Below are 40,453 nucleotides of genomic sequence, written 5' to 3' on the forward strand. Positions count from 1 at the left end.
GGTGACCAGCGCGCGTACCTTTGTGCGGCTGCGTCGATGCGTGCTGGTGGATGCGTTTCGCATTGTATAAGGGATGACTCATGGCGCACGACGAACAACTCTGGCTCACCCCAAGACTGCAAAAAGCGGCGGCCCTGTGTAACCAGACGCCCGCCGCCAGCGATACACCGCTGTGGCTGGGCGTCGATTTGGGCACCTGCGACGTGGTGTCGATGGTGGTCGACGGCAACGCCCAGCCGGTGGCGGTGTGCCTTGACTGGGCCGACGTTGTGCGTGACGGCATCGTCTGGGATTTCTTCGGCGCCGTCACCCTCGTGCGCCGCCATCTCGACACCCTTGAACAGCAGCTCGGCTGCCGCTTTACCCACGCGGCGACCTCGTTCCCGCCGGGCACCGACCCGCGTATTTCGATCAACGTGCTGGAGTCTGCCGGGTTAGAAGTCAGCCACGTACTGGATGAGCCGACGGCGGTGGCGGATCTGCTGGCGCTTGATAATGCAGGCGTGGTGGATATTGGCGGCGGCACTACCGGCATTGCCATCGTCAAACAGGGCAAGGTGACTTACTCCGCCGATGAAGCCACTGGCGGGCACCATATCTCCCTGACGCTGGCGGGCAACCGCCGTATTCCCCTGGAAGAGGCGGAACAGTACAAGCGCAGCAATGCGCAGGAGATTTGGCCAGTAGTGAAGCCGGTGTACGAAAAGATGGCGGAGATCGTTGCTCGCCACATTGAAGGGCAAGGAATTGCTGATTTATGGCTGGCGGGCGGTTCCTGTATGCAGCCGGGCGTGGAGGCGTTATTTCGCCAGCGTTTCCCGGAGTTACAGGTGCATTTGCCGCAGCACAGCCTGTTTATGACCCCGCTGGCGATAGCCAACAGCGGGAGAGCGAAAGCGGAGGGACTCTATGCAAGCTGAACTACAGACGGCGCTATTTCAGGCATTCGACACCCTGAATCTGCAACGGGTGAAAACGTTCAGCGTACCGCCGGTCACGCTGTGCGGACTTGGGGCGCTCGGCGCCTGCGGCCAGGAAGCGCAAGCGCGAGGCGTAAGCCATCTGTTTGTGATGGTCGACAGCTTCCTGCATCAGGCGGGAATGACCGCGCCGCTGGCACGCAGCCTGGCGATGAAAGGCGTGGCGATGACGGTCTGGCCGTGTCCGCCAGGCGAGCCGTGCATCACCGATGTTTGCGCGGCGGTGGCGCAACTGCGTGAGGCGGCGTGCGACGGCGTAGTGGCCTTTGGCGGCGGTTCGGTGCTGGACGCGGCGAAAGCGGTCGCCCTGCTGGTGACTAACCCTGACCAGACGCTGAGCGCCATGACCGAGCACAGTACATTACGCCCGCGTCTGCCGCTGATTGCGGTGCCGACCACCGCCGGAACCGGTTCAGAAACCACCAACGTGACGGTGATTATCGACGCGGTCAGCGGGCGCAAGCAGGTGCTGGCGCACGCGTCACTAATGCCGGACGTGGCGATTCTTGATGCTGCCGTGACCGAAGGCGTTCCGCCAAACGTGACGGCGATGACCGGTATCGATGCGTTGACGCATGCGATTGAGGCCTACAGCGCGCTCAACGCCACGCCGTTTACCGACAGCCTGGCGATTGGCGCGATAGCGATGATTGGCAAATCGCTGCCGAAAGCCGTGGGTTACGGCCACGATCTGGCGGCGCGTGAAAATATGTTGCTGGCCTCCTGTATGGCGGGAATGGCCTTTTCCAGCGCCGGTTTGGGGCTGTGTCATGCGATGGCGCATCAGCCAGGAGCGGCGCTGCATATTCCGCACGGCCAGGCCAACGCCATGCTGCTGCCAACAGTCATGGGCTTTAACCGGATGGTTTGCCGCGAGCGCTTCAGTCAAATCGGTCGGGCGTTAACCAATAAGAAATCGGACGATCGCGATGCGATTGCGGCGGTGTGCGAGCTGATTGCCGAAGTGGGACAGAGCAAACGGCTGGCTGACGCTGGCGCTAAACCCGAACACTACAGCGCGTGGGCGCAAGCCGCGCTGGAGGATATTTGTCTGCGCAGTAACCCACGCACCGCCACACAGGCACAGATTATCGACCTGTACGCGGCTGCCGGGTAATGCCTGTAGGCCGGATAAGGTGCTCGCACCGCCATCCGGCAATAACACGGCGTTAATGCCGGAGGCGACGTAAACGTCTTATCCGGCCTATAAATCATAAATGGCAGGGAGTAAGGGCTATGGGAATTAACGAAATCATCATGTACATCATGATGTTCTTTATGCTGATTGCCGCCGTGGACAGAATCCTGTCGCAGTTCGGCGGGTCGGCGCGCTTCCTCGGTAAATTTGGCAAGAGTATCGAGGGGTCTGGCGGCCAGTTTGAAGAGGGCTTTATGGCGATGGGCGCGTTGGGACTGGCGATGGTCGGTATGACCGCGCTGGCGCCGGTGCTGGCGCATGTACTGGGGCCGGTTATTATCCCGGTATACGAAATGCTGGGCGCGAACCCATCCATGTTCGCGGGTACGCTGCTGGCCTGTGATATGGGCGGATTCTTCCTCGCCAAAGAGCTGGCCGGCGGTGATGTCGCGGCGTGGCTATACTCAGGGTTAATACTTGGGTCGATGATGGGGCCGACCATTGTGTTCTCCATTCCGGTGGCGCTCGGCATTATCGAGCCGTCTGACCGCCGCTACCTGGCGCTTGGCGTACTGGCGGGTATCGTCACCATTCCCATTGGCTGCATTGCGGGGGGGGTGATCGCCATGTACTCAGGCGTGCAGATCAATGGTCAGCCAGTGGAGTTTACCTTCGCGCTGATCCTGATGAACATGATCCCGGTCTTGATCGTCGCGGTGCTGGTAGCGCTGGGGCTGAAGTTCATCCCGGAAAAAATGATCAACGGTTTCCAGATTTTCGCCAAATTTCTGGTGGCGCTGATCACCATCGGTCTGGCGGCTGCGGTGGTTAAATTCCTGTTGGGTTGGGAGTTGATTCCGGGACTCGACCCGATCTTTATGGCGCCAGGCGACAAACCCGGCGAAGTGATGCGCGCCATTGAAGTGATCGGCTCTATCTCCTGCGTGCTGCTTGGCGCGTATCCGATGGTGCTGTTACTGACCCGCTGGTTTGAAAAACCGTTGATGAATGTCGGTAAGCTGCTGAACGTAAATAATATTGCGGCGGCAGGCATGGTGGCGACCCTGGCGAACAATATCCCCATGTTCGGCATGATGAAGCAGATGGATACCCGCGGCAAAGTGATTAACTGCGCATTTGCCGTCTCTGCGGCGTTCGCGCTGGGCGACCATTTAGGCTTCGCCGCCGCCAACATGAACGCCATGATCTTCCCGATGATTGTCGGCAAGCTGATCGGCGGCGTGACGGCGATTGGCGTGGCGATGATGCTGGTGCCGAAAGATGACGCCGCCCAGGTGAAAACCGAAGCGGAGGCGCAATCGTGAACACTCGCCAGCTACTGAGCGTCGGTATCGATATCGGCACCACCACCACGCAGGTGATCTTCTCGCGCCTGGAGTTGGTTAACCGTGCGGCGGTGTCGCAGGTGCCGCGCTACGAATTCATCAAACGCGACATTAGCTGGCAAAGCCCGGTCTTCTTTACGCCCGTGGATAAGCAGGGCGGTCTGAAAGAGGCCGAACTTAAAGCGCTGATTCTGGCCCAGTATCAGGCCGCAGACATCGCGCCTGAATCGGTGGACTCAGGGGCTATCATTATCACCGGCGAAAGCGCCAAAACCCGCAACGCCCGTCCGGCGGTCATGGCGCTCTCGCAGTCGCTGGGCGACTTTGTGGTCGCCAGCGCCGGGCCGCATCTGGAATCGGTCATTGCCGGTCACGGCGCCGGAGCGCAAAGCTTGTCTGAGCAGCGGATGTGCCGGGTGCTGAATATTGATATCGGCGGCGGCACGTCTAACTACGCGCTGTTTGACGCGGGAAAAGTCAGCGGCACCGCCTGCCTTAACGTCGGTGGTCGCCTGCTGGAAACCGATGCTCAGGGGCGCGTGGTTTATGCCCATCAGCCGGGGCAGATGATTATCGATGAGGTGTTCGGTTCGGGTACTGATGCTCGCGCCTTAGCTGCCGCACAGTTGGGACAGGTGGCGCGGCGGATGGCGGATCTCATCGTCGAGGTTATCACTGGCGCGCTCTCGCCGCTGGCGCAATCGCTGATGCAAACCGGGCTGCTGCCCGCCGATATTACGCCAGAGGTGATCACCCTTTCCGGTGGGGTAGGTGAATGCTACCGCAACCAACCTGCCGATCCGTTCTGCTTTTCTGATATCGGGCCGCTGCTGGCGACCGCGCTGCATGAGCACCCGCGTCTGCGCGAGATGAACGTGCAGTTTCCGGCGCAAACCGTGCGCGCCACGGTGATTGGCGCGGGGGCCCATACGCTCTCGCTTTCCGGCAGTACTATCTGGCTGGAAGACGTCCAACTGCCGCTGCGCAACCTGCCGGTGGCGATCCCGCAGGATGACGCCGATCTGGTGAACGCCTGGCGGCAGGCGCTTCTCCAGCTTGATCTCGACCCGCAAACCGACGCTTACGTGCTGGCGCTTCCCGCCACGCTTCCGGTGCGTTACGCCGCATTACTCACGGTCATCAACGCGCTGACGGCTTTTGTCGCGCGTTATCCCAATCCACATCCCCTGCTGGTGGTGGCCGAGCAGGATTTTGGTAAAGCGCTGGGCATGTTATTGCGCCCACAGTTACCGCAACTTCCGCTGGCGGTCATCGATGAGGTGGTCGTGCGGGCGGGAGACTATATCGACATTGGTACGCCTCTTTTTGGCGGATCGGTTGTGCCGGTGACGGTGAAATCACTCGCATTTCCTTCCTGAGGGAACGACTTATGAAACTAAAGACCACATTGTTCGGCAATGTTTATCAGTTTAAGGATGTAAAAGAGGTACTGGCCAAAGCCAACGAACTGCGTTCGGGGGATGTGCTGGCCGGGGTTGCCGCGGCAAGTTCGCAGGAGCGCGTAGCGGCAAAACAGGTACTGTCGGAAATGACGGTGGCGGATATCCGCAACAATCCGGTGATTGCCTATGAAGAGGACTGCGTGACGCGCCTGATTCAGGACGACGTCAACGAAACGGCCTATAACCGGATTAAAAACTGGAGCATCAGCGAACTGCGTGAATACGTGCTGAGCGATGAAACCTCCGTGGACGACATCGCGTTTACCCGCAAAGGCCTGACCTCCGAAGTGGTGGCGGCAGTAGCGAAAATCTGCTCCAACGCTGACCTGATCTACGGCGGCAAGAAAATGCCGGTGATCAAAAAAGCCAATACCACCATCGGTATTCCGGGCACCTTTAGCTGCCGTTTGCAGCCGAACGATACCCGTGACGATGTACAGAGTATCGCCGCGCAAATCTACGAAGGGCTTTCTTTCGGCGCAGGCGATGCGGTGATCGGCGTTAACCCGGTGACCGATGACGTGGAGAACCTGACCCGCGTGCTCGACACCGTTTACGGCGTTATCGATAAATTCAATATTCCGACCCAGGGCTGCGTGCTGGCGCATGTCACCACCCAGATTGAAGCGATTCGCCGCGGCGCGCCGGGCGGACTGATTTTCCAGAGCATTTGCGGCAGCGAGAAGGGCTTAAAAGAGTTCGGCGTCGAGCTGGCCATGCTCGATGAAGCGCGGGCCGTGGGGGCGGAGTTCAACCGCATCGCCGGGGAAAACTGCCTGTACTTTGAAACCGGGCAAGGGTCTGCGCTCTCTGCTGGCGCGAACTTTGGTGCCGACCAGGTGACGATGGAAGCGCGTAACTACGGGCTGGCTCGCCACTACGATCCGTTCCTGGTGAACACCGTGGTGGGCTTTATCGGGCCGGAGTATCTCTACAACGACAGGCAGATTATCCGCGCCGGTCTCGAAGATCACTTTATGGGCAAGCTGAGCGGCATCTCGATGGGCTGCGACTGCTGCTATACCAACCATGCCGACGCCGACCAGAACCTTAACGAAAACCTGATGATTCTGCTCGCCACTGCCGGCTGTAACTACATCATGGGGATGCCGCTCGGCGACGACATCATGCTCAACTACCAGACCACCGCTTTCCACGATACCGCCACCGTCCGTCAGTTGCTGAATTTACGGCCATCGCCGGAGTTTGAACGCTGGCTGGAAACGATGGGCATTATGGCAAACGGTCGTCTGACCAAACGGGCGGGCGATCCGTCACTGTTCTTCTGATGACGCGGGGATAACACCATGGATCAAAAACAGATTGAAGAAATTGTACGTAGCGTGATGGCGTCAATGGGACAGGACGTACCGCAGCCCGTCGCGCCGTCAACGCAGGAAGGCGCAAAGCCGCAGTGCGCCGCGCCGACGGTGACCGAAAGCTGCGCGCTGGATTTAGGTTCCGCAGAGGCAAAAGCCTGGATTGGCGTCGAGAACCCACATCGTGCGGACGTGCTGACCGAACTGCGTCGCAGTACCGCTGCTCGTGTATGTACCGGGCGCGCTGGCCCACGTCCACGTACCCAGGCGCTGTTGCGCTTCCTGGCGGATCACTCCCGTTCGAAAGACACCGTGCTCAAAGAAGTGCCGGAAGAGTGGGTAAAAGCGCAAGGGCTGCTGGAAGTGCGTTCGGAGATCAGCGACAAAAACCTGTACCTGACGCGCCCGGATATGGGGCGTCGCCTGAGCCCGGAAGCCATTGACGCGCTGAAGTCGCAGTGCGTGATGAACCCGGATGTGCAGGTAGTGGTCTCCGATGGCCTCTCTACGGATGCGATCACCGCCAACTATGAAGAGATCCTGCCGCCGCTGCTTGCCGGTCTGAAGCAGGCCGGGCTGAACGTCGGCACGCCGTTCTTTGTGCGCTATGGCCGCGTGAAGATTGAAGATCAGATTGGCGAAATTCTCGGCGCGAAGGTCGTCATCCTGCTGGTGGGCGAACGTCCGGGGCTGGGGCAGTCGGAAAGTCTTTCCTGCTACGCCGTCTATTCCCCGCGCGTGGCGACCACCGTCGAGGCCGACAGAACCTGTATTTCAAACATTCATCAGGGGGGGACGCCGCCAGTAGAAGCCGCCGCCGTGATTGTGGATTTGGCCAAACGGATGCTGGAGCAGAAAGCGTCCGGCATCAACATGACCCGTTAAGGAGACATCATGCCTGCATTAGATTTGATTCGACCTTCAGTGACTGCCATGCGCGTGATTGCCTCCGTGAATGACGGCTTTGCGCGGGAACTTAAATTACCGCCACATATACGTAGCCTCGGACTCATCACGGCAGATTCTGATGATGTGACCTATATTGCCGCTGACGAAGCGACAAAACAGGCGATGGTGGAAGTGGTCTATGGCCGCTCCCTCTATGCCGGGGCGGCTCACGGGCCGTCGCCTACCGCCGGTGAGGTGTTGATTATGCTGGGCGGACCGAACCCGGCGGAAGTGCGCGCCGGTCTGGATGCAATGGTCGCCAGCATTGAAAACGGCGCGGCGTTCCAGTGGGCGAACGATGCGGAAAATACCGCGTTCCTGGCGCATGTGGTTTCGCGTACCGGCTCGTACCTCTCGTCTACCGCAGGTATTGCGCTGGGCGATCCAATGGCCTATCTGGTGGCGCCGCCGCTGGAAGCGACATTCGGCATTGACGCGGCGATGAAATCCGCTGACGTTCAGCTGGTGACTTACGTGCCGCCGCCGTCGGAAACCAACTATTCGGCCGCGTTCTTAACGGGAAGCCAGGCCGCGTGTAAAGCCGCCTGCAACGCCTTTACCGACGCCGTGCTGGATATCGCCCGTAACCCTGTCCAGCGTGCGTAACGGAGGCTGCCAATGATCAATGCCCTGGGATTACTGGAAGTGGACGGAATGGTCGCCGCCGTCGATGCGGCGGATGCCATGCTGAAAGCGGCCAACGTGCGTTTGCTCAGTCATCAAGTGCTCGACCCTGGCAGGCTAACGCTGGTGGTGGAGGGCGATCTGGCGGCGTGTCGTGCGGCGCTGGATGCCGGAAGCGCCGCCGCGCAGCGCACAGGCCGTGTGATTAGTCGCAAAGAAATTGGTCGTCCGGAAGAGGACACCCAGTGGCTGATTGGCGGGTTTGCGCGTGCGACAACGCCGACTGAGAAAGCGCCCCAGGTACCCGCAACGCCTGAGTTCGCTGAAGCGTTACTGGCGCTGCTGGCATCAGTACGCCAGGGAATGACGGCGGGAGAGGTTGCCGCGCATTTTGGCTGGTCGCTGGAGCAGGCCAGAAACGTGCTGGAACAACTCTTTTCTGACGGAGCGTTGCGTAAACGCAGTAGTCGCTATCGCATCAAAAATTAATCTGTCGGAGGGCCGGGCGTCCTGGCGGGCGTCCGGCATAGAAGATCATGAAAAAGACCCGTACAGCGAATTTGCACCATCTTTATCATGAAGCGTTACCCGAAGACGTTAAACTTACGCCCAGAGTCGAGGTGGACAATGTTCATCAGCGACGGACGACGGATGTCTATGAACATGCTCTGACTATCACCGCCTGGCAGCAGATCTACGATCAGTTACACCCGGGTAAATTTCATGGCGAGTTCACGGAAATCCTGCTTGATGAGATTCAGGTGTTCCGTGAATACACCGGCCTGGCGCTGCGTCAGTCGTGTCTGGTTTGGCCAAACTCTTTCTGGTTTGGTATTCCGGCGACGCGCGGCGAACAGGGATTTATCGGCGCGCAGGGGCTCGGCAGCGCCGAGATTGCCACCCGACCGGGAGGCACCGAGTTTGAACTGAGCACGCCGGATGATTACACCATTCTGGGCGTCGTTATCTCGGAAGATGTTATTTCCCGTCAGGCCACGTTTTTGCATAACCCGGAAAGGGTGCTGCATATGCTGCGTAACCAGTTAGCGCTGGAGGTAAAAGAGCAGCATAAAGCGGCGCTGTGGGGCTTTGTGCAGCAGGCGCTGGCCACCTTCAGCGAGAGTCCTGAAACCCTGCATCAACCTGCGGTGCGTAAGGTCTTGAGTGATAATTTATTGCTGGCGATGGGCACGATGCTGGAAGAGGCGAAGCCGATTCATAGCGCCGAAAGCATCAGCCATCAGGGATATCGTAGGCTACTGTCGCGGGCGCGGGAATATGTGCTGGAAAATATGTCGGAGCCGCTGACGGTGCTCGACTTATGTAACCAGCTACACGTAAGCCGTCGCACGCTGCAAAATGCGTTTCACGCCATTTTGGGCATTGGCCCCAATGCGTGGCTGAAACGTATTCGCTTAAACGCAGTACGCCGGGAACTGATTAGCCCGTGGTCGCAGAGCGCCACGGTCAAAGATGCCGCGATGCAGTGGGGATTCTGGCATCTGGGGCAATTTGCCACCGATTATCAGCAATTATTTGCCGAAAAACCGTCGTTGACGCTGCATCAACGGATGCGGCAATGGGCTTGATATTGATGGGTAGGCTCTCCGGTTGCTGATAACGTGCGCGTGTCGGGAATTGCCCGGTGGCGGCTGGCGCCTTACCGGGCCTACGGATTCGCTGCCGTCTGTGGTTGGTAGCCCGGACAAGGCGCGCCAGCGCCGCCTCCGGGGAACCGCGCGCACAACGTGCAAAACAGTTTTGTCATCAGGTCATGAGGATGAACGTTTATGTTTGCTGATAAGACGTTGCCGTTGTTTGGCAGGAGGGGCAGATAAACCCGTAAAGCATCATAAATTCCCTTCAATCATGATGCTATCATATTGATGCAGAAGCGGTTGTATCCATTCTATAACATATTGAATAAAGGAAGCGTACTCTCCGTTGCTGCGCGCAATTATCAGCCAGTGCAAGATTATTTTCTCGCATTCAGCAAGTGTAAATTCATTCCAGCTTGTGTAATCAAAGGACTTATCCTCATGATTTCGTGGGTATAGCTTATTAATTCCAGCGGCCAGTATCTCAAAATCGGACTCGTAAATCATCAGACAGTCAACACTATAATCCCATCCCCCATCCGGATCTTCTTTATAAGGATAGATAAAACATCCAATTTTACTCTCTGTGCGGCGATGTCTTTTTCGTAGAGTTGTTCGGCGCCCTTTAAGATTAAAATCAAGGTAATAAGGTGGTATTGGGGTATGCAGTGCGGTGGTTATTGCGATCAGGAACTTAGACCACTCTTTATGGTGTATTTCGCGGCTACACCAATAATCGACATCAATATATTTTTCTGACCATCGTAGATCGCAATACTGTTTTTTATGGTTCACGTGGAACGTTGTATCTGTATGGTAATCGTTTATTTGTTGCGTTCCCCAGTATTCGCGAAAAAATTCAGCTAACCTGTTTTTTTGCTCTTCAGGGGATAATGAGGGCGCAGAGATGAGGCGGGCGTTCATTGCTACTTCCTTAATGTCATATGTGTTTAAATCCAGTCGCGTACCTGAATAAACTCGCTCAGCGCCGCTTCCGGGCTACCCGCTTCCGGCTGCCAGTCGTACTCCCAGCGCACCAGCGGCGGCATCGACATCAGGATAGATTCAGTGCGCCCGCCGGTTTGCAGACCAAACAGGGTGCCTCTGTCCCATACCAGATTGAACTCCACGTAGCGACCGCGGCGATAAAGTTGAAAATTACGCTCCCGCTCTCCCCAGACCATCGCTTTGCGTCGTTCGACAATCGGTAAATACGCCTCGGTGTAGCCGTTACCGACCGCCTGCATAAAAGCAAAACAGTGGTCGAAATCCGGCGTATTCAAATCGTCAAAAAACAGGCCGCCGATACCGCGCTGCTCGTTACGATGCTTGAGGAAAAAGTAGTCATCGCACCACTTTTTATAACGCGGATACACATCGTCACCAAACGGCTGGCACAGGTCGCGGGCGGTGCGGTGCCAGTGAACGGCATCCTCTTCAAAGCCGTAGTAGGGCGTTAAATCGAACCCGCCGCCAAACCACCATACCGGATCGGCGCCCGGTTTTTCGGCAATAAAAAAGCGCACGTTAGCATGGCTGGTGGGAATATACGGATTGTGCGGATGCACCACCAGCGATACGCCCATCGCTTCAAAGCTACGCCCGGCGAGTTCTGGCCGATGCGCGGTGGCGGACGCGGGCATTGCATCGCCGTGAACGTGAGAGAAATTAACGCCCGCCTGTTCGAAAATCCCGCCGTTGCGTAATACCCGGCTGCGTCCGCCGCCGCCCGCTTCGCGTCGCCAGCTATCTTCGACAAAGTTTGCGCCATCCACAGCGGATAACGTTTGGCAAATATCATCCTGCAGGCGTAGCAGAAACTGTTTTACGTGATGTGCATCGGGTTTCATGATTACCGTTTCTTCGTGTGTGCTTTCTGATTATCAAACCAGTGAAAATAACTGATGATGCCGTTGGCGATCGCCGTAGCGATTTTCTGGCGAAACGCCGTCGTGCCCAGCAGGCGTTCTTCTTCCGGATTGGTAATAAACGAGGTTTCGACCAGTACCGACGGAATTGACGGTGATTTTAGCACCACGAAAGCCGCTTGTTCGGTAGTGCGGCTGTGTAATTTATGTATAGGTTTGATTTTCTTGAGAATATGCGAACCCAGCGTCAGACTGTTTTTAATCGTATCGGTTTGCACCAGATCAAACAAAACTTGTTGTAATAGATGATCCCGGTCAGTGGCTTTTTTACCCGCCACTTCGTCCGCGCGGTTTTCACGCTCGGAGAGATACTTCGCCATGGCGCTACTGGCCCCGCGGTTGGAAAGCGCAAAAACGGAAGCGCCCGCTGCTTTCGGGTTGGTAAAACCATCGGCATGAATGGACATAAACAGATCCGCGCCGTGCTTATGGGCGATTTCCACCCGATCGTACAGCGGAATAAAGGTATCCCCTGTCCGGGTTAAACGCGCATCGATTCCGTGATTTCGCAAAATAGCGCGCACGTTTTTGGCAATTGCCAGTACGACGTGTTTTTCCTGAGAACCGTTGCGGCCAATCGCGCCGGTATCGATGCCGCCGTGTCCGGGGTCGAGCATCACCAACCGTTTACTGCCGGTTTTTTTGGTTTTGGGTTTGCTGTGACCATTACTGGTTTTTAGCGTTTCTTCTTTGGCTATTGCGTGCGACATACCTGACAGCGTCAGGGCCGCCAGACCTGTTTTGAGTACCTGGCGGCGCGATGTGAGAGTTTTTAGGAGTTTAAAAGTGCTCATACGGCCTGAGTTGTGAAAATTAAGTTCAAGATGTTATATCGTATCGCGTAATCCGTTACGACGGTTGGTGATGAGAATTGTTTTACTTTTCATTTCAATACGTGACACATCGCCATTATGCCATTTTTTCCGCTACATCGCGTCAGATATTGGCTGAATCAGATGTTTGCGCCATAATCTTGGTTTTTCCACCCGAAAAGGCAACGAATACCATGGAAATACGCGTTTTTCGCCAGGAAGATTTCGAAGAGGTGATTACCCTCTGGGAGCGTTGCGACCTGCTGCGTCCATGGAACGATCCTGAAATGGATATTGAACGCAAGGTGAATCACGATGTCAGCTTGTTCCTCGTTGCGGAAGTTAGCGGCGAAGTCGTCGGTACGGTAATGGGCGGTTATGACGGGCATCGCGGCTCGGCGTATTACCTGGGCGTTCACCCGGAGTTCCGCGGGCGCGGCATTGCGAATGCGTTGCTTAACCGGCTGGAAAAAAAACTCATCGCTCGCGGGTGTCCGAAAATCCAAATTATGGTGCGCGATGATAACGACGTTGTGCTGGGCATGTATGAACGTCTGGGGTATGAGCATTCTGACGCCCTAAGTTTGGGTAAACGCCTGATTGAAGATGAAGAGTACTGAGTTTCATCCAGCCGATTATGATGTACACGGACGTTTACGCCTGCCGTTTCTGTTCTGGTGCGTACTGCTACTTCAGGCGCGCGCCTGGGTACTCTTTGTCATTGCCGGTTCATCCCGTGGACAGGGTAATACTTTGTTAAACTTTTTTTATCCCGACCATGACAATTTTTGGCTGGGGCTGTTGCCCGGCGTTCCGGCGGTAGTGGCATTTTTACTCAGCGGGCGGCGTGAAGCGGTTCCTGGTGTGTGGCGCTGGCTGCGCGGACTCCTGATCCTTGCTCAACTGGTGTCGTTGTGCTGGCTGCCGGTGATGTGGCTGGGTGGCGACCCGGTCAACGGCGTCGGGCTGGCGCTGCTGCTGGCGGACATCGTCGCGCTGATCTGGCTGTTAACCAATCAACGTTTGCGTGCCTGTTTTTCCCTTGAGAAAGAATAACGGCACTTTTTGGCGAACCCGCACTCCAACCAACGTTAATTAATAAAAGAAAGGAAGTGAGATGAAATCGCTGCGTTTGACTTTACTCGCACTGCCGCTGGCGCTGACCGGCTGCTCGACGCTCTCCTCGGTCAACTGGTCTGCCGCAAATCCATGGAACTGGTTTGGTTCCTCGACAGAAGTCACTGAGCAAGGCGTGGGAGCGCTGACCGCCGCCACGCCGCTGGAAGAGCCGGCTATTGCAGAGGCATTAGATGGCGATTATCGCCTGCGTAGCGGTATGAAAACCGATAACGGCAACGTGGTGCGCTTTTTCGAAGCGATGAAGGGCGACAATGTCGCGATGGTGATCAACGGCGAGCAGGGAACCGTGAGCCGTATTGATGTGCTGGACAGCGATATCCCAACCGCCGCGGGGGGCAAAATCGGTACGCCGTTTAGCGACCTTTACAGCAAAGCTTTTGGTCACTGCGAGCCGGTTTCCAGCGATAGCCATACCAGCGTCGAATGTAAAGCTGAGGGAAGTCAGCATATTAGCTATGTTTTCTCCGGCGAGTGGAGCGGACCGGAAGGCTTAATGCCTCCTGATGACGTCTTAAAAAACTGGGACGTGCGCAAAATTATCTGGCGTCGTTAATTTGCGCCTGAACAAACCGCTTCGCTTAAAAACAAGGTAAAATAGCCTCCATTAATGCCACGACTGCGTGGCATTCTCATTTTCAGGAGGAATCATGTCTCAGGTTCAAAGTGGCATTTTGCCGGAACATTGCCGTGCGGCAATTTGGATTGAAGCCAATGTGAAAGGCGACCTGGACGCCCTGCGCGCGGCCAGCAGAACATTTGCCGATAAACTGGCGACCTTCGAAGTCAAATTTCCGGACGCCCATCTTGGGGCCGTTGTGGCGTTTGGCAACAATACCTGGCGTGCCCTGAGTGGCGGCGTCGGGGCGGAAGAACTGAAAGATTTTATTCCTTATGGTAAAGGGCTGGCGCCGGCCACGCAGTATGACGTGCTGATCCATATCCTTTCCCTGCGCCACGATGTGAATTTTTCTGTTGCTCAGGCGGCGATGGAAGCCTTCGGCGACTGTATCGACGTGAAAGAAGAAGTTCACGGCTTCCGTTGGGTGGAAGAACGCGATCTGAGCGGCTTTGTCGACGGGACAGAGAACCCGGCAGGCGAAGAGACGCGTCGTGAAGTGGCGGTGATCAAAGATGGCGTGGATGCCGGCGGCAGTTATGTGTTCGTGCAGCGTTGGGAACACAATCTCAAGCAACTTAACCGGATGAGTATTCACGATCAGGAGATGATGATCGGGCGTACCAAAGAAGCCAATGAAGAGATTGACGGCGATGCGCGTCCGGCAACATCTCACCTGAGCCGCGTCGATCTCAAAGAAGATGGCAAAGGGCTGAAGATTGTGCGTCAGAGCCTGCCATACGGCACCGCCAGCGGTACTCATGGTCTCTATTTCTGCGCTTACTGCGCACGCCTGCACAATATCGAACAGCAGCTTCTGAGTATGTTCGGCGATACCGACGGTAAACGCGACGCAATGCTGCGCTTCACCAAACCGGTGACTGGCGGCTACTATTTTGCGCCGTCGCTGGATCGCCTGTTAGCGCTATAAGGTAAAACCCTGTCGGATGGCAGCGCAAACGCTTTATTCGACCTACGATTGGTAGGCCTGATAAGCGCAGCGCCATCAGGCAGAACAGCATAAAAATGCCCATCCCCGCCTCCGCGGGGATTTTTTTACCTAATATTTACCTGAATTAGTGAGCTATTCCTCAGCACTTATTTGTTATTACTGTATTTTCAGTGTTAATGGAGTGTAAGACTCCATATTCAAAAGGAGACATTGAAAATGGGTAAACTCACGGGCAAGACAGCATTGATTACGGGCGCATCGCAGGGCATTGGCGAAGGGATCGCTCGCGTATTCGCACGCCACGGCGCGAACTTAATCTTGCTGGATATCTCCGATGAGATTGAAAAGCTGGCGGATGAGCTGGGCGGACGCGGACATCGCTGTACTGCCGTTAAGGCTGACGTCAGAGATTTTGCTTCGGTGCAGGCGGCGGTTGCGCGCGCCAAAGAGACTGAAGGTAGAATTGATATTTTGGTGAATAACGCTGGCGTGTGCCGTCTGGGCAACTTCCTCGATATGAGTGAAGAAGATCGCGATTTCCACATTGATATTAATATTAAAGGTGTCTGGAACGTCACCAAAGCCGTCCTGCCGGAGATGATCAAACGTAAAGATGGCCGCATTGTGATGATGTCTTCCGTCACGGGAGATATGGTGGCGGACCCGGGTGAAACGGCCTATGCGCTGTCAAAAGCCGCCATTGTCGGTTTAACCAAATCGCTGGCGGTAGAGTACGCGCAGTCCGGTATTCGCGTGAATGCCATTTGCCCCGGTTATGTAAGAACGCCGATGGCGGAAAGCATTGCCCGTCAGTCTAACCCTGACGATCCGGAATCGGTATTAACGGAAATGGCAAAAGCCATTCCGCTACGCCGCCTTGCCGATCCGCTGGAAGTAGGGGAACTGGCGGCATTTCTGGCTTCCGATGAGTCCAGCTATCTTACCGGAACGCAAAACGTCATTGATGGCGGCAGTACCCTGCCTGAAAGCGTAAGCGTAGGCGTCTGATTGATGCCGGTCTCCTCCCCGCGCCGCGTGGGGAGGGATTCTCTTATTCCCTTTTCAACTTTCAAATCATCAAACGGTATATAAAACCGTTACTCCTTTAGCGCTGGTTATAAATATGATGACCATAAGAAAGTCATTAAATTTATAAGGGTGCGCAATGGCCGTTAACTTCCTGAAAAAAAATGCTCTGACGCTGGCGGCGTCTCTGTTACTGGTCGGTCAGGTACAGGCGACGGAACTGCTGAACAGCTCATACGATGTCTCCCGCGAGCTGTTTGCCGCCCTTAACCCACCGTTTGAGCAACAATGGGCGAAGGATAACGGCGGCGATAAGCTGACGATTAAGCAGTCTCATGCCGGGTCATCAAAACAGGCGCTGGCGATTTTGCAGGGACTGAAGGCAGACGTCGTGACCTACAATCAGGTGACCGATGTACAGATTCTCCATGATAAAGGCAAACTGATCCCTGCCGACTGGCAAAGCCGTCTGCCGAACAACAGTTCGCCATTCTATTCCACGATGGGCTTCCTGGTGCGCAAGGGGAACCCGAAAAATATTCACGACTGGAGCGATCTTGTACGTTCCGACGTGAAGCTGATTTTCCCTAACCCGAAAACCTCCGGCAACGCCCGTTACACGTATCTGGCGGCATGGAGCGCGGCGGATAACGCGGACGGCGGCGATAAAGCCAAAACCGAACAGTTTATGACCCAGTTCCTGAAAAACGTCGAAGTGTTTGATACCGGCGGTCGCGGCGCTACGACTACCTTTGCCGAGCGTGGTCTGGGCGATGTGCTGATTAGTTTTGAATCGGAAGTGAACAACATCCGCAAACAATATGAAGCCCAGGGATTTGAAGTGGTGATCCCGAAAACGAACATTCTTGCTGAATTCCCGGTTGCCTGGGTGGATAAAAACGTGAAGGCCAACGGCACAGAAAAAGCCACCAAAGCTTACCTGAACTGGCTGTATAGCCCGCAGGCGCAGACCATCATCACCCATTACTACTACCGCGTGAATAACCCGGAAATCATGGGCAAGCAAGCAGATAAATTCCCGCAGACCGAACTGTTCCGCGTGGAAGAAAAGTTTGGTTCCTGGCCGGAAGTGATGAAAACGCACTTTGCCAGCGGCGGCGAGCTGGACAAACTGTTGGCGGCGGGGCGTAAGTAATGCTTGCCGTTTCTTCCCGACGCGTGCTGCCCGGCTTTACGTTAAGCCTCGGCACCAGTTTGCTGTTTGTCTGCCTGATCCTGCTGTTGCCGTTGAGCGCACTGGTGATGCAGCTCTCACAGATGAGCTGGGCGCAATACTGGGATGTTGTGACCAACCCACAGGTGGTGGCTGCCTATAAAGTGACGCTGCTGGCGGCATTTGTGGCGTCGATTTTTAATGGCGTGTTTGGCCTGCTGATGGCGTGGATTTTAACCCGCTACCGTTTTCCGGGGCGCACGTTGCTGGATGCGCTGATGGATCTGCCGTTTGCGCTGCCGACAGCGGTAGCGGGGTTAACGCTGGCCTCGCTGTTCTCAGTGAACGGTTTCTACGGTCAGTTTCTCGCGCAGTATGATATCAAAGTGACCTATACCTGGCTCGGTATTGCGGTGGCGATGGCCTTTACCAGTATTCCATTTGTGGTGCGCACCGTCCAGCCGGTACTGGAAGAGCTGGGGCCGGAATATGAAGAAGCGGCACAAACGCTGGGGGCCACCCGGCTGCAAAGTTTTCGCAAAGTCGTGCTGCCTGAGCTGTCGCCTGCGCTGATTGCCGGCGTGGCGCTCTCTTTTACCCGTAGCCTGGGCGAGTTTGGCGCGGTGATTTTTATCGCCGGAAATATCGCCTGGAAAACAGAAGTGACCTCGCTGATGATTTTTGTGCGCTTGCAGGAGTTTGATTACCCGGCCGCTAGCGCCATTGCCTCGGTGATCCTTGCGGCATCCTTGCTGCTGCTGTTCTCTATCAATACCTTGCAAAGTCGCTTTGGTCGACGTGTGGTAGGTCATTAATGGCGGAAGTGACTCAATTGAAGCGATACGACGTCCCCCGCATTAACTGGGGAAAATGGTTTCTGATTGGCGTCGGGATGCTGGTTTCGGCGTTTATCCTGCTGGTGCCGATGATTTACATCTTCGTGCAGGCGTTCAGCAAAGGGTTAATGCCGGTACTGCAAAATCTGGCCGATCCGGACATGCTGCACGCCATCTGGCTGACGGTGTTGATTGCCTTGATCGCAGTGCCGGTGAATCTGGTGTTCGGTATTCTGCTGGCGTGGCTGGTGACGCGCTTTAACTTCCCCGGACGTCAGCTATTGCTGACCCTGCTGGATATTCCCTTTGCCGTCTCACCGGTGGTGGCCGGTCTGGTTTATCTGTTGTTTTATGGTTCCAACGGCCCGTTGGGCGGCTGGCTGGATGAGCATAATTTGCAAATGATGTTCTCCTGGCCGGGGATGGTACTGGTCACTATTTTTGTCACCTGCCCGTTTGTGGTGCGCGAACTGGTGCCAGTGATGCTCAGCCAGGGCAGTCAGGAAGATGAGGCGGCGATTTTACTGGGCGCATCCGGCTGGCAAATGTTTCGCCGCGTGACGTTGCCGAATATTCGCTGGGCGCTACTCTACGGCGTGGTGTTAACCAACGCCCGCGCGATTGGCGAGTTTGGCGCGGTGTCGGTGGTGTCCGGCTCGATTCGCGGCGAAACGTTATCGCTACCGTTACAGATTGAATTACTGGAGCAGGACTACAACACCGTCGGCTCCTTTACCGCCGCCGCATTGTTGACGCTAATGGCGATTATTACCCTGTTTTTGAAGAGCATGTTGCAATGGCGTCTGGAGAATCAGGAAAAACGCGCGCAACAGGAGGAAAATCATGAGCATTGAGATCGCCAGAATTAAGAAATCGTTTGGTCGCACTCAGGTACTGAATGATATCTCGCTGGATATTCCTTCCGGCCAGATGGTTGCCTTGTTGGGGCCGTCAGGTTCCGGTAAAACGACGCTGCTGCGCATTATTGCCGGGCTGGAACATCAGTCCAGCGGCCATATTCGTTTCCACGGTACGGACGTTAGCCGCCTGCACGCGCGTGAGCGTAAAGTCGGTTTTGTGTTTCAGCACTATGCGCTGTTTCGCCATATGACGGTGTTTGACAACATCGCTTTTGGCCTGACGGTGCTGCCGCGACGCGACCGCCCAACTGCGGCGGCGATTAAAACGAAAGTGACGCAATTGCTGGAGATGGTGCAACTGGCGCACCTCGCGGATCGCTTCCCCGCCCAGCTTTCCGGCGGACAAAAACAGCGCGTGGCGCTGGCGCGCGCGCTTGCCGTAGAACCGCAAATTCTACTGCTGGATGAACCCTTTGGCGCGCTGGATGCCCAGGTACGTAAAGAGTTACGTCGCTGGTTGCGCCAGCTACATGAAGAACTGAAATTCACCAGCGTCTTTGTCACCCACGATCAGGAAGAAGCGACGGAAGTGGCGGATCGGGTGGTGGTGATGAGTCAGGGCAATATCGAACAGGCTGATGCGCCGGATCGAGTGTGGCGTGAACCGGCAACCCGCTTCGTACTGGAGTTTATGGGCGAGGTGAACCGCCTGACAGGCACCGTCCGCGGCGGGCAGTTTCACGTTGGCGCGCATCGCTGGCCGCTGGGTTATACGCCCGCGTACCAGGGGCCGGTCGATCTGTTCCTGCGTCCGTGGGAGGTGGATATTAGCCGCCGCACCAGCCTGGATTCTCCGCTACCAGTACAGGTCATTGAGGCCAGCCCGAAAGGTCACTATACACAGCTAGTGGTGCAGCCGCTGGGGTGGTATCACGATCCGCTGACGGTGGTGATGGCGGGTGACGACGTCCCGCAGCGCGGCGAGCGTTTGTTTGTCGGCTTACAGAACGCACGTCTCTATCATGGCGACCAGCGTATTGAGCCCCATGAGGCGCTTGCTCTTGCGGAGTCTGCCTGATAGGTTAATTTGCAGGTTTATCGCCCGGTGGCGCTTCGCTTACCGGGCCTACAGCGTATATCGTGATTTTGTAGGCCGGGTAAGCACAGCGCCACCCGGCATTTTTATTGAGCTGAAAACGTGAATACATTAGAACAAACCATCGGCAATACGCCGCTGGTCAAATTACAACGTCTGGGGCCGGATAACGGCAGTGAAATCTGGGTCAAGCTGGAAGGCAATAATCCGGCAGGATCGGTGAAAGATCGCGCGGCGCTATCGATGATTGTCGAGGCGGAAAAGCGCGGGGAAATTAAACCGGGCGATGTCCTGATTGAAGCGACCAGCGGCAACACTGGCATTGCGCTGGCGATGATCGCCGCGCTGAAAGGTTATCGCATGAAGCTGTTGATGCCAGACAACATGAGCCAGGAGCGTCGGGCGGCAATGCGGGCCTATGGCGCGGAACTGATTCTGGTCACTAAAGAGCAGGGAATGGAAGGGGCGCGCGATTTAGCGCTCGCTATGTCTGAACGTGGAGAAGGTAAACTGCTCGATCAGTTTAATAATCCTGATAATCCCTACGCTCACTACACCACCACCGGCCCGGAAATCTGGCGGCAAACGTCAGGTCGCATCACCCATTTTGTCTCCAGCATGGGCACGACCGGCACCATTACCGGCGTGTCGCGTTTTCTGCGCGAGCAGGAAAAACCGGTCACTATCGTTGGCCTACAGCCGGAAGAGGGCAGCAGTATTCCGGGCATTCGCCGCTGGCCAGCGGAATATATGCCGGGCATTTTCAACGCCAGCCTGGTGGATCAGGTGCTGGATATTCATCAGAATGATGCCGAAAACACCATGCGTGAACTGGCCGTTCGTGAAGGCATTTTCTGCGGCGTGAGTTCCGGCGGCGCGGTAGCGGGTGCGTTACGCGTCGCACGTGCCACGCCCGGCGCGATAGTGGTGGCGATCATCTGCGATCGCGGCGACCGTTACTTGTCTACCGGCGTGTTTGGTGAAGAGCATTTCAGCCAGGGGGCAGGGATTTAAACTAATGAGTTCAGCTGATTGGGATATACACAGGCAACGGCGCCTTTGACAGGCGGGAATATCTTGCCGATTTTCTATGTGCGCCAGCGCATTACCGCCGTTTTTTATAATAAAAGCTCGTCTGTTGTTCTTATTGTTGTATTTGTTCCTGGCAAAGCGTCATGTAATGCTTGCTGCTTTCTACCAGCCTGGCTGAACCAGGCCGGTAAAGTGACGGCGCTTTAAACATATAAATCAGTTGTACTTGTTGCTGGCAGGTCATCTCTGTCACTGGTACGTGAAATAACGTTAACGCTGCATTTTTCGTACCGTAAACCGCGTTACCCTGCGAATCCCGGCCATAATACGCTTGCGCCAGCATCATGGCATACAGCTCGTCGTCGCGGTACAGGCTGTCCAACCAGAACACCCAGATCGCGGTCCTGAAATGCCCATCCACGCCAGCTTGGGTATAGAGTAATCTGGCAGTATAAGATTTGGGATGTATTTTGGCCGCAGCGCGGCGCAAAAAACGCGTCTGCGGCGATTCGGACAACCAGAAAGAGGCGCTCTGTAATGCGGTCTGGGCTATGGGACGAATTTCCAGATAATAGTAAACGATTAACCCTACAGCAAACGCTAACAGAAGCGCGATAACGCCTTTAAAAAACCACAGTAACACGCCTGGCATTATGATTTTTTCTTACTCAACATTCTTATCCGTTTCCGCAATAAGCGCATGTAAATAAGGCTGCGCGTTTTCATCGCTTTTACTGGGAATTTTAACGATATAGGGCTTTCCGGTGATGGACGACGACGACGCGACTTTATCGATAAACTGTTCGGCGGTGTCGATACGATTGCGCGTGTTACCCAGTTTTAAGCGCAGGTGCGATACGGCTTCCTCGCAGTTATGCGCATCACCGTTACGAACGAAGGTCAGATCCTTTTTCTGCGCCAGCGCATTCAGCATGGCGTTAATGCGCGCTTCTTCGTGGGCGTTTAGCTTCGCCCAGGCGGGTAGGGTCAGCAGGAGCGCAACGACGGCGCAGACAATTTTCTTCATGGTAAAATCCTTTTTCATGCGATAATCACTGCACCTCAGACCGTTAGCCGGGTAATAAGTTGCACTCCTGGTGTGGTTATTTCTGTGAGTGCGCCAGCGTGAGTTCATCCAGAAAACGCCACAGCTTTTCATTCATCTGCTGGTAATCCCATGCGCGCATCTCGGCGACCGAGCGGATAAAACGCATCCCTTGCGCGTCGGCCAGCTCCTGCTGCGAATGTTGGATTAATCCTTCAACCGCCTCAGCGGTAAATTCCATATGACACTGGAAGCCGTAGACAAAATTGCCGTACTGCACTATCTGACGTGGACAGCCTTCGCTTTCGGCCAGCACGGTCGCCTGATCGGTGAGTCCTGGCATATCGTTGTGCCAGTGGCCGACGGTTAACGGGGAGCCAAAGTGGGTGATAAGCGGATGCCGCAGACCGGCTTCAGTGAGCGTAATAGGGTAGTGACCAATCTCTTTTTCCGGACTTTGGCACACCGCGGCGCCCAGCGCCTCGCCAATGAGCTGCGAACCAAGACAAATGCCGATAACCATTCGCCGGGCCGTAATCGCCTGATTAATTAAGTGCTGTTCGGCGCGAGAGTCAAAGTACGGGCACTCTTCGCGGGTGGTGCGCGGCGACTGCGGACCGCCAAATACCACGAGCATATCGAACTCATCGGCATTGGGCGGTAGCGCTTCTCCGGCATAGACGCGCGACCATGAAATGGTATAACCGCGATCTTCAGCCCATTTCAGATAAGCGCCAGCGGATTCAAACGACTCATGGACAACAAAATGAACTCGCACGTTATTTTCTCCTGTTAGCGATTTAGCGCCTGATGGATATCAGCCGCCAGCGTGTTGATCTCGCTGTCATTTAATGTCGACAGCGTGATACGTAGACCGTGAGACGGCGCGCTTACGCCAAAGGCTTCTCCCTCACGTACCAGCCAGCCGGATTTTGCCAGCGTAAACGCGGTAGCCTGGCTATGGGTGTCCAGCGGGAGCCAGGAATTCACGCCGTCGCCGGGAGAAATGGCGATGCCATATTGCTGTAGGGCGCGGGCCAGTTTTTGTTGCCGGGCGGCGTAAAACAGCCGCGTTTGCGCCAGCCTGTGCTGATACTCAGGGTCGGTCAGGCAGGCGTAGACCAGATCCTGTAACAGATGGCTGACCCACTGACTACCGGCATTTAGCCGCAGCCGAAGTTTTGCCGAGGTCGCGCTGTCGCTGGCGACAATAGCAAGACGTAAATCGGGGCCGAGGGTTTTGGAAACGGAGCGTATCACCGCCCAGTGTTGCGTTGTCTGCGCAATAACCGGCTGCCAGGGCGACGAAGAAAGCAGGGCGAAGTGATCGTCGATAATGACCACTACCTGAGGGTAACGCGCCAGTATATTTTGCAGCGCAGCGGCACGGCGAGCGCTCAGGCTACAGCCGGTAGGGTTGTGCGCGCGCGGCGTTAAGATCACTGCCCGCGCGCCCTGGTTTAGCGCCTGTTCCAGCTTTTCAGGCTGCATTCCTTCGCTATCCACACTGACCGGGCTGGCGCTAAAACCGGCATAGCGCAGCATATTGATACTGCTTAAAAAACAGGGATCTTCCACCGCGACGCTGTCGCCCGGCAGCAGATGCGCGCAAAGCAGTCTTTCAATGGCGTCGATAGCTCCGCTGGTGATATCAATTTCGCCTGCGACGGGGGTGGCATCCCGTAGCCAGCGCGCCGCCCAGGCGTGTAGTTCAGGGGAAACGGGCGCATCGCCGTAGAGATGCGGCGTGCGGCTGAGACGGGCAAAATAACGGCTAAGGTCAGGCAGACGCTGCGGATCGGGATTGCCGCCGGAAAGGTCGTGCAGAGGCGTATGCGGATCGCCGCCTTCCAGCGCTACGGGAGACGGACTGCCTTTAATCACCGTCCCATTGCGGCCTAAACTTTGCGCCAGTCCCGCCGTTATCAGCCGTTTATACGCCGCTGCGACGGTATTGCGGTTCACCTTTAATTCGCTTGCCAGCTCCCGTACCGGCGGGAGCGAATCCTCCGCCCGTAACGTGCCGGCGATAATGTGTTGACGGATACTGTCAAAAATTTCGTTAGCGGTTTTTCCGTCGATCATTATTGACCTATGACAAAATGAATTTTAGCATATGACAATGATAATGAGGCGGTAGCCTGCTGTCCAGCGAGAGGAAAATTTTATGGGACAAGAGAGTGATATTCAGTCAGTGCTCTTCGACGACAACCATCGGGCATTACAGACCGATATCGTCGCCGTCCAGTCACAGGTCGTGTACGGCAGCGTAGGCAACAGTATCGCTGTTCCGGCCATTAAAGCGCAGGGACTACGCGTGACGGCGGTCCCGACGGTGCTATTCAGCAATACGCCGCACTATAAAACCTTTTATGGCGGCATTATTCCCGCCGAGTGGTTTGCAGGCTACCTTACGGCGTTGAATGAGCGCGATGCGCTACGTGAATTAAAAGCGATTACCACCGGTTACATGGGCAGCGCAGACCAAATTGTCTTGCTGTCGAAGTGGCTAATGGCGATCCGGGCTTCGCATCCGGAGGTGTGTATTCTTGTCGATCCGGTCATTGGCGATACCGACAGTGGAATGTATGTGCAGGCGGAAATTCCGCAGGCTTATCGCACACATTTGTTGCCGCAGGCGCAGGGGCTAACGCCGAACGTATTTGAGCTGGAGATGCTGAGTGGTAAACCGTGCCGCACGCTGGAAGAGGCGGTGGCGGCGGCGCAATCGCTGCTTTCCGATACGCTGAAATGGGTGGTTATCACCAGCGCGCCGGGCGAATCTCTGGAGACCATAACGGTTGCTGTCGTTACTGCGCAGGTCGTAGAGGTCTTTGCCCATCCGCGGGTGGCGACGGAATTAAAAGGGACGGGAGATCTCTTCTGCGCCGAGCTGGTCAGCGGTATTGTGCAGGGGAAAAAACTGACGACCGCGGCAAAAGATGCGGCGCAGCGCGTGCTGGAGGTGATGACCTGGACACAGCAGTGTGGCTGTGATGAGTTAATTCTGCCGCCGGCAGGGGAGGCGCGATGAAGAGTTATCGGCTGGTAGTTCGCCAGCAGGGGCGTATCGTGGGGCATTTTGAAACGAGCGGGCTGGACGCGCTGGAAGATATCTGCGTGGCGCGAGCGATGTTTGGCATCACTGGCGGCTATCAGTGCGAGCTGCAAGTGTCCGATTCCGAACGCAGGATGCTGGAGAGTGGCCCGAATGGGATGAAGATCCTGATGCGCGAGAAGTGCTTTCGCCCGGTGACCTCGCAGTTGTAACCCGTGGATTGGCGCTGAAATGTTCGCAACCTTGTAGGCCTGATAAGCGTAGCGCCATCAGGCAGTGCGCCACACCATCGCCGGATGGCGGCGCAAGTACAGGCAAAAAAAATGGCGCCCAAAGGCGCCATTCTTCACTGCGGCAAGAATTACTTCTTAATGCGGATAACCGGAGTTTCACCCACGGTCACGCTACCGGACAGTTTGATCAGTTCTTTGATTTCATCCATGTTGGAGATAACAACCGGAGTCAGGGTAGACTTGGCTTTTTCTTCCAGCAACGGCAGATCGAACTCGATGACCGGATCGCCAACTTTCACGCGCTGACCTTCTTCAGCAATACGCTTGAAGCCTTCGCCTTTCAGCTCAACGGTGTCGATACCGAAGTGAACGAACAGCTCAATGCCGCTATCGGATTCGATAGAGAACGCATGGTTGGTTTCAAAGATTTTGCCGATGGTGCCGTCAACAGGGGCGACCATTTTGTTACCGGTTGGTTTGATAGCGATGCCATCACCAACGATTTTTTCAGCAAAAACTACATCCGGCACGTCTTCGATGTTGACGATCTCGCCAGAGAGCGGGGCAACAATCTCAATAGTTCCGGTGTCTTTCTTATCATCAGAAACCAGAGATTTTAGTTTATCGAACAAACCCATGATCTTCTCCTAAGCAGTAAATTGGGCCGCATCTCGTGGATTAGCAGATTGTTTTTTCTTCAATGAACTTGTTAACCAGCGTCATTAACTCGTCCGTTGTCGGTTGAGCAAGAGCCTGCTCTGCTAACACCTTCGCATCTTCGAAGTTCGTGTTACGGATAATCTTCTTAATGCGCGGGATAGAAATGGCGCTCATAGAGAATTCGTCCAGACCCATCCCCAGCAACAGAAGTGTAGCACGTTCGTCGCCTGCAAGCTCACCACACATGCCAGTCCATTTACCTTCTGCATGAGAAGCATCAATAACTTGCTTGATCAAGTTCAGTACGGACGGTGACATTGGCTGGTAAAGGTGTGAAATCATATCATTACCACGGTCAACTGCCAGGGTGTACTGCGTTAAATCATTGGTGCCGATACTAAAGAAATCAACTTCTTTGGCTAAATGACGCGCAATTGTCGCCGCAGCTGGTGTTTCCACCATCACGCCAATCTCAATGCTTTCGTCAAATGCTTTACCTTCGTCACGCAGTTCCTGTTTGTAGATTTCAATCTCTTTGCGCAGCGCGCGAACTTCTTCAACAGAGATGATCATCGGGAACATAATGCGCAATTTACCGAAAGCGGAGGCACGCAGAATCGCGCGAACCTGGTCACGCAGGATCTCTTTGCGATCCATGGCGATACGCACGGCGCGCCAGCCCAGGAACGGGTTCTCTTCTTTCGGGAAGTTCATGTACGGCAGCTCTTTGTCGCCGCCAATGTCCATGGTACGGACGATAACCGCCTGCGAGCCGCACGCTTCAGCGACCGCTTTATAGGCGGCAAACTGCTCTTCTTCCGTCGGCAGCGCGTCGCGATCCATGAACAGGAATTCAGTACGATACAGACCAACGCCTTCCGCGCCGTTACGCTCAGCGCCTTCAACGTCACGAACGGTACCGATGTTGGCGCAAACTTCAACCTGATGTCCATCCAGCGTGATTGCTGGCAGATCTTTCAGTTTTGCGAGTTCCGCTTTCTCGGTCGCAACCTGCTCCTGGACGGCGCGCAGTTGCTCAATAACATCGTTGGTCGGGTTGACGTAAACCTGGTTGTTTACGGCATCCAGAATCAGATAGTCGCCGTTTTTCACCTGAGCGGTGACGCTACCGGTACCTACGATCGCCGGCAGTTCCAGAGAACGCGCCATGATGGAGGTATGAGACGTGCGTCCGCCCGCGTCGGTGATGAAGCCCAGCACTTTCTGCAGGTTCAGCTGCGCGGTTTCTGACGGCGTCAGGTCAGCGGCAACCAGGATAACTTCTTCCTGAATCGCGCTCAGATCGATAATGGCCAGACCCAGGATGTTGCGCAGCAGGCGCTTACCGATATCACGTACGTCAGCCGCGCGCTCTTTCAGGTATTCATCATCCAGTTCTTCCAGGGCAGTGGCCTGACCTTCGATAACTTCATGTGCGGCTGCGTCAGCCGTCATGTGCTTATCTTTAATCAGGGCTATGATTTCCTGCTCCAGCTCCTCATCTTCGAGCAGCATAATATGCCCTTCAAAGATGGCTTCTTTTTCTTCACCGAACGTTTCACCAGCTTTTGTCTTGATCGCTTCCAGTTGCGCAGATGCCTTGGCACGACCGCTCAGAAAACGTTCAACTTCCTGATCAACCTTGTCGGCAGAAATTTTTTTCCGGTCAATGACGATTTCGTCTTCTTTCAGCAGCAGTGCTTTGCCGAAAGCGATACCCGGGGATGCTAAAATGCCTGAAATCATAACCCTACCTTACTTGTGACTGATTTTTAAAAGAACCCGGAAAAAAACTTACTCGAGTTCCGCCATCAGTTTGACCAGATGTTCAACCGCTTTCTGCTCATCTTCACCTTCTGCGGAGATGGTGACGACGGTGCCTTGAGTCAGGCCCAGAGTCTGCAGTTTAAACAGGCTTTTCGCGCTGGCGCTTTTGCCGTTGGAAGTCACAGTAATCTCAGAAGTGAAGCCTTTTGCTTCTTTAACAAACTGAGCAGCAGGGCGGGTGTGCAGACCGTTCGGAGCGGTAATGGTAACTTCTTGCTGGAACATTGTATTTCCCCAACTTATAGGTTTAGTGTTGTGGAACTAAAGTCTAGCCTGGCGGCTCAACTTTAGCCTGTATTGTTAGCGCCGGCGTAAACGGGACGCGACACAAAAGGTGTTCTACGCAATCCGTTGCTGGCAACTTATGGCCGCTGACGTTTCGCTCGTCATTAAACATTATGCCGCGAAAGGAAGAGTTGAACCAAATCATAAAATCGATTCAGCTAACGCTTTTCCTGTAACGATTAATTTCGCGCATCAAAATAATTAGTCTGGTTAAATACCAGTTCCGGCAGGGTGAATCAATGCCAGGTGAGGTGAAAGTTTGAAGCAGGCCACAAAAAAGCACCCAAAAAGGTGCTTTTTTACGCGTTTTTAACATGCTGGCATCACTGTTGCAGTTCTTTCTCAGTAAAGAGATCGGCGAACAACGCGGTGCTCAGATAACGCTCACCTGATGAGGGTAGGATAACCACAATATTCTTATTGGTAAAGCTTTCATCTTCCTGCAGCTTAAGCGCTGCAGCAACCGCGGCGCCGGAAGAAATTCCTGCCAGAATACCTTCCTCTTCCATCAGACGGCGCGCGGTAGAAATGGCTTCTTCATTGGTGATGCCAACCACTTTATCAATCAGTTTCAGATCCAGGTTGCCCGGGATGAAGCCTGCGCCGATACCCTGAATTTTATGCGGGCCCGGTTTGATCTCTTCACCAGCCAGCGCCTGGGCGATAACCGGGGAGTCAGTGGGTTCTACCGCAACGGTGATAAGATCGGTTTTACCCTTCGTCCCTTTGATATAACGCGTGACGCCGGTTAACGTACCGCCAGTGCCGACGCCGGAGATAAACACATCCACCTGACCATCGGTGTCTTCCCAGATTTCCGGGCCGGTGGTTTTTTCATGGATTTCCGGGTTGGCAGGGTTGCTGAACTGCTGGAGCAGGAGATATTTTTGCGGATCGCTGGCGACAATTTCTTCGGCTTTCTGAATAGCGCCTTTCATCCCTTTCGCCCCTTCGGTCAGCACCAGATTCGCGCCTAATGCTTTGAGTAGCTTGCGGCGTTCAATGCTCATGGTTTCCGGCATGGTCAGGGTGAGTTTGTAACCGCGCGCGGCGGCGACATACGCCAGCGCAATACCGGTGTTGCCGCTGGTCGGCTCCACCAGTTCCACGCCAGGTTTCAGTACGCCACGCTTTTCGGCATCCCAAATCATATTGGCGCCGATACGGCACTTGACGCTGAAGCTCGGGTTGCGCGACTCCACCTTCGCCAGAATGCGTCCATTACCGATACGGTTCAGTCGAACCAGCGGCGTATGACCGATAGTCAGCGAGTTATCTTCATAAATCTTACTCATGGCCTGTCCTTAACTGTATGAAATTGGGATACCTTCCCAGCATACCTTCCAGCCAGATATGGGGAAGTAAGGATTTCGCATATCTATATGCTGATGGGGAATAATGGTTATCAGTATGGAATAAGAGACAGCATAAGAGCTTATCCCATTAGGGCTATTTTACTTGCCATTTTGGACCTGGGCAGTGCTCAAAATCCTCACGTACTACGTGTACGCTCCGGTTTTTGCGCGCTGTCCGTGTCCAAACTGGCTGCGCCAATAACGCCTGGTGGGATAGGCTCTAAGCCATCTCTTATTTATACATTTTTACGTTATTTCCATAACGCGTGCTTAGCACGCCAGCAATCAACCCACATTGCCGTCGCGCCACAGACGGCGACAGGCATAATGAAAAGGTTAAGCACCGGAATCATCGTAAAGAGGCTGGTGAGCGCGCCAAATTGCATATTCGCCACCTTCTGCGTGCGCAACGCGGCGCGCATCGTTTTAAACGGCACTTTGTGGTTATCGAACGGGTAGTCGCAATACTGGATCGCCAGCATCCAGGCGCTGAACAAAAACCACAGCACCGGCGCGATGGTTTGGCCAATGCCAGGAATAAAATAGAGAACCAGCAGCACAATAGCACGCGGCAGATACCACGCCAGCTTTTGCCATTCACGTTTCATAATGCGCGGTACATCTTTCATGATGCCGAGTATGCCGGTATCTGGCGGCGTGGCGCCGGTTAACCGCGCCTCAAGCTGTTCGGCTAAAAGGCCGTTAAACGGCGCGGCGATCCAGTTGGCGAGGGTAGAGAAAAAATAGCCAAAGACCAACAGAACAGAGATAACTGCAATCGGCCACAGCAGATAGCTCAGCCATTGCAGCCAGTCCGGCACATGACTCATCAACGAAGGTATCCAGGCGTCAAGCTGGGTAAACAGCCACCAAAATGCGCCGCCCATCAGCACGATGTTGACCAGCAGAGGTAAAATAACAAAGCGGCGGATTCCCGGTAGGGTGACTAACTTCCATCCTTGCGAGAAATAATAGACGCCGCTACGTGGTACGGTTGTGGATGATGAAACCATATTCAGGACATACTCCTTTTTCTTAAAGCCCTGGGTAAACGTGGGATATCTTACCCGGTTATCAGACGGTGGATAGTTCGGAAATGTTCGAAAAAACAGCAAAAAGCACATTTTCCTTCATCTTTATGCTGCGAAAGCCAACAGTACACTTGCACTTGACGTAATCGGCAAATACTCTTAGTGAGTAAATGTTTGCCGTGGTGGCAAGGTGTTAGAACAACAGAGAATATAATGATGCAGGATTTGCGTCTGATATTAATCATTGTTGGCGCGATCGCCATAATCGCTTTACTGGTACATGGTTTCTGGACCAGCCGTAAAGAACGATCTTCTATGTTCCGCGATCGTCCACTAAAACGCATGAAATCGAAACGCGACGACGACTCGTATGACGACGATGTCGAAGAAGACGAAGGCGTGGGTGAAGTTCGTGTTCACCGCGTAAATCATGCCCCCGGCCAGTCGCAGGAGCATGATGCCCCTCGTCAGTCGCCGCAACACCAGTACCAGCCGCCTTATGCGTCTGCGCAACCGCGTCCAGCGGCGCCGCCGCAGCCGCAAGCGCCGATGCAACAGCCGGTTCAGCAACCGGTCCAACCTGCGCCTCAGCCTCAGCAGGTTCAGCCATCTGCGCCGCCGGTACAGCCGCCGCAACAGCAGCCTGCACCGCCGTCGCAAGCGCCGCAGCCTGTTGCGCAGCCCGCGCCGCCGCCATCAGCGCAAACCTTCCAGCCTGCGGAACCTGTGGTTGAGGCGGAACCGGTAGTGGAAGAAGCGCCGGTTGTGGAAAAACCGCAGCGTAAAGAGGCGGTCATCATTATGAACGTCGCGGCCCATCATGGCAGCGAGCTTAATGGTGAAGTGTTACTGAACAGTATTCAGCAGTCAGGCTTTAAATTTGGCGATATGAATATTTTCCATCGTCATTTGAGCCCGGACGGCAGCGGCCCGGCCTTGTTCAGTCTGGCGAATATGGTCAATCCGGGAACGTTCGATCCTGAAATGACGGACTTCACTACGCCTGGCGTCACTATCTTTATGCAGGTACCGTCTTACGGCGATGCGCTGCAGAACTTCAAGCTGATGCTGCAATCCGCGCAGCATATCGCTGATGAGGTCGGCGGCGTCGTGCTGGATGACCAGCGTCGGATGATGACGCCGCAGAAACTGCGCGAATATCAGGACCGCATCCGCGAGGTGATGGACGCTAACGCCTGAGGTTAACGCAGGTGTGACATTTTTAACGTAACCCCCGCCTGTCGGGGGTTTTTTATCATTGATGGTGTGATATGGAACCAATCGAACAACAACTGACAGAACTGCGAACCACGCTTCGCCATCATGAATATCTGTATCATGTGATGGATGCGCCAGAGATTCCCGACGCCGAATATGACCGCCTGATGCGGGAACTGCGAGAGCTGGAGGCGCAACGTCCGGACCTTATCACGCCGGATTCGCCCACGCAGCGCGTTGGCGCGGCGCCGCTGACGGCATTCAACCAGATTCGCCATGAAGTACCGATGCTGTCGCTCGATAACGTATTTGATGAAGAAAGCTTCCTGGCGTTTAACAAGCGAGTGCAGGATCGTCTAAAAAGCACGGAAAATGTCATCTGGTGCTGCGAGCTAAAACTGGATGGCCTGGCGGTCAGCATTCTGTATGAAAACGGCGTGCTGGTGAGCGCTGCGACGCGTGGCGACGGCACCACCGGTGAAGATATCACTTCAAACGTGCGCACGATTCGCGCCATTCCGTTAAAGCTGCACGGCGATAACATTCCGGCGCGTCTTGAAGTTCGCGGAGAGGTATTTTTACCGCAGGCCGGGTTTGAAAAGATCAATGAAGACGCGCGCCGCACTGGCGGCAAAGTGTTTGCTAACCCGCGTAACGCGGCGGCGGGCTCGCTGCGTCAGCTCGATCCGCGTATTACGGCGAAGCGACCGCTAACATTTTTCTGCTACGGCGTCGGTATTCTGGAAGGCGGCGAGTTGCCGGATACGCATCTGGGACGTTTGCTGCAATTTAAAGCGTGGGGGTTACCGGTCAGCGATCGCGTGACGCTGTGCGATTCTCCCCAGGCGGTACTGGATTTTTATCACAACGTCGAAAAAGATCGCCCTACGCTCGGTTTTGATATCGACGGCGTGGTGATTAAGGTCAACTCGCTGGCTTTGCAGGAACAATTGGGCTTTGTGGCCCGTGCGCCGCGCTGGGCGGTGGCGTTTAAATTTCCTGCTCAGGAGCAGATGACTTTTGTGCGCGATGTTGAGTTTCAGGTCGGGCGCACCGGGGCGATTACGCCGGTGGCGCGTCTGGAACCGGTTCAGGTGGCTGGTGTGCTGGTCAGCAATGCCACGTTGCATAATGCCGATGAAATTGAGCGACTTGGCTTGCGCATTGGCGATAAGGTGGTTATCCGTCGGGCAGGCGATGTGATCCCTCAGGTGGTCAACGTGGTTCTGTCCGAACGCCCTGAAGAGACGCGTCCGATTGCGTTTCCAACGCACTGTCCGGTGTGCGGATCGGACGTAGAGCGCGTCGAAGGCGAAGCCGTTACCCGTTGTACCGGCGGGCTGATTTGCGGCGCGCAGCGTAAAGAGTCGCTAAAACATTTTGTGTCGCGCCGGGCAATGGATGTAGACGGGATGGGCGATAAGATCATCGACCAACTGGTGGAAAGGGAGTATGTCCATACGCCAGCGGATCTGTTCCGTCTGACGGCGGGTAAACTGACCGGCCTGGACCGAATGGGGCCAAAGTCCGCGCAAAATGTTGTTAACGCGCTGGAAAAAGCCAAAGCGACGACCTTTGCGCGTTTTCTCTATGCGCTGGGCATCCGTGAAGTGGGTGAAGCGACGGCGGCGGGGCTGGCGGCTTATTTCGGCACGCTGGAGGCGCTGCAGGCCGCCACCATTGACGAGTTGCAGAAAGTACCTGACGTGGGGATTGTGGTCGCTACGCACGTCTTTAACTTTTTTGCCGAAGAGAGTAATCGTGATGTGATTGGGCAGCTACTGGCGGAAGGGGTTCACTGGCCCGCGCCGGTAGTCATTAATGTGCAAGAGATCGATAGCCCATTTGCCGGTAAAACCGTGGTACTAACCGGTAGCCTGAGCCAGATGTCCCGCGATGACGCTAAAGCGCGTTTAGTGGCGCTGGGCGCGAAAGTAGCAGGCAGCGTATCGAAGAAAACCGATCTGGTGATTGCCGGTGAAGCGGCGGGTTCCAAACTGGCAAAAGCGCAGGAACTGGGTATTACCGTGATTGATGAAGCGGAAATGATCCGCTTACTGGGTGCCTGAGATGGAAAAAGAGCAGCTGGTTGAAATCGCCAACACCGTGATGCCGTTCGGCAAATATCAGGGACGTCGATTGATCGACCTTCCGGAAGAGTATTTGCTGTGGTTTGCCCGTAAAGATCAGTTTCCGGCGGGTAAACTGGGGGAGTTGATGCAAATCACGCTGCTGATTAAAACCGAGGGGCTGACGCAACTGGTGCAGCCCCTGAAACGCCCGCTTTAAGCTTTCGCGGCGCGGCTTTCCTGCTGCGCCTGTAACTTCTCGGTCTGGCGTTTGTAGCGCCGTGCCAGCCCCGCACAGACCATCAGTTGGATCTGGTGGAAGATCATCAGCGGTAATACCATCATACCCAGCACTGACGTCGGAAACAGAATATTGGCCATCGGGATCCCGTTGGCCAGGCTTTTTTTCGAACCGCAGAAAACGATAGTGATTTCGTCGGCTTTATTGAAGCCGCATTTACGGGCGACAAAGACGTTAATGGCGATGACGATCGCCAACAGTATGAGGCTGACCACGACGATAAACAGCAACGATCCCCAGCCGACTTTGTGCCAGATGCCGTTGACCACCGCTTCGCTGAACGCCGAGTAGACCACCAGCAAAATAGAGGTCTGATCTGTTTTCGCGATCCACTTTTTGTTGCGCGCGACCCAGTTGCCGATCCACGGGCGAGACAGGTGTCCCAGCACAAAAGGCAGCAGCAGTTGCAGCATAATTTTGCCCACCTCTTCCAGACTGCCCTGCGCGCCATGAATATTCATTACCAGACCGACCAGCAGCGGCGACAGGAAAATGCCCAGCAGACTGGACGCAGACGCTGAGCACACTGCGGCCGCGACGTTACCGCCCGCGAGTGAAGTAAACGCAATCGCCGACTGCACGGTGGCAGGCAAAATGCACAGATACAGAAAGCCGCTGTAGAGCATAGGGTCGACATTGACAGGCGCCCACCAGGCAAACAGTACGCCGAGGACAGGAAAGAGCACAAAAGTGCTGCACATGACCCACAGATGCAACCGCCAGTGGCTGCCGCCAGCGATGATCGCTTCACGCGAAAGCTTCGCGCCATGCATAAAAAACAGCAGAGCGATGGCCGCTGTCGTAATGCCTTCAACGACAGGCACAAAGCCGCCTTCCGCCGGGAAAAAAGAGGCCAGTAGTACCACGGTGATAAGTGTCAGCGTGAAAGGGTCAAGGATACGAAAAAGTTTCATAAAAACTCCTGAAAGTCGGTGCAGCTATTTTGCGTTTTTCGCTTTGAGAAATAAAATTGATTTATTGCATCTATATATGAATCTAGTCGATGAACTATTCACTGCGTCAACTGCGTATTTTTATTACCGTCGCCCAAGCCAAAAGTTTCAGTCGGGCAGGGGACAGGATTGGACTGAGCCAGTCTGCGGTCAGTCATAGCGTAAAAGAGCTGGAGCGGCAAACCGGCGTCAGACTGCTGGATCGCACTACGCGTGAGGTGGTGCTGACCGAGGCGGGGCAACAACTGGCGACGCGTCTGGAGCGGGTGCTTGATGAACTGAACAGCATACTGCGCGATGCAGGCAGAGTAGGGACACAATTAACCGGCACCGTGCGCGTTGCCGCGAGCCAAACCATTTCTGCGCATCTTATTCCGCAATGCATTGCCCAAAGTAATTCACTTTATCCCGCTATTGATTTTGTATTGCACGATCGTCCGCAGCAGTGGGTGCTGGAGAGCATCCGCCAGGGTGAAGTGGATTTTGGCATCGTTATCGATCCCGGCGCAGCGGTGGATTTACAGTGTGAAGCCATCTTATCAGAGCCTTTTTTACTGTTGTGTCGCCAGGATCATCCGCTGGCGCATCAGGAATGGGTAAGCTGACAGGATCTTAAACAGGCGTCGCTGGTCTTACAGGATTATGCTTCCGGCAGTCGACCGCTGATTGATGCGGCGCTGGCCCATTTTTCGATTGATGCCAATATTGTTCAGGAGATTGGTCACCCGGCCACGCTTTTTCCAATGGTGGAAGCGGGAATCGGCATCAGCGTGCTGCCCGCGCTGGCGTTACCGCTCCCGCAGGGCAGCCACTTACAGGTTAAACGGCTGACGCCCGTAGTTGAAAGGCAGCTCATGCTGGCGCGGCGAAAAAACCGATCGCTCTCCACGGCGGCGCAGGCGTTGTGGGACGTGGTGCGTACTCAGGCCAGCGAATTAACCGCCGCGAGGGCGAAAGATCCGCTGTATCAGCTATAAATATCTATCTGTCCGTGTGTGAGGTGCGGTCTTGCCCTGCCATTTTTGACAGGGCTGTGTGTTAAAACAGGTATTTGATGGAATAAATAATGCCATCCTGCAGGAAGGATTCTCCTAACTTATTATCAGCGTAACGATATTGTACTCCTGCGGTCAGGTGAGGAGTCGCATTCCACCACAGCGCTACTGCGCCATTAATGCCATCTTTCCCGCCATTGCCCGCAGCGTAGGACGCATCGCGGTCAAACTCATACTCATTCCAGTTCGTTACGCTGAATTTCTCACTACCCAACGAGAAGCTATAGCCGGCCACCCAACCTAATACATAACCATTATCGCCTGTGTAGTAGGTCTGATCGGTATAACGTTTGGCAAAGAAGGGTTTAAACCAGTAACCGTTACCTGTGAAGTTATAGCCTAAACCATAGAGAAACATGTCATCATGGAAATTAGCGCGATGAGGTGAACCGTACGTCCCGTAGGCATGGAGATAGAGGTTTAATCCTGTATCGCCCAGATAAATACGGTTGGTATTTTTAAAGGTGTAACGCTGTTCGCTGCCTGGTTTAGCGTGGCGGCCATTGTAAAAATTTTCCCAGTCGAAGAACCCGTACATTTCTCCCCAGCTAAAATTCGCTCCGCCTTCCAGTTCCAGGTACCCAAAATCATCTTTATGGGATTTTTTACTGGTTTTTTCCGTGGTGTCTGATGTCCAGTCGAGGTAATGGAGGCCGATATCGGCGAACCCGCCTTTAAATTCCGCATGGGTGAGTGCGGGAATAATGAGTAAAGAAGAAAGCGTCAGAGTAAGAATTTTTTTCATAGCATATTTCCCTATGCCGATAATTATTAATGGGTTAATTAAAAAGAGGCAATTTATAAATATGAAAGCGGCATATTGTTAATATGAAGTGCAAGCAAAAACCAATACTGTTTTCCCTCTGTATTAATACAGAAGCGATCTAAATCTATCGATATTAAATGGCTATTGATGACACGTGAAAAGTGTATTGGTCAGCAAGGGGCGATGGTCGTTATAAAAAGGAGTCAAATTAAATCCGATAGAACAAGGAAACTTATGCCTCACGCTCTTTTTTCTCATAATCCTGAGTATTGTATTGATATTATTCATGCACATAAACCGGCATTTACCCCGCGAGTCGCGTTTATTTTAGGCTCCGGGTTGGGTGCTCTGGCGGATCAAATCGAAGATGCGGTAGCCATTTCTTACGAGAAATTGCCGGGATTTCCCGTCAGCACCGTACACGGCCATGCTGGTGAACTGGTGCTCGGCCATCTGGCGGGTGTTCCGGTGGCCTGTATGAAAGGCCGCGGACATTTTTATGAAGGGCGTGGAATGGCGGTGATGACCGATGCCATTCGCACGTTGAAATTACTGGGCTGTGAAGTGTTGTTCTGCACCAATGCGGCAGGATCTCTGCGTCCGGAAGTGGGGCCGGGTAGCCTGGTTGCGCTTAGCGATCACATTAATACGATGCCCGGTACGCCGATGGTGGGGCCAAACGATGATCGTTATGGCGATCGCTTCTTCTCGCTGGCTAATGCTTATGACGCAGATTATCGCGCCATGCTTCAGTCCGTTGCGGCAGAGGAGGGATTCACCCTCACTGAAGGCGTATTTGTTTCTTATCCGGGTCCGAACTTCGAAACGGCGGCAGAAATCCGCATGATGCAGATTATTGGCGGCGATGTGGTCGGAATGTCCGTTGTCCCTGAGGTGATTAGCGCACGTCATTGTGGCCTCAAAGTTGTTGCCGTCTCAGCGATCACCAATCTGGCGGAAGGGCTGGGCGATGTAAAACTCTCCCATGCGCAAACGCTGGCGGCGGCTGAACTTTCCCGGCAGAACTTTATAAATCTGATTTGCGGCTTTTTACGTAAGCTGGCCTAAACACAATGACTACGGCCCCGTATTGGGGCTTTATCTCACGGCAAGGAATAAAAAATGGGTATTACGTCCCGCTTAAAAGTCATGTCGTTCTTGCAATATTTTATCTGGGGGAGCTGGCTGGTTACCCTGGGCTCTTACATGATCAACACTCTGGATTTTACCGGCGCGAATGTCGGTATGGTCTACAGCTCAAAAGGACTGGCAGCGATTATCATGCCGGGCATTATGGGGATCATTGCTGATAAATGGCTGCGCGCTGAGCGAGCCTATATGCTTTGCCATCTGGTTTGCGCGGGGGCGTTATTGTACGCCACCACCGTTACCGATCCCCAGACGATGTTCTGGGTGATGTTGGTTAATGCGATGGCGTATATGCCAACGATTGCATTATCCAATAGCGTTTCGTACTCCTGTCTGGCGAAAGCAGGTCAGGATCCGGTAACGTCATTTCCGCCTGTGCGCGTTTTCGGCACAATAGGTTTTATTGTTGCGATGTGGACGGTGAGCCTGATGGGGCTGGAACTGAGCAGTGCGCAATTATACATCGCTTCTGGCGCATCGTTATTGCTGGCCCTGTATGCGCTGACGTTACCGAAAATTCCGGTAGCCGAGAAGAAGGCGAACACCACGCTTGCCAGTAAGCTCGGACTGGATGCTTTTGTTCTGTTTAAAAATCCACGCATGGCAATCTTCTTTTTGTTTGCGATGATGTTGGGGGCGGTGCTGCAAATTACCAATGTCTTCGGTAATCCGTTCCTGCATGATTTTGCCCGTAATCCTGAGTTTGCCGACAGCTTTGTGGTGAAGTATCCCTCTATCTTGCTTTCAGTTTCGCAGATGGCGGAAGTGGGCTTTATCCTCACCATTCCGTTCTTCCTTAAACGCTTTGGTATTAAAACGGTAATGCTGATGAGTATGCTGGCGTGGATGCTGCGTTTCGGCTTCTTTGCCTTTGGCGATCCATCCCCGTTTGGCTTTGTGCTACTGCTGCTGTCGATGATTGTTTATGGCTGCGCATTTGATTTCTTCAACATCTCAGGGTCAGTATTTGTAGAGCAGGAGGTGGACTCAAGTATTCGCGCCAGCGCGCAGGGGTTGTTTATGACCATGGTTAACGGCGTGGGGGCGTGGATTGGGTCTCTTTTAAGCGGTATGGCCGTGGATTATTTTTCTATTGATGGCGTAAAAGATTGGCAAACCATCTGGCTGGTCTTTGCCGCCTACGCTCTGGCATTGGCCGTTATTTTTGCATTGTTCTTTAAATATCAGCACCATCCAGAAAAACTGTCGACCAAATCATTAGCACATTAATTTTATTTGACTGGCGAGAGGATGTTCGCCAGTCCATTTTTATGAACAAGGACACAGCATGAAAGAAATTATTCTCTCCTCCGGTATTGGATTTGGTATTGGCGCATTTTTTACTTTATGCCGTATACCTATTCCCGCACCAAATGTTTTACCCGGGGTATTATCTATTGTATTTATGTATATTGGGTATCTTGTCGTTAAATCTATTTTTTACTAGGTAATATGGTAAATTCCAGACGTTATCCCTTATTCCTGGAGTGCGATAGTGATGGAACGAGCCCATCGTATTGATCTAAAGCTATTACGTTATTTCCTCGCTGTTGCAGAAGAATTGCATTTTGGCCGGGCTGCTGCCCGGTTAAATATGTCACAACCTCCCTTGAGTATCCATATCAAAGAACTTGAACAGCAACTGGGTACATTGCTGTTTATTCGTCATTCCCGCAGCGTTGCATTAACCCATGCCGGGAAAGTTTTAATGGAGGAGTCACGTCGCTTGTTAGCCAATGCAAATCAGGCGCTGGCGCGAGTGGAGCAGATTGGTCGCGGTGAAGCGGGGCGCATTGAACTGGGTGTGGTTGGTACGGCGCTGTGGGGAAGAATGCGTCCTGCGATGCGTCACTTTTTGAAAGCAAATCCCAATGTTGAAGTACTTTTTCGCGAAAAGTCTCCAGGTATGCAAATGGCGTTGTTAGAGCGTCGGGAACTTGATGCAGGGATCTGGCGTATGGCTATCGAACCAGCAGTCGGTTTTACCAGCATACGTTTGCATGAATCTGCATTCATGGTTGCAGTTCCGGAAGATCACGATCTGGCATCCAGAGATTCTGTGCCGCTGTCGGCGTTGCGCAATGAATATTTTGTTACGTTGCCTTCCGTACATTCTGATTGGGGATTTTTACAACGTGTATGCCAACAGGCGGGTTTCTCGCCAATGATTATTCGGGAAGTGGTTGAGCCGCAAACGGTGTTGGCGATGATCAGTATGGGGATCGGGATTACGTTGATGGCTGATGGCTATGCGCAAATGAGCTGGCCGGGTGTGGTGTTCCGTCCGTTAGAGGAACGTATTCCGGCGGATTTGTATATTGTGTATGACCAGCAGCAGGCAACGCCAGCACTGGAGAAACTGGTGGCGGCGTTGACGGTATGATGTCTGTGCCGGATGGCGACTAACGTCTTATCCGGCCTACGCGGCGGTGTCGTCTGTAGGCCTGATAAGCGCAGCGCATCAGGCAAGACCCGAACCTGCTGCAGGTTCGAATCTTCCATATCGCAGATAGCAAAAAAGCGCCTTTAGGGCGCTTTTTTACATTGGTGGGTCGTGCAG

At 54.3% G+C, this 40,453-nt stretch carries 43 protein-coding genes and 2 pseudogenes (1 of these 45 only partly in view); 30 read left to right on the forward strand and 15 right to left on the reverse strand.

Going from position 1 to position 40,453, the window contains the following annotated elements; all coding sequences use genetic code 11:
* The 10 genes from ACLJNW_RS19935 to eutR form a co-directional block, all read left to right on the forward strand.
* Positions 1 to 70 carry the end of an aldehyde dehydrogenase family protein gene (locus ACLJNW_RS19935; protein WP_001075640.1) on the forward strand. 1,334 nt of this gene lie to the left of the window's left edge, so only the last 70 of its 1,404 coding nucleotides appear in the window; its start codon lies off the left edge, out of view; the stop codon is at positions 68 to 70.
* A gap of 10 nt (positions 71 to 80) precedes the next feature.
* Positions 81 to 920: an ethanolamine utilization protein EutJ gene (eutJ, locus tag ACLJNW_RS19940; protein ID WP_000929675.1), complete on the forward strand. Its 840-nt coding sequence runs from the start codon at positions 81 to 83 to the stop codon at positions 918 to 920.
* Positions 910 to 2,097, forward strand: coding sequence for an ethanolamine utilization ethanol dehydrogenase EutG (gene eutG, locus ACLJNW_RS19945; protein ID WP_001147500.1), 1,188 nt, complete (start codon positions 910 to 912; stop codon positions 2,095 to 2,097). The genes eutJ and eutG overlap by 11 nt, the downstream gene beginning before the upstream one ends.
* 119 nt (positions 2,098 to 2,216) lie before the next feature.
* Complete coding sequence (eutH, locus tag ACLJNW_RS19950; RefSeq protein ID WP_000512393.1) at positions 2,217 to 3,443, forward strand: ethanolamine utilization protein EutH; 1,227 nt, start codon at positions 2,217 to 2,219, stop codon at positions 3,441 to 3,443.
* Positions 3,440 to 4,843 carry an ethanolamine ammonia-lyase reactivating factor EutA gene (eutA, locus tag ACLJNW_RS19955; protein ID WP_001097510.1) on the forward strand — a complete coding sequence of 468 codons (1,404 nt, stop codon included), beginning with the start codon at positions 3,440 to 3,442 and terminating at the stop codon, positions 4,841 to 4,843. The genes eutH and eutA overlap by 4 nt, the downstream gene beginning before the upstream one ends.
* A gap of 11 nt (positions 4,844 to 4,854) precedes the next feature.
* Complete coding sequence (eutB, locus tag ACLJNW_RS19960) at positions 4,855 to 6,216, forward strand: ethanolamine ammonia-lyase subunit alpha (RefSeq protein WP_000769990.1); 1,362 nt, start codon at positions 4,855 to 4,857, stop codon at positions 6,214 to 6,216.
* Positions 6,217 to 6,234: 18 nt separating this feature from the next.
* Positions 6,235 to 7,131: an ethanolamine ammonia-lyase subunit EutC gene (eutC, locus tag ACLJNW_RS19965; protein WP_000372354.1), complete on the forward strand. Its 897-nt coding sequence runs from the start codon at positions 6,235 to 6,237 to the stop codon at positions 7,129 to 7,131.
* A gap of 9 nt (positions 7,132 to 7,140) precedes the next feature.
* A complete protein-coding gene (eutL, locus tag ACLJNW_RS19970) occupies positions 7,141 to 7,800 on the forward strand; it encodes an ethanolamine utilization microcompartment protein EutL (protein ID WP_001111056.1) in 660 nt (219 codons plus the stop codon).
* Positions 7,801 to 7,812: 12 nt separating this feature from the next.
* Positions 7,813 to 8,307: an ethanolamine utilization microcompartment protein EutK gene (gene eutK, locus ACLJNW_RS19975; RefSeq protein ID WP_017441394.1), complete on the forward strand. Its 495-nt coding sequence runs from the start codon at positions 7,813 to 7,815 to the stop codon at positions 8,305 to 8,307.
* 47 nt (positions 8,308 to 8,354) lie between these two features.
* Positions 8,355 to 9,407: an HTH-type transcriptional regulator EutR gene (gene eutR, locus ACLJNW_RS19980; protein WP_000753665.1), complete on the forward strand. Its 1,053-nt coding sequence runs from the start codon at positions 8,355 to 8,357 to the stop codon at positions 9,405 to 9,407.
* A 199-nt stretch (positions 9,408 to 9,606) separates the two neighbouring features.
* On the opposite strand, the pseudogene ACLJNW_RS19985 reads toward eutR, so the two are convergent.
* From ACLJNW_RS19985 to amiA, 4 genes and pseudogenes are all read right to left on the reverse strand, one after another.
* Positions 9,607 to 9,669, reverse strand: a pseudogene (locus ACLJNW_RS19985) (hypothetical protein); the annotation flags it as partial.
* Positions 9,669 to 10,340: a hypothetical protein gene (locus ACLJNW_RS19990; protein ID WP_024154782.1), complete on the reverse strand. Its 672-nt coding sequence runs from the start codon at positions 10,338 to 10,340 to the stop codon at positions 9,669 to 9,671. The pseudogene ACLJNW_RS19985 and the gene ACLJNW_RS19990, both read right to left, overlap by 1 nt.
* 26 nt (positions 10,341 to 10,366) lie before the next feature.
* Positions 10,367 to 11,266 (reverse strand): oxygen-dependent coproporphyrinogen oxidase, encoded by a 900-nt coding sequence (hemF, locus tag ACLJNW_RS19995; protein WP_000801339.1) that lies wholly within the window; start codon positions 11,264 to 11,266, stop codon positions 10,367 to 10,369.
* A 2-nt stretch (positions 11,267 to 11,268) separates the two neighbouring features.
* Complete coding sequence (gene amiA, locus ACLJNW_RS20000; protein WP_000102880.1) at positions 11,269 to 12,138, reverse strand: N-acetylmuramoyl-L-alanine amidase AmiA; 870 nt, start codon at positions 12,136 to 12,138, stop codon at positions 11,269 to 11,271.
* Positions 12,139 to 12,350: 212 nt separating this feature from the next.
* Here amiA and ACLJNW_RS20005 point away from each other — a divergent pair, with 212 nt between their 5' ends.
* The 10 genes from ACLJNW_RS20005 (at position 12,351) to cysM (ending at position 20,870) form a co-directional block, all read left to right on the forward strand.
* Positions 12,351 to 12,776, forward strand: a complete 426-nt coding sequence (locus ACLJNW_RS20005) for a GNAT family acetyltransferase (RefSeq protein WP_000406008.1) — start codon at positions 12,351 to 12,353, stop codon at positions 12,774 to 12,776.
* Entirely contained in the window at positions 12,763 to 13,212 is a 450-nt protein-coding gene (locus ACLJNW_RS20010; protein WP_000842940.1) for a DUF2919 domain-containing protein, read from the forward strand. Before ACLJNW_RS20005 ends, ACLJNW_RS20010 begins: the two co-directional genes overlap by 14 nt.
* A 61-nt stretch (positions 13,213 to 13,273) precedes the next feature.
* On the forward strand, positions 13,274 to 13,849 hold the full coding sequence (locus ACLJNW_RS20015) for an RpoE-regulated lipoprotein (RefSeq protein WP_000838968.1): 576 nt from the start codon (positions 13,274 to 13,276) through the stop codon (positions 13,847 to 13,849).
* A 94-nt stretch (positions 13,850 to 13,943) separates the two neighbouring features.
* Complete coding sequence (yfeX, locus tag ACLJNW_RS20020; protein ID WP_000084583.1) at positions 13,944 to 14,843, forward strand: porphyrinogen peroxidase; 900 nt, start codon at positions 13,944 to 13,946, stop codon at positions 14,841 to 14,843.
* A 237-nt stretch (positions 14,844 to 15,080) separates the two neighbouring features.
* On the forward strand, positions 15,081 to 15,872 hold the full coding sequence (gene ucpA, locus ACLJNW_RS20025) for an SDR family oxidoreductase UcpA (protein WP_000517460.1): 792 nt from the start codon (positions 15,081 to 15,083) through the stop codon (positions 15,870 to 15,872).
* 157 nt (positions 15,873 to 16,029) lie between these two features.
* Positions 16,030 to 17,046, forward strand: coding sequence for a thiosulfate/sulfate ABC transporter substrate-binding protein CysP (cysP, locus tag ACLJNW_RS20030; protein ID WP_024154781.1), 1,017 nt, complete (start codon positions 16,030 to 16,032; stop codon positions 17,044 to 17,046).
* Positions 17,046 to 17,879 (forward strand): sulfate/thiosulfate ABC transporter permease CysT, encoded by an 834-nt coding sequence (gene cysT / locus ACLJNW_RS20035; RefSeq protein WP_023203840.1) that lies wholly within the window; start codon positions 17,046 to 17,048, stop codon positions 17,877 to 17,879. The genes cysP and cysT overlap by 1 nt, the downstream gene beginning before the upstream one ends.
* A complete protein-coding gene (gene cysW / locus ACLJNW_RS20040) occupies positions 17,879 to 18,754 on the forward strand; it encodes a sulfate/thiosulfate ABC transporter permease CysW (protein ID WP_000852705.1) in 876 nt (291 codons plus the stop codon). Before cysT ends, cysW begins: the two co-directional genes overlap by 1 nt.
* A complete protein-coding gene (gene cysA / locus ACLJNW_RS20045; RefSeq protein ID WP_000021072.1) occupies positions 18,744 to 19,838 on the forward strand; it encodes a sulfate/thiosulfate ABC transporter ATP-binding protein CysA in 1,095 nt (364 codons plus the stop codon). Before cysW ends, cysA begins: the two co-directional genes overlap by 11 nt.
* A 120-nt stretch (positions 19,839 to 19,958) precedes the next feature.
* On the forward strand, positions 19,959 to 20,870 hold the full coding sequence (cysM, locus tag ACLJNW_RS20050) for a cysteine synthase CysM (protein WP_023203839.1): 912 nt from the start codon (positions 19,959 to 19,961) through the stop codon (positions 20,868 to 20,870).
* Between the two features lie 130 nt (positions 20,871 to 21,000).
* Here cysM and ACLJNW_RS20055 read toward each other — a convergent pair whose 3' ends face one another.
* From ACLJNW_RS20055 to ptsJ, 4 genes are read right to left on the reverse strand one after another with little or no spacing between them, the layout of a single operon-like run.
* Complete coding sequence (locus ACLJNW_RS20055) at positions 21,001 to 21,540, reverse strand: transglycosylase domain-containing protein (protein WP_001540567.1); 540 nt, start codon at positions 21,538 to 21,540, stop codon at positions 21,001 to 21,003.
* Positions 21,541 to 21,552: 12 nt separating this feature from the next.
* Positions 21,553 to 21,933, reverse strand: coding sequence for a YfeK family protein (locus ACLJNW_RS20060; RefSeq protein WP_077910381.1), 381 nt, complete (start codon positions 21,931 to 21,933; stop codon positions 21,553 to 21,555).
* 58 nt (positions 21,934 to 21,991) lie between these two features.
* Positions 21,992 to 22,711: a type 1 glutamine amidotransferase gene (locus ACLJNW_RS20065; protein WP_023203838.1), complete on the reverse strand. Its 720-nt coding sequence runs from the start codon at positions 22,709 to 22,711 to the stop codon at positions 21,992 to 21,994.
* 14 nt (positions 22,712 to 22,725) lie between these two features.
* A complete protein-coding gene (gene ptsJ / locus ACLJNW_RS20070; protein WP_023203837.1) occupies positions 22,726 to 24,018 on the reverse strand; it encodes a transcriptional regulator PtsJ in 1,293 nt (430 codons plus the stop codon).
* Positions 24,019 to 24,100: 82 nt separating this feature from the next.
* Between ptsJ and pdxK the strand changes: the two genes are divergently transcribed.
* A complete protein-coding gene (gene pdxK, locus ACLJNW_RS20075; protein WP_000529613.1) occupies positions 24,101 to 24,967 on the forward strand; it encodes a pyridoxine/pyridoxal/pyridoxamine kinase in 867 nt (288 codons plus the stop codon).
* The gene (locus ACLJNW_RS20080) at positions 24,964 to 25,203 is read left to right on the forward strand and encodes a hypothetical protein (protein ID WP_000844543.1); all 240 of its coding nucleotides are present in this window, start codon (positions 24,964 to 24,966) and stop codon (positions 25,201 to 25,203) included. The genes pdxK and ACLJNW_RS20080 overlap by 4 nt, the downstream gene beginning before the upstream one ends.
* 149 nt (positions 25,204 to 25,352) lie before the next feature.
* Here ACLJNW_RS20080 and crr read toward each other — a convergent pair whose 3' ends face one another.
* The 5 genes from crr to cysZ form a co-directional block, all read right to left on the reverse strand.
* Positions 25,353 to 25,862 carry a PTS glucose transporter subunit IIA gene (gene crr / locus ACLJNW_RS20085; RefSeq protein WP_000522253.1) on the reverse strand — a complete coding sequence of 170 codons (510 nt, stop codon included), beginning with the start codon at positions 25,860 to 25,862 and terminating at the stop codon, positions 25,353 to 25,355.
* A gap of 40 nt (positions 25,863 to 25,902) precedes the next feature.
* On the reverse strand, positions 25,903 to 27,630 hold the full coding sequence (gene ptsI / locus ACLJNW_RS20090; protein WP_000623114.1) for a phosphoenolpyruvate-protein phosphotransferase PtsI: 1,728 nt from the start codon (positions 27,628 to 27,630) through the stop codon (positions 25,903 to 25,905).
* Between the two features lie 48 nt (positions 27,631 to 27,678).
* On the reverse strand, positions 27,679 to 27,936 hold the full coding sequence (gene ptsH, locus ACLJNW_RS20095) for a phosphocarrier protein Hpr (protein WP_000487600.1): 258 nt from the start codon (positions 27,934 to 27,936) through the stop codon (positions 27,679 to 27,681).
* A gap of 383 nt (positions 27,937 to 28,319) precedes the next feature.
* Positions 28,320 to 29,291 carry a cysteine synthase A gene (cysK, locus tag ACLJNW_RS20100; RefSeq protein ID WP_000036904.1) on the reverse strand — a complete coding sequence of 324 codons (972 nt, stop codon included), beginning with the start codon at positions 29,289 to 29,291 and terminating at the stop codon, positions 28,320 to 28,322.
* Between the two features lie 311 nt (positions 29,292 to 29,602).
* Positions 29,603 to 30,364, reverse strand: a complete 762-nt coding sequence (gene cysZ / locus ACLJNW_RS20105) for a sulfate transporter CysZ (protein WP_000255008.1) — start codon at positions 30,362 to 30,364, stop codon at positions 29,603 to 29,605.
* Between the two features lie 231 nt (positions 30,365 to 30,595).
* Here cysZ and zipA point away from each other — a divergent pair, with 231 nt between their 5' ends.
* From zipA to ACLJNW_RS20120, 3 genes are all read left to right on the forward strand, one after another.
* Entirely contained in the window at positions 30,596 to 31,582 is a 987-nt protein-coding gene (gene zipA / locus ACLJNW_RS20110) for a cell division protein ZipA (RefSeq protein WP_000983126.1), read from the forward strand.
* Positions 31,583 to 31,653: 71 nt separating this feature from the next.
* On the forward strand, positions 31,654 to 33,669 hold the full coding sequence (gene ligA, locus ACLJNW_RS20115; RefSeq protein ID WP_023203835.1) for an NAD-dependent DNA ligase LigA: 2,016 nt from the start codon (positions 31,654 to 31,656) through the stop codon (positions 33,667 to 33,669).
* A gap of 1 nt (position 33,670) precedes the next feature.
* Complete coding sequence (locus ACLJNW_RS20120; RefSeq protein WP_001519708.1) at positions 33,671 to 33,889, forward strand: DUF3820 family protein; 219 nt, start codon at positions 33,671 to 33,673, stop codon at positions 33,887 to 33,889.
* Here the strand turns inward: ACLJNW_RS20120 and ACLJNW_RS20125 are convergent.
* Entirely contained in the window at positions 33,886 to 34,884 is a 999-nt protein-coding gene (locus ACLJNW_RS20125) for a bile acid:sodium symporter family protein (RefSeq protein ID WP_000765569.1), read from the reverse strand. The two genes, ACLJNW_RS20120 and ACLJNW_RS20125, sit on opposite strands and share 4 nt — an antisense overlap.
* A gap of 89 nt (positions 34,885 to 34,973) precedes the next feature.
* Here ACLJNW_RS20125 and ACLJNW_RS20130 point away from each other — a divergent pair.
* Positions 34,974 to 35,900, forward strand: a pseudogene (locus ACLJNW_RS20130) (LysR family transcriptional regulator).
* Between the two features lie 61 nt (positions 35,901 to 35,961).
* Here the strand turns inward: ACLJNW_RS20130 and ACLJNW_RS20135 are convergent.
* The gene (locus ACLJNW_RS20135) at positions 35,962 to 36,723 is read right to left on the reverse strand and encodes an outer membrane protein (RefSeq protein ID WP_000722926.1); all 762 of its coding nucleotides are present in this window, start codon (positions 36,721 to 36,723) and stop codon (positions 35,962 to 35,964) included.
* A 255-nt stretch (positions 36,724 to 36,978) separates the two neighbouring features.
* On the opposite strand from ACLJNW_RS20135, the gene xapA reads away from it, so the two are divergent.
* From xapA to ACLJNW_RS20155, 4 genes are read left to right on the forward strand one after another with little or no spacing between them, the layout of a single operon-like run.
* A complete protein-coding gene (xapA, locus tag ACLJNW_RS20140; RefSeq protein WP_001119750.1) occupies positions 36,979 to 37,812 on the forward strand; it encodes a xanthosine phosphorylase in 834 nt (277 codons plus the stop codon).
* Between the two features lie 54 nt (positions 37,813 to 37,866).
* Positions 37,867 to 39,123 (forward strand): nucleoside permease, encoded by a 1,257-nt coding sequence (locus tag ACLJNW_RS20145; RefSeq protein ID WP_024154778.1) that lies wholly within the window; start codon positions 37,867 to 37,869, stop codon positions 39,121 to 39,123.
* A 58-nt stretch (positions 39,124 to 39,181) separates the two neighbouring features.
* The gene (locus ACLJNW_RS20150; RefSeq protein WP_000658727.1) at positions 39,182 to 39,340 is read left to right on the forward strand and encodes a XapX domain-containing protein; all 159 of its coding nucleotides are present in this window, start codon (positions 39,182 to 39,184) and stop codon (positions 39,338 to 39,340) included.
* A gap of 51 nt (positions 39,341 to 39,391) precedes the next feature.
* Positions 39,392 to 40,276: a LysR family transcriptional regulator gene (locus ACLJNW_RS20155; RefSeq protein ID WP_000438886.1), complete on the forward strand. Its 885-nt coding sequence runs from the start codon at positions 39,392 to 39,394 to the stop codon at positions 40,274 to 40,276.
* The last annotated feature ends 177 nt before the right edge of the window (positions 40,277 to 40,453 follow it).

This window comes from Salmonella sp. SAL4457, from assembly GCF_046548235.1.
Classification (GTDB): Bacteria; Pseudomonadota; Gammaproteobacteria; order Enterobacterales; family Enterobacteriaceae; genus Salmonella; species Salmonella enterica.

Bases quoted from the DNA above. Each gene is read 5' to 3' on its own strand.
- eutJ (WP_000929675.1), top strand. From the start codon at position 81: ATGGCGCACGACGAACAACTCTGGCTCACCCCAAGACTGCAAAAAGCG.
- eutG (WP_001147500.1), top strand. From the start codon at position 910: ATGCAAGCTGAACTACAGACGGCGCTATTTCAGGCATTCGACACCCTG.
- eutH (WP_000512393.1), top strand. From the start codon at position 2,217: ATGGGAATTAACGAAATCATCATGTACATCATGATGTTCTTTATGCTG.
- eutB (WP_000769990.1), top strand. From the start codon at position 4,855: ATGAAACTAAAGACCACATTGTTCGGCAATGTTTATCAGTTTAAGGAT.
- eutC (WP_000372354.1), top strand. From the start codon at position 6,235: ATGGATCAAAAACAGATTGAAGAAATTGTACGTAGCGTGATGGCGTCA.
- eutL (WP_001111056.1), top strand. From the start codon at position 7,141: ATGCCTGCATTAGATTTGATTCGACCTTCAGTGACTGCCATGCGCGTG.
- eutK (WP_017441394.1), top strand. From the start codon at position 7,813: ATGATCAATGCCCTGGGATTACTGGAAGTGGACGGAATGGTCGCCGCC.
- eutR (WP_000753665.1), top strand. From the start codon at position 8,355: ATGAAAAAGACCCGTACAGCGAATTTGCACCATCTTTATCATGAAGCG.
- ACLJNW_RS19990 (WP_024154782.1), bottom strand. From the start codon at position 10,340: ATGAACGCCCGCCTCATCTCTGCGCCCTCATTATCCCCTGAAGAGCAA.
- hemF (WP_000801339.1), bottom strand. From the start codon at position 11,266: ATGAAACCCGATGCACATCACGTAAAACAGTTTCTGCTACGCCTGCAG.
- amiA (WP_000102880.1), bottom strand. From the start codon at position 12,138: ATGAGCACTTTTAAACTCCTAAAAACTCTCACATCGCGCCGCCAGGTA.
- ACLJNW_RS20005 (WP_000406008.1), top strand. From the start codon at position 12,351: ATGGAAATACGCGTTTTTCGCCAGGAAGATTTCGAAGAGGTGATTACC.
- ACLJNW_RS20010 (WP_000842940.1), top strand. From the start codon at position 12,763: ATGAAGAGTACTGAGTTTCATCCAGCCGATTATGATGTACACGGACGT.
- ACLJNW_RS20015 (WP_000838968.1), top strand. From the start codon at position 13,274: ATGAAATCGCTGCGTTTGACTTTACTCGCACTGCCGCTGGCGCTGACC.
- yfeX (WP_000084583.1), top strand. From the start codon at position 13,944: ATGTCTCAGGTTCAAAGTGGCATTTTGCCGGAACATTGCCGTGCGGCA.
- ucpA (WP_000517460.1), top strand. From the start codon at position 15,081: ATGGGTAAACTCACGGGCAAGACAGCATTGATTACGGGCGCATCGCAG.
- cysP (WP_024154781.1), top strand. From the start codon at position 16,030: ATGGCCGTTAACTTCCTGAAAAAAAATGCTCTGACGCTGGCGGCGTCT.
- cysT (WP_023203840.1), top strand. From the start codon at position 17,046: ATGCTTGCCGTTTCTTCCCGACGCGTGCTGCCCGGCTTTACGTTAAGC.
- cysW (WP_000852705.1), top strand. From the start codon at position 17,879: ATGGCGGAAGTGACTCAATTGAAGCGATACGACGTCCCCCGCATTAAC.
- cysA (WP_000021072.1), top strand. From the start codon at position 18,744: ATGAGCATTGAGATCGCCAGAATTAAGAAATCGTTTGGTCGCACTCAG.
- ACLJNW_RS20055 (WP_001540567.1), bottom strand. From the start codon at position 21,540: ATGCCAGGCGTGTTACTGTGGTTTTTTAAAGGCGTTATCGCGCTTCTG.
- ACLJNW_RS20060 (WP_077910381.1), bottom strand. From the start codon at position 21,933: ATGAAAAAGGATTTTACCATGAAGAAAATTGTCTGCGCCGTCGTTGCG.
- ptsJ (WP_023203837.1), bottom strand. From the start codon at position 24,018: ATGATCGACGGAAAAACCGCTAACGAAATTTTTGACAGTATCCGTCAA.
- pdxK (WP_000529613.1), top strand. From the start codon at position 24,101: ATGGGACAAGAGAGTGATATTCAGTCAGTGCTCTTCGACGACAACCAT.
- ACLJNW_RS20080 (WP_000844543.1), top strand. From the start codon at position 24,964: ATGAAGAGTTATCGGCTGGTAGTTCGCCAGCAGGGGCGTATCGTGGGG.
- crr (WP_000522253.1), bottom strand. From the start codon at position 25,862: ATGGGTTTGTTCGATAAACTAAAATCTCTGGTTTCTGATGATAAGAAA.
- ptsI (WP_000623114.1), bottom strand. From the start codon at position 27,630: ATGATTTCAGGCATTTTAGCATCCCCGGGTATCGCTTTCGGCAAAGCA.
- ptsH (WP_000487600.1), bottom strand. From the start codon at position 27,936: ATGTTCCAGCAAGAAGTTACCATTACCGCTCCGAACGGTCTGCACACC.
- cysK (WP_000036904.1), bottom strand. From the start codon at position 29,291: ATGAGTAAGATTTATGAAGATAACTCGCTGACTATCGGTCATACGCCG.
- cysZ (WP_000255008.1), bottom strand. From the start codon at position 30,364: ATGGTTTCATCATCCACAACCGTACCACGTAGCGGCGTCTATTATTTC.
- zipA (WP_000983126.1), top strand. From the start codon at position 30,596: ATGATGCAGGATTTGCGTCTGATATTAATCATTGTTGGCGCGATCGCC.
- ligA (WP_023203835.1), top strand. From the start codon at position 31,654: ATGGAACCAATCGAACAACAACTGACAGAACTGCGAACCACGCTTCGC.
- ACLJNW_RS20120 (WP_001519708.1), top strand. From the start codon at position 33,671: ATGGAAAAAGAGCAGCTGGTTGAAATCGCCAACACCGTGATGCCGTTC.
- ACLJNW_RS20125 (WP_000765569.1), bottom strand. From the start codon at position 34,884: ATGAAACTTTTTCGTATCCTTGACCCTTTCACGCTGACACTTATCACC.
- ACLJNW_RS20135 (WP_000722926.1), bottom strand. From the start codon at position 36,723: ATGAAAAAAATTCTTACTCTGACGCTTTCTTCTTTACTCATTATTCCC.
- xapA (WP_001119750.1), top strand. From the start codon at position 36,979: ATGCCTCACGCTCTTTTTTCTCATAATCCTGAGTATTGTATTGATATT.
- ACLJNW_RS20145 (WP_024154778.1), top strand. From the start codon at position 37,867: ATGGGTATTACGTCCCGCTTAAAAGTCATGTCGTTCTTGCAATATTTT.
- ACLJNW_RS20150 (WP_000658727.1), top strand. From the start codon at position 39,182: ATGAAAGAAATTATTCTCTCCTCCGGTATTGGATTTGGTATTGGCGCA.
- ACLJNW_RS20155 (WP_000438886.1), top strand. From the start codon at position 39,392: ATGGAACGAGCCCATCGTATTGATCTAAAGCTATTACGTTATTTCCTC.